Annotated in this window: 44 protein-coding genes; 22 read left to right on the top strand and 22 right to left on the bottom strand. The window is 36.3% G+C overall.

The window, feature by feature from the left end; genetic code table 11:
* Positions 1-250: 250 nt before the first annotated feature.
* From O9307_RS07775 to panB, 5 genes are all read right to left on the bottom strand, one after another.
* The gene (locus O9307_RS07775) at positions 251-1,003 is read right to left on the bottom strand and encodes a hypothetical protein (protein WP_298297329.1); all 753 of its coding nucleotides are present in this window, start codon (positions 1,001-1,003) and stop codon (positions 251-253) included.
* A gap of 22 nt (positions 1,004-1,025) precedes the next feature.
* Complete coding sequence (locus tag O9307_RS07770) at positions 1,026-1,757, bottom strand: nitroreductase family protein (protein ID WP_298297327.1); 732 nt, start codon at positions 1,755-1,757, stop codon at positions 1,026-1,028.
* On the bottom strand, positions 1,748-3,076 hold the full coding sequence (locus O9307_RS07765; RefSeq protein WP_298297436.1) for an aldehyde dehydrogenase: 1,329 nt from the start codon (positions 3,074-3,076) through the stop codon (positions 1,748-1,750). The genes O9307_RS07770 and O9307_RS07765 overlap by 10 nt, the downstream gene beginning before the upstream one ends.
* Before the next feature lie 72 nt (positions 3,077-3,148).
* Complete coding sequence (locus O9307_RS07760) at positions 3,149-3,838, bottom strand: RluA family pseudouridine synthase (protein WP_298297324.1); 690 nt, start codon at positions 3,836-3,838, stop codon at positions 3,149-3,151.
* A 6-nt stretch (positions 3,839-3,844) separates the two neighbouring features.
* Complete coding sequence (gene panB / locus O9307_RS07755; protein ID WP_298297320.1) at positions 3,845-4,663, bottom strand: 3-methyl-2-oxobutanoate hydroxymethyltransferase; 819 nt, start codon at positions 4,661-4,663, stop codon at positions 3,845-3,847.
* A gap of 211 nt (positions 4,664-4,874) precedes the next feature.
* Between panB and O9307_RS07750 the strand changes: the two genes are divergently transcribed.
* The 11 genes from O9307_RS07750 (at position 4,875) to O9307_RS07700 (ending at position 17,006) form a co-directional block, all read left to right on the top strand.
* Positions 4,875-5,306, top strand: a complete 432-nt coding sequence (locus O9307_RS07750) for a nuclear transport factor 2 family protein (protein ID WP_298297317.1) — start codon at positions 4,875-4,877, stop codon at positions 5,304-5,306.
* A 33-nt stretch (positions 5,307-5,339) separates the two neighbouring features.
* Positions 5,340-6,683: a sigma-54 dependent transcriptional regulator gene (locus tag O9307_RS07745; protein WP_298297433.1), complete on the top strand. Its 1,344-nt coding sequence runs from the start codon at positions 5,340-5,342 to the stop codon at positions 6,681-6,683.
* Positions 6,684-6,923: 240 nt separating this feature from the next.
* Positions 6,924-7,088 carry a hypothetical protein gene (locus O9307_RS07740; RefSeq protein WP_298297314.1) on the top strand — a complete coding sequence of 55 codons (165 nt, stop codon included), beginning with the start codon at positions 6,924-6,926 and terminating at the stop codon, positions 7,086-7,088.
* A gap of 184 nt (positions 7,089-7,272) precedes the next feature.
* On the top strand, positions 7,273-7,554 hold the full coding sequence (locus O9307_RS07735) for a hypothetical protein (RefSeq protein ID WP_024982082.1): 282 nt from the start codon (positions 7,273-7,275) through the stop codon (positions 7,552-7,554).
* Positions 7,555-7,784: 230 nt separating this feature from the next.
* Positions 7,785-7,862, top strand: a complete 78-nt coding sequence (gene kdpF, locus O9307_RS07730; RefSeq protein ID WP_111410498.1) for a K(+)-transporting ATPase subunit F — start codon at positions 7,785-7,787, stop codon at positions 7,860-7,862.
* A gap of 135 nt (positions 7,863-7,997) precedes the next feature.
* On the top strand, positions 7,998-9,719 hold the full coding sequence (gene kdpA / locus O9307_RS07725; protein ID WP_298297311.1) for a potassium-transporting ATPase subunit KdpA: 1,722 nt from the start codon (positions 7,998-8,000) through the stop codon (positions 9,717-9,719).
* Positions 9,720-9,809: 90 nt separating this feature from the next.
* Entirely contained in the window at positions 9,810-11,915 is a 2,106-nt protein-coding gene (kdpB, locus tag O9307_RS07720) for a potassium-transporting ATPase subunit KdpB (protein ID WP_298297308.1), read from the top strand.
* A gap of 176 nt (positions 11,916-12,091) precedes the next feature.
* Positions 12,092-12,646 (top strand): K(+)-transporting ATPase subunit C, encoded by a 555-nt coding sequence (locus tag O9307_RS07715; RefSeq protein ID WP_298297304.1) that lies wholly within the window; start codon positions 12,092-12,094, stop codon positions 12,644-12,646.
* A gap of 119 nt (positions 12,647-12,765) precedes the next feature.
* Positions 12,766-13,842, top strand: coding sequence for a porin (locus O9307_RS07710; RefSeq protein WP_298297301.1), 1,077 nt, complete (start codon positions 12,766-12,768; stop codon positions 13,840-13,842).
* 298 nt (positions 13,843-14,140) lie between these two features.
* A complete protein-coding gene (locus O9307_RS07705) occupies positions 14,141-15,268 on the top strand; it encodes a sensor protein KdpD (protein ID WP_298297298.1) in 1,128 nt (375 codons plus the stop codon).
* A gap of 19 nt (positions 15,269-15,287) precedes the next feature.
* Positions 15,288-17,006, top strand: a complete 1,719-nt coding sequence (locus O9307_RS07700; protein WP_298297295.1) for an ATP-binding protein — start codon at positions 15,288-15,290, stop codon at positions 17,004-17,006.
* A gap of 105 nt (positions 17,007-17,111) precedes the next feature.
* Here the strand turns inward: O9307_RS07700 and O9307_RS07695 are convergent, their stop codons facing one another.
* Together O9307_RS07695 and O9307_RS07690 are read right to left on the bottom strand one after the other, a co-directional pair.
* Complete coding sequence (locus O9307_RS07695) at positions 17,112-17,483, bottom strand: DUF2809 domain-containing protein (protein ID WP_298297292.1); 372 nt, start codon at positions 17,481-17,483, stop codon at positions 17,112-17,114.
* A gap of 5 nt (positions 17,484-17,488) precedes the next feature.
* Complete coding sequence (locus O9307_RS07690; RefSeq protein WP_298297289.1) at positions 17,489-18,916, bottom strand: L-serine ammonia-lyase; 1,428 nt, start codon at positions 18,914-18,916, stop codon at positions 17,489-17,491.
* Positions 18,917-19,178: 262 nt separating this feature from the next.
* On the opposite strand from O9307_RS07690, the gene O9307_RS07685 reads away from it, so the two are divergent.
* Positions 19,179-20,249 carry an AI-2E family transporter gene (locus O9307_RS07685; RefSeq protein WP_298297284.1) on the top strand — a complete coding sequence of 357 codons (1,071 nt, stop codon included), beginning with the start codon at positions 19,179-19,181 and terminating at the stop codon, positions 20,247-20,249.
* A gap of 276 nt (positions 20,250-20,525) precedes the next feature.
* Here O9307_RS07685 and O9307_RS07680 read toward each other — a convergent pair whose 3' ends face one another.
* The gene (locus O9307_RS07680) at positions 20,526-21,467 is read right to left on the bottom strand and encodes a polyphosphate kinase 2 family protein (RefSeq protein ID WP_298297281.1); all 942 of its coding nucleotides are present in this window, start codon (positions 21,465-21,467) and stop codon (positions 20,526-20,528) included.
* A gap of 260 nt (positions 21,468-21,727) precedes the next feature.
* Between O9307_RS07680 and O9307_RS07675 the strand changes: the two genes are divergently transcribed.
* A complete protein-coding gene (locus O9307_RS07675; RefSeq protein WP_298297278.1) occupies positions 21,728-24,229 on the top strand; it encodes a M14 family zinc carboxypeptidase in 2,502 nt (833 codons plus the stop codon).
* 458 nt (positions 24,230-24,687) lie between these two features.
* On the opposite strand, the gene O9307_RS07670 is transcribed toward O9307_RS07675, so the two are convergent.
* Positions 24,688-26,982: a BamA/TamA family outer membrane protein gene (locus O9307_RS07670; protein WP_298297275.1), complete on the bottom strand. Its 2,295-nt coding sequence runs from the start codon at positions 26,980-26,982 to the stop codon at positions 24,688-24,690.
* Between the two features lie 244 nt (positions 26,983-27,226).
* On the bottom strand, positions 27,227-32,173 hold the full coding sequence (locus O9307_RS07665; RefSeq protein WP_298297272.1) for a translocation/assembly module TamB: 4,947 nt from the start codon (positions 32,171-32,173) through the stop codon (positions 27,227-27,229).
* A gap of 243 nt (positions 32,174-32,416) precedes the next feature.
* Between O9307_RS07665 and O9307_RS07660 the strand changes: the two genes are divergently transcribed.
* From O9307_RS07660 to O9307_RS07650, 3 genes are all read left to right on the top strand, one after another.
* Entirely contained in the window at positions 32,417-32,686 is a 270-nt protein-coding gene (locus O9307_RS07660; RefSeq protein WP_298297269.1) for a helix-turn-helix transcriptional regulator, read from the top strand.
* 118 nt (positions 32,687-32,804) lie between these two features.
* A complete protein-coding gene (locus O9307_RS07655) occupies positions 32,805-34,193 on the top strand; it encodes an AAA family ATPase (RefSeq protein ID WP_298297266.1) in 1,389 nt (462 codons plus the stop codon).
* Entirely contained in the window at positions 34,190-35,554 is a 1,365-nt protein-coding gene (locus O9307_RS07650; protein ID WP_298297263.1) for a hypothetical protein, read from the top strand. The genes O9307_RS07655 and O9307_RS07650 overlap by 4 nt, the downstream gene beginning before the upstream one ends.
* 26 nt (positions 35,555-35,580) lie before the next feature.
* On the opposite strand, the gene O9307_RS07645 is transcribed toward O9307_RS07650, so the two are convergent.
* Complete coding sequence (locus O9307_RS07645; protein WP_298297260.1) at positions 35,581-35,826, bottom strand: hypothetical protein; 246 nt, start codon at positions 35,824-35,826, stop codon at positions 35,581-35,583.
* 110 nt (positions 35,827-35,936) lie between these two features.
* Here O9307_RS07645 and O9307_RS07640 point away from each other — a divergent pair, with 110 nt between their 5' ends.
* Positions 35,937-36,176 (top strand): hypothetical protein, encoded by a 240-nt coding sequence (locus O9307_RS07640; protein WP_298297257.1) that lies wholly within the window; start codon positions 35,937-35,939, stop codon positions 36,174-36,176.
* A 108-nt stretch (positions 36,177-36,284) separates the two neighbouring features.
* On the opposite strand, the gene O9307_RS07635 is transcribed toward O9307_RS07640, so the two are convergent.
* From O9307_RS07635 to O9307_RS07625, 3 genes are all read right to left on the bottom strand, one after another.
* Positions 36,285-36,446, bottom strand: coding sequence for a hypothetical protein (locus tag O9307_RS07635; RefSeq protein ID WP_298297254.1), 162 nt, complete (start codon positions 36,444-36,446; stop codon positions 36,285-36,287).
* Positions 36,447-36,914: 468 nt separating this feature from the next.
* The gene (gene mgtE / locus O9307_RS07630; protein ID WP_298297423.1) at positions 36,915-38,258 is read right to left on the bottom strand and encodes a magnesium transporter; all 1,344 of its coding nucleotides are present in this window, start codon (positions 38,256-38,258) and stop codon (positions 36,915-36,917) included.
* A 276-nt stretch (positions 38,259-38,534) separates the two neighbouring features.
* Positions 38,535-39,467, bottom strand: a complete 933-nt coding sequence (locus O9307_RS07625; RefSeq protein WP_298297252.1) for an alpha/beta hydrolase — start codon at positions 39,465-39,467, stop codon at positions 38,535-38,537.
* A gap of 570 nt (positions 39,468-40,037) precedes the next feature.
* Between O9307_RS07625 and O9307_RS14720 the strand changes: the two genes are divergently transcribed.
* Both O9307_RS14720 and O9307_RS07620 read left to right on the top strand, forming a co-directional pair.
* Entirely contained in the window at positions 40,038-40,388 is a 351-nt protein-coding gene (locus tag O9307_RS14720; RefSeq protein WP_366100253.1) for a GNAT family N-acetyltransferase, read from the top strand.
* The gene (locus tag O9307_RS07620; protein ID WP_298297249.1) at positions 40,360-40,536 is read left to right on the top strand and encodes a hypothetical protein; all 177 of its coding nucleotides are present in this window, start codon (positions 40,360-40,362) and stop codon (positions 40,534-40,536) included. Before O9307_RS14720 ends, O9307_RS07620 begins: the two co-directional genes overlap by 29 nt.
* A 93-nt stretch (positions 40,537-40,629) precedes the next feature.
* Here the strand turns inward: O9307_RS07620 and thrC are convergent, their stop codons facing one another.
* From thrC to thrA, 3 genes are all read right to left on the bottom strand, one after another.
* Positions 40,630-41,925, bottom strand: a complete 1,296-nt coding sequence (gene thrC / locus O9307_RS07615; protein ID WP_298297246.1) for a threonine synthase — start codon at positions 41,923-41,925, stop codon at positions 40,630-40,632.
* Positions 41,926-42,176: 251 nt separating this feature from the next.
* On the bottom strand, positions 42,177-43,100 hold the full coding sequence (locus tag O9307_RS07610) for a homoserine kinase (RefSeq protein WP_298297243.1): 924 nt from the start codon (positions 43,098-43,100) through the stop codon (positions 42,177-42,179).
* Between the two features lie 103 nt (positions 43,101-43,203).
* The gene (thrA, locus tag O9307_RS07605; protein WP_298297240.1) at positions 43,204-45,651 is read right to left on the bottom strand and encodes a bifunctional aspartate kinase/homoserine dehydrogenase I; all 2,448 of its coding nucleotides are present in this window, start codon (positions 45,649-45,651) and stop codon (positions 43,204-43,206) included.
* A gap of 613 nt (positions 45,652-46,264) precedes the next feature.
* Between thrA and hutH the strand changes: the two genes are divergently transcribed.
* The 3 genes from hutH to O9307_RS07590 are packed head-to-tail and all read left to right on the top strand — an operon-like array spanning position 46,265 to position 49,792.
* Positions 46,265-47,779, top strand: a complete 1,515-nt coding sequence (gene hutH, locus O9307_RS07600) for a histidine ammonia-lyase (protein WP_298297237.1) — start codon at positions 46,265-46,267, stop codon at positions 47,777-47,779.
* A gap of 49 nt (positions 47,780-47,828) precedes the next feature.
* Positions 47,829-48,473, top strand: coding sequence for a DUF47 family protein (locus tag O9307_RS07595; RefSeq protein WP_298297234.1), 645 nt, complete (start codon positions 47,829-47,831; stop codon positions 48,471-48,473).
* 29 nt (positions 48,474-48,502) lie between these two features.
* Positions 48,503-49,792 (top strand): inorganic phosphate transporter, encoded by a 1,290-nt coding sequence (locus O9307_RS07590; protein ID WP_298297231.1) that lies wholly within the window; start codon positions 48,503-48,505, stop codon positions 49,790-49,792.
* Positions 49,793-49,856: 64 nt separating this feature from the next.
* On the opposite strand, the gene O9307_RS07585 is transcribed toward O9307_RS07590, so the two are convergent.
* From O9307_RS07585 to O9307_RS07565, 5 genes are all read right to left on the bottom strand, one after another.
* A complete protein-coding gene (locus O9307_RS07585; protein ID WP_298297228.1) occupies positions 49,857-50,324 on the bottom strand; it encodes a nuclear transport factor 2 family protein in 468 nt (155 codons plus the stop codon).
* 2 nt (positions 50,325-50,326) lie between these two features.
* Positions 50,327-51,007 carry a peptidoglycan DD-metalloendopeptidase family protein gene (locus tag O9307_RS07580; RefSeq protein WP_298297225.1) on the bottom strand — a complete coding sequence of 227 codons (681 nt, stop codon included), beginning with the start codon at positions 51,005-51,007 and terminating at the stop codon, positions 50,327-50,329.
* 132 nt (positions 51,008-51,139) lie between these two features.
* A complete protein-coding gene (locus O9307_RS07575) occupies positions 51,140-53,548 on the bottom strand; it encodes an alpha-ketoacid dehydrogenase subunit alpha/beta (protein WP_298297223.1) in 2,409 nt (802 codons plus the stop codon).
* A 186-nt stretch (positions 53,549-53,734) separates the two neighbouring features.
* Entirely contained in the window at positions 53,735-56,563 is a 2,829-nt protein-coding gene (locus O9307_RS07570; protein ID WP_298297221.1) for an aminopeptidase, read from the bottom strand.
* A gap of 144 nt (positions 56,564-56,707) precedes the next feature.
* On the bottom strand, positions 56,708-57,382 hold the full coding sequence (locus O9307_RS07565; protein ID WP_298297220.1) for a copper homeostasis protein CutC: 675 nt from the start codon (positions 57,380-57,382) through the stop codon (positions 56,708-56,710).
* Between the last annotated feature and the right edge of the window lie 289 nt (positions 57,383-57,671).

Genomic DNA, 57,671 nt, shown 5'->3' with positions numbered 1-57,671 from the left:
TAAAAATTCAAAATCTTTATGACTAATCTTACTTAATGAAGATTTTAAATCGCTAGTCCATAGGGTGATAGTCCAACTTTTGAGGGTTAGTTTATGGATGACAGTATATAAAAGTCTGATATACAATGTTATCGCAGTGCTTTGGGTTTGTGGTACTTTATTTAGTCCTAGAAAAGGAAGTCAAAAGTAGAATATTATCACATATAAGTTTACTAAATAGTTAAAAAAATGTCATCTTTTTTTTTAATCGTTATACAGTTTCTTCGAAACTACTTACTTGATTGTAAATGGTATAAACAACCGAGATTAAAAAAGGATAAGTGAAAAATACGCCAATACAAAAAGCAAAAAGACCTAAAAATGTGCCAATGATTGCCACAATGACAAGCATTAAAATTGCGATAGGTTGTTTAGTAACTATTGTAGTACTTGTTTTTATTGATTCTAAAGCAGAACAATTGCCTAAAACAATTAATGGAATCGTTAAAAGTGTAACAAAACTGATGATTATTGTCAAAATGAGTCCAACAAAAGAAAGTCCTATTTCTTCAAAAACAAGACTCAAACCATTAGTAGCTAAACCGATAAGAAATGTTACAGCAACAATTGGGACAAACTGACGAGAAGTGTACATTGAAAATAAACCAGAAACACCAAATGAAGTGTCTTTTTCGGCAGCATCGGCCATTTTGTAAAAACCAGCCATAAATGGACTTAATAGACAGGTAGAAAGAATAGAAAAGCCCGTAGAATACCAAATATAAGGCTTGGTTTGTAATAACTTCTGGAAGTTTTCTATGGATCTTTCATTGATGTTTTCTGTACCAATAATACTTGCAGATACTGCACTTAAAAAAATTACAAAGAAAAAAAGGAAAACAAAAAGTGCCAATCCTGCATACAAAACTATTTTTTTATAATTAGCAAAAGAATGATTCAATACCGTTTCGAATTCCAAAGTATTGTTGTATTTATTGGTTTCAGTTGGTTTTTGGGTAAGCATATGTTATGTTTTTGTAGGTTAGTTATAGTTTAAAATAGACTTGTTCAAATGGTACTCTAAAGCGTTCGCCATAGATACCGTTTTCATCACGGATACCGCAGCCAAGGATCATATTGATTTCGCTGCTGCTAGGTAATCCTATAATTTGTTTCACTCGTAAAGAGTCAAATCCTTCCATGGGACAAGTGTCGTAATTTATGGCAGCCATACTAATCATGAAGTTTTGAGCAGCCAAAGCAGCGCTTTTGTGCGCTACGATTCGCATATCACTTTGGCGTGCTTGTCTGTAAATAGGTTTGAAGCAACCAATACACTGAAAAGCTATATATTTTATACTTCCAAGAATTCCCCAAAAATCGGTATAAATGGTTGGGATGATTTTTTGGTAGTAGTTCAAGGCGAATTTTTCTCTTTTCGTGTACTCAGATTCGTTTTTGTTTCCGAATAGTGCTTTCAAAAAGGAGATGTTAGCTTCTTTTCTTTTACGCCATAAATCTTTTCGAGCTACAACAATCACCAATTGATTGGCTGTTTTTGCGGCACTTTGGTCAAAACTAGCTTTGGCTATTTCTTTAATTTTATCAGGATTTATGATATGATAAAATTCCCAAAGTTGCATATTGCTGCTAGTTGCTGCCAAAGTGGCTAATGCAATACATTGTTTTACTTTTTCTTCTTCAATAGCTTCTTTTTTAAAAACGCGAACGGATCTTCGGTAGTGAATGGCTTCACTAACAGTTTTCTCTATAGCCATTGTAGCATTTTTTTTACGGATTGTAATTTGTCTTTGTAAGGAGCATATCGCATTGGCAAGTCGAGCCAGTTGGCTTTTTTAACGATTCCTTTTTTGTGTGAAAAAACATCAAAACTTAATCGGCCGTGATACGCTCCAATTCCGCTGTGGCCTACACCACCAAACGGAAGTCTTTGGTTAGAAAAGTGTACTACGGTATCATTGATGCATCCGCCACCAAAAGCATATTTTTTCATGATTTCTTTTCCAAAAGTTTTGTTCTCCGTAAATACATAAAGCGCCAATGGTTTTTCATAGCGTGCAATTATAGCGTCAATTTCTTTAGGATCTTCATAGGTCAACAATGGCAGTAAAGGGCCAAAGATCTCATCCTGCATGATTAAACTATCCAATGAATTTTCTTCAATAAGGGTAGGAGCAATGTAGCAATCCTCAATATCCGATTCACCACCAATCAGCACTTTGTGAGAGTCAATCTTATTGACCAATCGCTGCCAATTTTTTTGGTTAATTATTCTGGCCAAATCAGGAGAATTTTTTGGTTCTTCTCCGTAGGCATTTTGTAATTCAGCTTTCATATAATCAACAAAGTGACTTTTCATGTCTTTTTGTATCAAAATATAATCTGGAGCAATGCATGTTTGTCCAGCATTGATGAATTTGCCCCAAACAATTCGTTTGGCGGCTAACTTTAAATTTGCCGTTTCATCAATGATACAAGGATTTTTTCCGCCTAATTCTAAAGTTACCGGGGTTAAATGTTCGGCAGCAGCTTTGGCAACAATTTTGCCAACGGCTACACTTCCTGTAAAAAAGATATAATCCCAGCGTTGCGACAAGAGTTTTTGAGCTACTTCTACGCCTCCATTTTCTACTTTTACATGGTTTGCATGAAATACTTTTTCAATGATTTTGCTGATTATTGCCGTTGTGTTTGGCGTCAATTCCGAAGGTTTTACCACCACCTGATTCCCTGCGGCTACAGCGGAAACCAAAGGGCAAAGCGCTAATTGAAAAGGATAGTTCCAAGGGGTAATAATTAATACTTTCCCGTAAGGTTCTCTTAGAATATAATCAGTTGACGGGAAATTTAAAATAGAAGGCCATATTCTTTCTGGTTTTGCCCATCGATGCAAGTTTTTTATGGTGTCTTTCAATTCTGTAATGACGTAATTAGTTTCGGTCAAAACGGCTTCAAAGGCAGGTTTTTTGAAATCAGCATAAAGCGCTTGTACAATTTCGTCTTCTAGTAACACAATAGTATTGAGTAGTTTTACTAAGGTTTCTTTTCTAAAAGCTACACTGGTTTTGTAATTCATTTCCATAGCGATAAAATTAGGAACTGCAAGTTAATTTTTAAAAACTGAAAAAAAGAATTTTTTTTACAAAAATCAAATCGCTTTCCAAATAACATCGTCTGGAACGGGTGCTGTAATTGATAAGGGTTCTTTTGAAACGGGATGAACAAAGACCAATTTTCTCGCGTGTAAATGAATGCCACCATCAGGATTGCTTCGGTCAAAACCATATTTCAAATCGCCTTTTATTGGACAATTTATTGCAGCTAATTGCGCTCTAATTTGGTGATGTCTCCCAGTGTGAAGATTGATTTCTAAAGCAAAATAGTTCGTAAGTTCTTTGATAATGGTATAATCCAAACTCGCCAATTTACTATCAGGAACTTCTTTGCTATGTGCTTTTGAAGTGTTATTTTTCTCGTTTCTTTTGAGGTAATGAACCAATTGGGCTTGCGGTTTTTCGGGTTTGTTTTTAACCACAGCCCAATAGGTTTTTTTAGTTTCTCGGTTGCTAAATAGTTCATTCATTCGGGTCAAAGCTTTGCTGGTTCTAGCAAAAACTACGATTCCTGTAGTAGGTCTGTCTAACCGATGAACAATACCTAGAAATACTTCTCCAGGTTTGTTGTATTTTTCTTTAAGGTATTCTTTGACTACTTCCGAAAGCGGTTTGTCGCCTGTTTTATCTCCTTGTACCAAATCGCCCACTCGTTTGTTCACTACAATCAAATGATTGTCTTCGTGAAGGACTTGAAGATTGTTTTTGGTAGAGATAATTTTCATTTGGACTTAGTACTGTTCGTTAGCGTTAGGGAAATCTTTTGACTTAACATCGGCGACATAGCTACCGATAGCGGTGGTCATTTGCTCATACAAATTCAAATAACGACGTAAGAATCGTGGACTGAATTCGTTGTTCATTCCTAACATATCGTGAATTACTAATACTTGACCGTCAACGCCACCACCAGCACCAATTCCGATAACAGGGATAGAAATACTTTTAGCTACTTTTTCGGCTAAGTGCGCTGGTATTTTTTCAAGTACCAAAGCAAAACAACCTAATTTTTCTAGCATTTGAGCATCTTCGATTAATTTTTCAGCTTCAGCTTCTTCTTTGGCTCTTACCGTATACGTTCCAAATTTATAGATAGATTGTGGAGTTAAACCCAAGTGTCCCATTACTGGAATCCCAGCATTCAATATTTTCTTTATGGATTCTTTTATTTCTTTTCCTCCTTCTAATTTTACAGCGTGTCCGCCACTTTCTTTCATAATTCGGATAGAAGAACGCAGCGCTTCTTTTGGGTCGGATTGATAACTACCAAATGGTAAATCTACAACTACCAAAGCTCTTTCTACCGCTCTAACAACAGAAGAAGCGTGATAAATCATTTGGTCTAACGTAATAGGCAAAGTAGTTTCGTGACCTGCCATCACATTGGAAGCTGAATCCCCCACTAAAATAACATCGATACCCGCAGTATCTACTATTTTGGCCATAGTGTAATCATAAGCCGTAAGCATTGAGATTTTTTCACCATTGGCTTTCATCTCAATTAAGGATTTGGTCGTAATTCTTTTGTAATCTTTTTTGGCTACTGACATACCTTTATGTTTAATTTTAGGGTGCAAAAGTACTAAAATTGTATAGGTTTAGCAGTACGATATTGTTTTTATATTTTTTCTTATAAGCTGTCTTTATTTAAAAGGAGGTAGATTTCTTAAATCCTTTTTTATTTTCTTATTTTACTACTCTTTAATCTTCATCTCTTAAAATGAGTATTAGGAGATTTAAAACGTTATAAATAAAATTGGTATGAGAAAAATTATTCTAGGAATGTTGGTGTTGTTCGGAATGACTACCCAAGCTCAAAATTTGGAAGTACAACATACGATTGAGACTTTTTTCAAGGGATTTCATTCTAGAGATTCTATTGCGATTCAAAAAGTGTGTTCGGATAAAATGGGTTTGCAATCAATAGCAGAGAATGCGAAAGGCAGCCAATTTTCTACAGACACGGCATCAAAATTTTATAAATCCATTGCTTCTATTCCTGCGACAATGCAGTTTGAAGAGCGCTTGTTAAGCCATACGATTCATATTGATGGCACTATGGCTATCGATTGGACGCCTTATGAATTTTATGTCGATGGAAAAAAAAGCCATTCGGGTGTCAATGTTTTTACGTTGTATAAAGACAATGGCCAATGGAAAATTGTAGCGATTATCGATACAAGACGAAAGTAAATACAGTAATTTTGCTTTTTTAATTCACTACCTATTTTGAAAAAAATTCTAATCATAGACGACGAAGAAAAACTACGTGGTTTACTCGCTCGCATCATAAAAGCTGAAAATTTTGACGTTCTAGAAGCTGGAGATTTAAAATCAGGCTTGAAAAAAGTAGAGCAAAATGATCTTGATGTGGTGCTGTGCGATGTCAAATTACCCGATGGGAGCGGAGTCGATTTTGTACCTCAATTAAAAAAGGCAGACCCATTAGTCGAAGTTATTTTGCTCACTGCTTATGGCAATATTGCCGATGGGGTGCAAGCGATGAAAAACGGTGCTTTTGATTATATCGTCAAAGGCGATGATAATGATAAAATTATTCCGCTATTGTACAAAGCCCTAGAAAAAGTGCAACTACAGAAAAAAGTGCGACAACTCGAACAACGCATAGGAGCACAATTTTCTTTTGAATCGATTCTTGGAAAATCTAAAGGCTTGGAGCAAGTGATTGATTTAGCCAAAAAAGTAGCTCAAACCGATTCTACCGTTTTGTTAACCGGCGAAACGGGGACAGGGAAAGAAGTTTTTGCACAAGCCATTCACGAAAACAGTACCAGAGTAGGCAAATCCTTTGTAGCATTAAATTGCAGTACTTTTAGTAAAGAAATTTTAGAAAGCGAGTTGTTCGGTCATAAACAAGGTGCTTTTACGGGTGCACTAAAAGATAAAAAAGGATTCATTGAAGAAGCCAATGATGGTACACTATTTTTGGACGAAATAGGCGAAATGCCACTCGAGTTGCAAGCCAAATTATTACGTGTTTTAGAAACCAATGAATACATTCCTTTGGGCGAAACTACTCCAAGAAAATCTAATTTCAGGTTGATTACGGCAACCAATCGCGATTTGAAACAAGAAAGTGAAGCGCATCATTTTCGTTCGGATTTGTATTTCCGATTGAATATTTTTGAAATTCACCTTCCGCCCTTGCGAGAGAGAGTAAAAGATATTACCGTTTTAACCTCCTTTTTTGTGGCGCAGTTTGCTGAAAAAACCAACAAGAAAAAGCTACTTATTGGTGCCGATTTTATCCAAAAATTAGAGGAATACCAATGGCCAGGGAATATTCGCGAATTGAAAAACGTGATTGAGCGTTCGGTGATTTTGGTCAATGGTGACACTCTCACTCAAGACGTTTTACCTTATGAAATTCAACATCAGCAAGAACATTCTAATAAAAGTACTTCGGCTTTGGCCATGCAAACCATCGAAAAAGGGCACATTCAAAAAGTATTAGCTTACACCAAAGGCAACAAAGCAGAAGCTGCTAGGTTACTCGAAATTGGAATTGCTACGCTCTACCGTAAATTGGACGAATACAATATTCACTAGGTTTATTTTGAATTTAATTTTGTAAATTAGTTTTATGTTTGAAGCAGATAAGAAACCGCTTGATTTTGTTATCGATAAGTTGACAAACTCGATTTAAAATACAATAATAGCCGAAGTTTTCGACACCTTAATTGTTAATCAAGAAACTCAGTTTGCGACTCATTTTAGAGGTTTAAGAATGTATATTGAAACTAAAGCAGCCATGAAATTAGTTAATCATTATTTTAAAAATTACTAAAGATGAATATAATTAAAGAACCTAAAGAAATTGATTTTTCTATAAAATCAGAACCCTGGAGCGAGGAGGAACTTATTGAGTTCAGAAAAATAATGAATATCGAAAAGCAAAAAAATGCAAAATCAAAATCATTAAAAAAGAAAACGAATAAGGAGTTATCAAAATAATTCCATGTAAAATATTAAATAAAAACGTATCGTTTTGAGAAAAGCTTATCATTTTGATAGGCTTTTTTTATGCCCTATTACAAGGTATTTTTCGCAATCCTTTTGTTAACAATGTTTTAGAGTGTTTGGTGTTTTTTCGGAACAACTTTTGGCATAAGCACAGCACAACATAAAAATCATTGTTATGAAAAATCAGATTACCAATGTATACAAACAAGCCGAACGTTTCGCAGCGATTACCAAAACGGCTATCATTTTAGGAAATATTACCAGAGCTAAAAAATGCCTTTCGGTGGCAGAATCTCTTTTTGTTTCAGGAACGAAAGAAACCCAAAATGCTATTACAAATGTCTATGTATTTTCTATTTCTCAGTTTATGGAACTGCGTCATTGCAGTATCTCGAACTTTTTTCCGCCACTGTTAAAAGCGGAATATGTTAAACAAATCAATACCTCAGGCGTTTAAAAAAAAGAGAATAAGATGATAGAATATAGATAAAAGACTAAAAACTATAAACCATTATTTGGAAACAAGGTTAAGTCGCTAATTCTAAATCAATTATCTCTTAATAATCTTAAATCTAAATTCTAATATCTTAAATCTTATGTTAAATACTATTCTTTTACTCGCTTTAGGCGCTTTGCTCTTTGCGCTTTGTTTTAAATCCGTCGAATTCTTTGAAAAAATCTAAAATTATGACCGCACTATTTATTGTCGCACTTGCCGTATTCGGTTATTTGGTTTATGTACTAATTAAACCCGAAAAATTTTAATAGGTGAAATGTAATTAGTGAGAAGTGAAAAGTTGAAAGAATATCTTGGCACCAAAACCTAAATTTCAGTTCACATCTCACATTTCACATCTCACATCTCACATTTCACGTCTCACAATTAACAAATCACATAATATGAACACAGAATTTTTTGGCGTCATCAGTATTTTTATCCTCACTATTGTTTTGGCTATTCCTGTTGGAAGATATATAGCTAAATTTTTTTTGGGAGATAAAACAATGCTTGATGCCATTTTTAATCCTATTGAAAAATTTATTTTCAAAATAAGTGGCATCAACGCTACTGAAGAAATGAACTGGAAGCAACATTTAAAAGCGCTTTTGAGCGTGAATATGGTTTGGTTTTTCCTTTGTTTTTTTGTGCTACTCTTCCAAGGTAGTTTGCCATTAAATCCAGACGGAAACCCATCTATGTCGCCCGATTTGGCCTTTAATACCGCCATTTCATTTGTAGTGAATTGTAATCTGCAACACTATTCTGGTGAAACAGGGCTTTCTTATTTGGGACAACTATTTTTAATGTTCTTGCAATTTGTTTCTGCAGGTACAGGAATGGCTGCTGCTGCTATGGTTTTTGTGGCTATGAGAGAGAAAAGCACAGATAAACTAGGGAATTTTTACAATTTTTTTATCAAAAGTTGTACTCGTATTTTATTACCTCTTGCTGCTATTGTTGCTGTAGTTCTTGTATTTAGTGGAACTCCAATGACATTTGAAGGGAAAGATAAAATAATGACTTTGCAAGGAGATACTGTTGAAGTTTCTCGTGGTCCAGCTGCTGCATTTATTGGTATCAAACATATTGGTACAAATGGAGGTGGTTTTTTTGGAGCGAATTCGGCTCATCCCTTAGAGAATCCTACTTATCTAACCAATGCGGTTGAATTGTGGGCGCAGTTAATTATTCCGTTTGCAATGATTTTTGCTTTAGGTTTTTTCCTCAATAAAAGGAAGTTTTCTTATATCGTTTTTGGAGTGATGACGGTTGGTTTCTTACTACTCGTTATTCCAACAATGATTAGTGAAATTAACGGAAATCCAGCTATTGAAAAGATGGGAATTGCCCAAGCAACCGGTGCGATGGAAGGAAAGGAAGTACGTTTTGGGACTGCTATTTCTGGATTTTGGAGCATAGCCACTACTGTGATTTCTACAGGTTCTGTAAATAGTATGCACGATAGTTCGATGCCAGTTTCTGGGGCGATGCAATTATTGGCTATGATGGTCAATGCTTTTTATGGCGGTTGTGGTGTAGGATGGTTGAATTTTTATGTTTTTATAATTTTGGCAGTATTCATTTCTGGATTAATGGTAGGACGAACTCCTGAATTCTTAGGAAAGAAAATCGAAGCTAGAGAGGTAAAAATTGCTGCTTTTATTGCCATTCTCCATCCTTTATTAATCTTATCAGGCACTGCTTTGGCTACTTATTTTGCGGCGAATGATACCGCAATGGGCTATTGGTTTAACGGAAATGCTACTGGTTGGTTGAATAATCCTGGTCATCACGGATTCTCCGAAATGCTTTATGAATTCACTTCGAGTGCGGCCAATAATGGTTCTGGTTTTGAAGGGTTAGGAGATAACAATCCGTTTTGGAATATTACTACAGGAATAGTGTTGTTGTTAAGCCGTTTCCTTCCAATAATTGGACCTTTGGCTATCGCAGGATTATTGGCTAATAAAAAATACATTCCAGAAAGCGCGGGAACTTTAAAAACAGATACTACCATTTTTGGTGTGATGATTTTTGCCGTAATCGCAATTATTGCAGCCTTATCTTTCTTCCCAGCATTGACTTTAGGACCATTGGCAGAATATTTTACATTAAAATAGAAAAAAGTTAGAAGTTAGCGGTTAGAAGTAAAAAAACGGAGACCACTAATCATAATCGAATAACATTTAAACATTTAACTCGTTTTAAAAATGACTAAAAATAATTCCAAATCATTGTTTGAAAGTAAGCAAGTAAAAGAAGCACTAGTGCAGTCTTTTGTAAAGCTTAATCCAAAAACAATGTTCAGAAATCCGGTAATGTTTACCGTTGAAATTGGTACTGCTATAATGCTGATAGTTTCTTTGTATGTTTTGTTCTCCCCTCCTTCGGAGGGGCCGGGGGAGGAAGGTAGTTTTGCTTACAATCTCATTGTATTCTTGATTTTATTTGCAACACTTTTGTTCGCCAATTTTGCCGAAGCGATTGCCGAAGCCCGTGGGAAAGCTCAAGCTGATAGTTTGCGAAAAACACGCGAAGAAACATCTGTGAAAAAAGTAAAAAGTGACATGTTAGATGTCTTACTCCACAATCTTGATGCCTCTCACTTTTCACATCTAACCTCTTCACAACTTAAAAAAGGAGATGTTTTCATCTGCGAATCTGGCGATTTGATTGCCACAGATGGTGAAATCATCGAAGGATTAGCAACCATTGATGAAAGTGCCATTACCGGAGAAAGTGCTCCCGTGATTCGTGAAGCAGGTGGTGACAAATCATCGGTAACTGGAGGGACAAAAGTACTGTCTGATAAAATTAAAGTAATAGTAACTTCAGAGCCAGGAGAAAGTTTCTTGGACAAAATGATTGCTTTGGTAGAAGGAGCAAGCCGTCAGAAAACACCAAACGAAATTGCTTTGACCATTCTTTTGGCTGCATTTACCTTAATCTTCGTGATTGTTTGTGTGACCTTGAAACCTTTTGCAGATTATGCTAATGCACCTATTACCATTGCAGCTTTCATTTCGCTTTTCGTCTGTTTGATTCCAACGACTATTGGTGGATTACTTTCTGCCATTGGAATAGCGGGTATGGATAGAGCGTTGCGTGCCAATGTGATCACCAAATCTGGTAAAGCGGTAGAAACTGCGGGAGATATTGATGTGTTGCTTTTGGATAAAACCGGAACCATCACCATCGGAAACAGAAAAGCAACAAATTTTTATCCCGCAAAAGGAGTTTCGCAAGACGAATTTATTCAATCGGCTGTTTTAAGTTCTTTGGCAGATGATACTCCAGAAGGGAAAAGTATTGTGGAATTAAGTGAAATGTTAGATGTAAAAGGCAAAATTAAAGAAAGCATTTCACAACTTTCTTCTCACATCTCACAAACTATAAAATTTACTGCCGAAACCAGAACCAGTGGCGTAGTTTTAAGAGACGGAACCAACATTAGAAAAGGCGCTCAAGATGCTGTAAAAAACATCGTTCAGCAAGCAGGAAATGTTTTTCCAGAAGATATCGCACAAACGGTTATCACTATTTCATCAAAAGGAGGAACGCCCTTGGTAGTTGTAAAAAATAACGCTGTTCAAGGGGTAATTGAGTTGCAAGATATTATCAAAACGGGAATGAAAGAACGTTTTGAACGTTTGAGAAAAATGGGAGTAAAAACCGTGATGGTAACAGGAGATAATCCATTGACTGCCAAGTTTATTGCCGAAGCTGCGGGTGTGGATGATTTTATTGCCGAAGCCAAGCCTGAGGATAAAATGAATTACATCAAAAATGAGCAAGAACAAGGTAAACTTGTAGCGATGATGGGTGATGGTACCAATGATGCACCTGCTTTGGCTCAAGCCAATGTTGGGGTTGCGATGAACAGCGGAACTCAAGCCGCTAAAGAAGCGGGTAATATGGTGGATTTAGACAATGACCCTACCAAGTTAATCGAAATCATAGAAATTGGAAAACAACTATTGATGACCAGAGGAACGCTTACTACTTTCTCCATTGCGAATGACGTAGCTAAATATTTTGCTATCGTTCCTGCTTTATTCATCACAGCAATTCCTGCCTTGCAAGGATTGAATATTATGCAACTACACAGCCCTGAAAGTGCTATTTTATCAGCGGTGATTTTCAATGCGATTATCATCCCGATTTTGATTCCGTTAGCCTTAAGAGGAGTGGATTACAAACCAATTGGTGCAGAAGCTATCTTAAGAAGAAACCTGTTGATTTACGGTTTGGGAGGGATAATTGTGCCTTTTATTGGAATTAAAGCCATCGATTTGGTGGTAACGTTATTTATATAATCCTCACCCCCCAACCCCCTCTCCAAAGGAGAGGGGGGGACGAAACTGAAATAGATAATTAGTAAATCATTCAGTTTATGATTCAAAATAGAAGTAACATTAACAACTTGTTCATCCACTATGGCTCCCCTCTCCAAAGGAGAGGAGCTGGGGGTGAGGAAAAAACAAAAACAAAAATGAAAAACATATTTTCAATACTAAAATTCACCGTATTAATGGTAATTTTATTCGCTGTAATTTATCCATTGGCTATTTATGGCATTGCACAATTTGCTCCCAATAACGGAAAGGGAGAAACCATTACTGTTGATGGAAAAGTAATAGGGTATCAAAAAATAGGTCAAAAATTTGATAAAGCTAACTATTTTTGGGGGCGTCCATCGGCAGTTGATTATAATGCTGCAGGAAGTGCGGGAAGCAACAAAGGACCAAGCAATGCAGAGTATCTGGCTTTGGTTCAAAAAAGAATTGACACGTTTTTGGTGGTGCACCCGTATTTGAAAAAAGCCGAGATTCCATCGGATTTGGTAACGGCTTCGGGAAGTGGTTTGGACCCCAATATTTCACCAGAAGGTGCTTTGATTCAGGTGAAAAGAGTTGCTCAAGTTAGAAAATTATCTGAAGAAAAAGTAAAAGCGTTGGTGGAATCTAACATCAACAAACCATCGGTAATGGGAACTTCAACGGTAAATGTTTTAGAGTTGAATGTAGCCTTAGATAAATTAAAATAAAACGTCTTGAAATACGAAATGCCCTAGCCCAGATAGCAACGGAAATCCTTTAGTGCCAGGGTTTGGCACTAAAGATTGCAGTGAATAGCTGGGCTCCAAATAATAAATAATTAAATAAAGTGAAAAAAATACTAGTCTCAGCCTTTTTGGCTTTCGGTTTTACAACAATTTATGCTCAAGAAGCATCAAAAAGTCCCCTTACTTTTTCAGGGTATATAGATCTTTATTACAGTTATGATTTTGGGAAACCAGACAATCATACCAAACCGGGATTTATTTACAATTATAATAAATCAAATGAGGTGAATTTGAATTTAGGAATCGCCAAAATGAATTATTCGAAAGAGAATGTTCGTGCCAATTTCGCACTTATGGCGGGCACTTATGCTCAGTACAATATGGCGGCCGAGCAGGACTTGTTGCAAAATGTGTTTGAAGCGAATGTGGGTGTAAAAATTTCAAAAGAACATAATCTTTGGATTGATGCTGGAGTTATGCCTTCGCATATTGGTTTTGAAAGTGCGATCGGGAAAGATTGTATGACGTTGACCCGAAGTATAGGTGCGGATAATACGCCTTATTATGAAACGGGTGTAAAAATAGGCTACACTTCTGCGTCTGAAAAATGGTATCTAGCAGCAATGTATTTGAATGGATGGCAACGTATCCAAAAAATGGATGGCAATCAAACGCCTGCCTTTGGAACTCAAGTAACTTTTAAACCATCGGCAAGTCTATCCTTAAATTGGAGTACTTACGTTGGGAATGAACAACCTGATATAGATAAGAAATGGCGCTATTTCAACGATTTTTTCGGAACATTTAAAGTGACCGAAAAAACAAGTGTAATTGCCGGTTTTGATATTGGAGCGCAGCAATCCGCAAAAGGAAGTAGCGATTACGATGTTTGGTACAATCCATCAGTAATCGTTCAATACAAGCCCACAGACAAAATTCAGTTGGCCGCTAGAGGAGAATATTATCAGGATAAAAATGGGGTAATGATAGCAACAGGAACGCCAAATGGGTTTAAGACCTATGGTTTCTCGGCAAATTTTGATTATTTGGTAGCCAATAACATTATGTTCCGATTGGAAGCGAGATCATTAAATAGTAAAGACGATATCTTTTTAAAGAACAATAATCCAACCAATAGTAATGTATTCTTAACTACATCTCTCGTCATTTCTTTGTAAAAGAGAAGTTGTAATCTTTTGGATGATTTTTTTTTACCACATAGGAGATACATAGAATTTAGAGTTTCTTTTAAAAGATATAAATAGACGTTTTACTATTCACATAGCTTATCTATGTGAAAAATAGTGTTATTTCTTTTTTTTCTGTGTTGATTTGCTTTAATCTAAGATTCTATGTGGTTAATTGTTTATTTAAGTTGTATTTCCCCAATGGGTAATGCTACCAATTATTTGCCATTAAGATGTTAGTTGTTTTAACATCTTAACGGTTTAAATGCTAAGAACCAAATTGTTTAGTATGGACAATGAAAAAGAAAATAACGTAAAGCACTTTCTCGATTTAATCCAAAAATCGCGCAGAGGAAAGTTCAAAGTTTACATTGGGATGATTGCGGGTGTTGGCAAAACGTATCGAATGTTGCAAGAAGCGCATACGTTATTAAAGAAAGGAATTGACGTTAAGATTGGCTATGTCGAAACGCATAATCGAAAGGAAACCCACGAATTACTTGACGGTTTGCCAATTATAGCGCGTCGAAGTATTTTTTATAAAGGCAAGCAGCTCCAAGAACTAGATGTGCAAGCGATTATCAATCTGCGTCCCGAAGTGGTGATTGTAGATGAACTGGCGCACACCAATATTGAAGGAAGTAAAAACGAAAAACGCTGGCAAGATGTTTTGGAAATTCTCGAAGCAGGAATCAATGTGATTTCGGCAGTAAATATCCAGCATATTGAGAGTTTGAATGAAAATGTAAAGCAGATTACCAATATAGATGTCAAAGAAAGAGTTCCTGATAATGTGCTCCGAATGGCCGATGAGGTGGTGAATATCGATTTGACTTCGGAGGATTTGATTGCCAGATTAAAGGAAGGTAAAATCTACACTCCGGATAAAATTCAGACGGCTTTGAATAATTTTTTCAAGTCGGATCAAATTTTGCAATTGCGTGAATTAGCATTGAAAGAAGTGGCGAGCCAAGTCGTTCGAAAAGTAGAAAATGAAATCCCTAAAAAAAGCGCATTGCGTCACGAAAAATTATTGGCTTGCATCAGTTCTAATGATGTAACTGCCAAAATTGTGATTCGAAAAACGGCTCGTTTGGCTACTTATTACAATAGCGATTGGTATGTTTTGTATGTGGAAACACCAAAGGAGAGCAGCGACAAAATTGCTTTGGACAAACAAAGACGCTTGATTAATAATTTTAAACTAGCCACAGAATTAGGCGCAGAAGTCATTAAAGTAGAAAATAAAAAAATCACCGATGCCATTTTGTCCATAGTCGAACAAAAACAAATTACAACAGTTTGTATTGGAAAACCACAGTATAGTCTAATAAAGGCTATTTTATCAACCTCACTTTTCAGACGATTATTGAATACGCTTTCGTTATCGAATGTTGATTTAGTAATTTTATCATAATTTATAATGCTATCACAAAATGAGAATTAAAACGAAATTGAATCTAGGCGTAGGATTGCTATTTTGCTTAATCATTATCCTGTCATTGGTTAGTTCCTATTACGTTTTTTTGATAAAAAAAGACACTCAAAATATTTTAAAAGCCAACTATATCACCTTAGAATACTCTCGAAATATGCTAACGGCTTTGGATAAAATTACGCCTGATTCCGTGGGTGAAGTTGCCGTTTTTCAAAAGAATTTAGAGGCTCAAGTGGCTAATATTACAGAAAAAGGCGAGTTCGAAAAAACGATGCGACTCAAGCAAGGTTTTGCTTTTTTGAAACAAAATCTTCAGGATGAAAAGCTAAAAGAACAAATTCGAACCGATATTTATGATATTATGCAATTGAATATGAATGCCATCAAGGAAAAAGGAGCTATCGCCCAACAATCCGCCGAAAAAGCCAATTTTTGGATTGCAGTTGTGGGAACGCTGTGCTTTTTGATTGCCTTTAATTTGTTGGTCAACTTACCCAATAACATTGCCAATCCCATCAAGGAACTTACAGCAAGTATTCAGCAAATCGCCAATAAAAACTATACCGAAAGGGTGCATTTTATGAATCATAACGAATTTGGAGACTTAGCCAATTCCTTTAATACAATGGCCGAAAAATTGCAAGAATACCACAATAGCAATTTGTACAAATTGTCTTTTGAGAAAAAACGTTTAGAGACTTTGATTAACAATATGCACGACCCAATTATAGGTTTGGATAATGAGGAAAATATTTTGTTTATCAATGATGAAGCCATCAAAATTATGGGCTTGAAACAAGAGGAGGTTGTCGGAAAATCGGCTAAAAATTTGGCATTGACGAACGATTTGATGCAATCTTTGCTCATAGAAAAATCAGAAAATGAAAAAGCGCAAATAATGAAAATTTTCGCCGATGCTAAAGAAAGTTATTTTGAAAAAGAAATCGTAAAAATCACCATAAAACCAACAGGCGAGGACCAAGCGATAACCATTGGAAATGTTATTATTTTGAGAAATATTACTTTTTTCAAAGAACTAGATTTTGCCAAAACCAATTTTATTGCGACTGTTTCCCACGAATTAAAAACGCCTATTGCTTCCATAAAAATGAGCCTGCAATTGCTTGAAAATAAAAGAACAGGTATTATTAACGAAGAACAAAAACACTTGGTCGATAGCATCAAGGAAGATAGTGACCGTTTGTTGAAAATTACAGGAGAATTATTGGAACTTTCACAAGTAGAAACTGGAAACATTCAGTTGAATATCGAAAGAAGCAATCCATACGAAATGGCACAGTATGCCACAGAAGCCGTAAAAGTACAAGCAGAGCAAAAACAGATTGAACTAGTCGTCGAAGCGGATGAAAACCTGCCAAGCATCAAAGCGGATAGTGAGAAAACCGTATGGGTGTTGATTAATTTTTTGACCAATGCCATACGATATTCCTCCGAAAAAAGCACGATTACCATACAATTAACAAGCGAAAAACATCAAGTTGTTTTTTCGGTAATTGACAAAGGAAAAGGAATAGATGTTCGATACAAAAGCAAAGTTTTCGATAAATATTTCCAAATTCCAGGGAGTCATAAAACGGGTACTGGACTTGGATTGGCCATTTCAAAAGAGTTCATCGAGGCTCAAAACGGGACTATTGGCGTAAAAAGTGACCTTGGATTAGGATGTACTTTTTATTTCAAATTAGGAAGTGTTTAGGAGCTAATCCTGCTGTCCACTGTATCTGTGTCGCTGAACCCCAGCGCCACAGGATGCCGTTCCCATCAGGGCTAGGGCAGTCGTTGCTTCGAGAAATTTTCGAGATTAAGAAACCTTTTGTTTGAGCCAAAATTGGTCTACAGCATACGCTAATCCAATACCTATCGAGTAGCACAATAAATCACTCCACAAAAAACCTTGTCCCAAGACATAATGTCCTATAGTAGTCTCCCAAATCGCAACAAGTTTTGTGGCTGTACTAAGTTGTTGGATTTCTATCGCGAAGCAAAACAGTAAAGGAAGTCCAATTTGCCAAAGTATTTTACTTTTCAAAAACAGCCACCGAAAACCAAAATAGACCAATACGGCATACAAGATATCGCCCACAAATAAGGGAATACCCACTATTTTTCGGGAAGCAATTCCCAATACGATCGTAAGAAAGGCAAGAATAAAGTATACGAAACGAGGTCTCATTTGTATTAACAATCCGCCATATTAACCGCTATAGCCAATCCACCTTCGGAGGTTTCTTTGTACTTAGAGTTCATATCTTTGGCGGTTTGCCACATCGTATCAATTACTTTATCTAAAGGGACTTTGGCGTTTTTAGAATCGGTTTCGAGTGCCAATTCCGCTGCGTTGATGGCTTTTATGGCGCCCATCGTATTGCGTTCAATACACGGAATTTGAACCAAACCGCCAATAGGGTCACAAGTTAAACCCAAGTGGTGTTCCATTGCAATTTCGGCAGCCATCAATACTTGTGCTGGAGTTCCGCCCATTACTTCGCATAATGCTCCCGCCGCCATAGCCGATGACACGCCGATTTCGGCTTGACAACCACCCATAGCGGCAGAGATAGTGGCTCCTTTTTTGAAAATACTTCCAATTTCGCCTGCTACCATCAAGAATTGTTTGATTTGTTTTTCGTCGGCTTGGTGGTTTTCAATCACCATATAATACATTAGTACGGCTGGAATAACGCCAGCACTTCCGTTAGTTGGGGCTGTTACGACGCGTCCTAAAGCAGCGTTTACTTCGTTTACAGCTAAGGCAAAACAGCTTACCCATTTCAGAATTTGACGAAACTTTACTTCGGTTTTACGAATTTCTTCTAACCAAGATTGTGGCGAATCATAATTCGATAAGCCAATCAAATTTTGATGCATATCAAAAGCTCTTCTGCGGACATTGAGTCCACCAGGCAATATACCTTCTGAATGACAGCCAATGTACATACATTCTAGCATCGTGTGCCAAATGCGCAATAGTTCACTATGTACTTCGGCTTCTGGTCGCATCGAAATCTCATTGGCATAGACAATTTCTGAGATGCTTTTGTTTTCTTTTTGGGTATAGTCTAGTAATTCTGCTGCATTGTTGATAGGGAAGGGGAAAGCACATTTTATGGCAATCTTCTGTTTGGCATTGCTACGCTCTTCTTTTACCACAAATCCGCCTCCAATAGAATAAAAAGTGGATGCATATTCGGTTTCATTTTCAAAAAAAGCAGTAAATGTTAATCCATTGGCGTGAAAGGGAAGGAACTCTTTATGAAAAACAATGTCTTGTAAAATATAAAAAGGAAGCGCTTTCTCGTTGCCTAATTGAATCAAATGATTGTTTTCTATGGCTTTGATGATGCCGTCAATATCTTGCACGGGAATGTATTCAGGGTCTTGACCACTCAAACCTAACATCACGGCCAAATCAGTAGCGTGTCCTTTTCCAGTCAAAGACAAAGAACCGTACAAATCTACTTTTACTCTAGTGATATTATTCAAATCAAAATCCTGACGTAATTCTTCAAGAAAACGTTCGGCAGCACGCCACGGACCTAAGGTATGAGAACTAGATGGCCCTACGCCAATCTTTAACATATCGAAAACAGAAATGCATTCTTCCATAATTCTAGAGTAAAATTTGTAAAACAAAGATATAGGAATCAATGTTAAATCTGCAAAATTTTATACTGAAATAAGTGTTCAATTATTGAATTCTTTTTAAATAAGAATCATATTAATTATTTTTTAATATTCAGTTAAATGATGTGACTGTCGAAACTGTCTTTTATGTCAATTCTATAAAGCATTGTAATACTTTTTGCTACAGCTTTTAAATAGAAAATGTTTTTAAATTGATATATTTACTTTTATAAATCAAAAACATATGGAAGACCAACAATCCAAACCAGAAGAAAATAAATTCGAAAAAATAACCGATATCATTATCCGATTGGGGATGCTTTTTTTAATTGTATTTTGGTGTTTTTCTATTTTAAAGCCGTTTATATTAATGTTAATTTGGGCAGTGGTTATCGCTATTGCAATGTATCCCATTTATTTATCGGCGGTAAAATTGTTTAGGGGCAGAACCAAAACACCTATCATTTTGTTGACCCTTTTACTTTTGAGTTTAATAATTATACCTAGTATTTTGGTAACCGAATCACTCTATGAAGGCATCAGCTATTTGACCTTAAATTATCAAGCCGGAGAACCAATCATTCCGCCACCCAATGAAACTACAGCCAATTGGCCTTCTTTTACTAGACCTATTGTAGAGATTTGGCAGCATGCTTCGGATAATCTTCAAGAAACGGTATTGAAATATTCTGAGGAAGTGACAACAGTTGGCTCTTGGATATTATCTGCCTTTGCGGGCATTGGAAAAGGAATTCTACAATTTAATTTATCTATTATCATTGCTGGATTTTTATTGGCTTTTTCTGAAAATTTAAAAGTCATTTCTAGTAAAGTATTCTATAAATTGGCAGGAGAAAACGGTGAGCATTTTGCCACTATTACTGTCACTACCATTCAAAATGTGGTCAAAGGATTCTTGGGAGTAGCCGCGATACAAGCGGTTATGGCTGGTATCGGTTTTTTTGTTGCGGGTGTGCCATTTGCTGGTTTATGGTCAGTTGCTTGTTTGGTGTTGGCGGTGGTTCAAATTGGGATTGGGCCTATCGCTATTCCAGTTGCTATTTATATGTTTTCGGTATCAGATACCACCACGGCAACTTTATTATCGATTTGGTTATTGATTACCCTTTTGGCTGACAATGTGCTTAAACCTATTTTGTTGGGTAAAAATGCGCCAGTTCCAATGCCAGTAGTTTTTTTAGGTGCAATTGGTGGCTTTATGTTGAGTGGTTTTTTAGGTCTTTTTCTAGGCGCAGTGATTCTAACTATTGGTTACAAATTATTTTTAGTCTGGTTAGAAATCGAAAATCAATAAGTTTGAAAAACTCCTTTGCCAAGATAGTTATCAGACTTGGCAAAGAAATACTATCTATTACCCGTTTGGTGAAATACAAAAAAAATAACCACATAGAATCATAGATTGACCTAAATCAACATAGAAAAAACAGAAATAGCACTATTTTTCACATAGATGAGCTATGTGAATAGTAAAACGTCTATTTCTTTCTATTTAAAATCTACAAATTCTATGCTTCTAGCCTGCACTGAGGTATCGAAGTGTGGTAAAAAAGAATTTTACCCAATGAGTTATCTATTCTTCTAGCAAAGCCTTTCTGATTTCTTGTAATTCGGCTACTTTTTCTGGGCTTACTCTTGGGTATTCTAATCCCATTTCGTCTAAGGCATTGATAATGGCCGAAGCAATGACAATACGAGCATACGATTTATTATCTGCGGGAACGACGTACCAAGGAGAGTGCGTTGTGGTTGTTTTTTGAATCAAATCTTGGTAAGCATTCATATAATCGTCCCAAAAACCTCTTTCTTTGGCATCGGAAGCACTGAATTTCCAGTTTTTATCTTGGTCGTCGATGCGTTCTATGAAACGTTTTTTTTGCTCTTCTTTGGATACATTCAAGAAAAATTTAATCACGATAGTTCCATTGCGATTCAGGTATTTTTCAAAATTGCGAATGTCTTCAAAACGTTCCTCCCAAATAGATTCGGTAACCAATTCTTGAGGAAGTTTTTGGGCTTTCAGAATTTGTTCGTGCACTCGAACGACCAATACTTCTTCATAATACGAACGATTAAAAATACCGATACGACCTCGTTCGGGTAAATGTTTTTGGCAACGCCAAAGAAAATCATGGTCCAATTCTTCCGAACTCGGAGCTTTGAAAGAAGAGACTTGACACCCTTGTGGATTCACACCCGAAAGCACGTGTTTGATGGCGCCATCTTTTCCAGCAGCATCCATCGCTTGAAAAATGAGTAATAGCGACCATTTGTCCTGAGCATATAGAATTTCTTGCATATCTGCCAAAGCCTCCACGCCAAGCGTTAGAATCTTATCCAATTTCTTATTGCTAAGTTCTACATCAATATCGGTTTTGTAATCCGATAATTGAAAGTTATCCTCTTCCTTGACTTTGAATTGAGCTGAAAATTGCTTGGCTCGTTCAATTCTTTCTTTCGAACTTAATTTTTCAAAAAGAAGCTTTTTTTTCTTTGGTTTTTCTTCTTTACTCATGAATATTTGGTTTTAAGGCGTGTTTTTATAAGGTTGTTTTTCAATAGGTTCTATCAAATTTACTTTTTTTATTTGTGGCGTAAAAATAAATGTATGTTGATTGTTTTTACTTGTAATTATTTAAAAACTTTTGTCTTGTTATTCTTTATGAAATTCTAATTAAAAAGGCGTTCAAATTCGCATGATGAGTTAGTTTGTAATTTATTTAGGTCAATACCTATGGTTTCCCTATTTTTGAATTCTAATAAACCAAAAAAAGTATGAAGAAACTAATTCTATCTTTATTTTTAGCCACCACTGCTTGGGTTTCGGCTCAAGTAAAAAGTCCTTCTCAGTTCATTCCTGATTATGGTAAACACATTACTTTTTACCACCAAGTTGAAGATTATTTTGAACATTTGGTTGCACAAACGTCCTACATTAAACCTTATAGATACGGACAAACTGCCGAACACCGCAACTTGAATGTGTATTATATCTCAACGCCTGAGAATTTAGCCAATTTGGAGCAAATTCGTTTGAACAACTTAGCAGCCATTGGTATGGCACCCAATCAATCCAAAACTGTAGGCGATAAACTAATTGTTTGGTTGAGCTTCAATGTGCACGGAAACGAATGGGCGGGAACCGAAAGTGCTTTGACTGTTGCCTACGAGTTGACCAACCCAGAAAATAAAACCACCAAAGAATGGTTGAAAAATACCGTGGTAATTCTTGACCCTTGTGTGAATCCAGATGGGTATTCAAGATACGGAAATTGGTTGCACGAAATCGCTGGAAAAAACACGCATCCAGGTCTTACCGATAGAGAACACATGGAAGAATGGCCAGGTGGACGCTACAATCACTACATTTTTGATTTGAATAGAGACTGGGCTTGGCAAACACAAAAAGAAAGCCAACAACGTATTGCTTTGTACAACCAATGGATGCCGCAAGTGCATACAGACGTTCACGAACAAGGTTATAATTCGCCATACTTTTTTCCACCTTCAGCAGAACCTTTGCACGAGTTTATTGAGCCGTATCAAAGAGATTTTCACGCTTTGTTGGGAAAAAATATATCCGCTAAATTCGATGCTCAAAACTGGTTGTACAACACTAGCGAGCGTTTCGATTTGTTTTACCCAAGTTATGGAGATACGTATCCAACGTACAACGGTGCTGTAGGGATGACCGTAGAGCAAGGTGGAATTGGAGCAGGAAGAGAAGTGACTATGGAAAACGGTGTAAGTGTGACCATCAAAGACCGTTTGACACATCACGCTACCACTGTTTTAACGATAGTGGAATCGGCTGCTTCTCAAGTGGAGCCTTTGTTGAAAGGGTTTAGAGGGTTTATGAATACTTCAAGAAAAACCATGAAAGGTAAGTATGCTACCTACGTGATGAAAAACAACCCTAAACTAGAACAATTGGCCGATTTGTTGCAAAAAAACAAAATCGAATTTTCGTATGCTGATGCCAAACAAACCGCTAGTGGTTTTAATTACCAAACAAAAAAAGACAACAGCTTTACGATCGAACCTAATGACATGATTATTAAAGTTGACCAACAAAAAGCAGTTTTTGCCCAAATTTTGTTTGAACCCAATCACAAATTGAATGATAGTTTGTCTTATGACATCACAGCTTGGGCATTGCCATTGGCGTATGGTGTAGAAGGGTATGCTTTGAAAAATGCCATCAATATCAAAACAAAACCTACGATTGAAACGACTTCATCTTCTATACCAAGTTCAGTGTATGCGTTTCATATTCCTTGGAACAACCGTACTTCAGCTCAAGTGGTAGCACTATTGCACCAAAAAGGCATCAAAGTACGCTCAGCGATGAAACAAGCTGTTTTTGGAAGCACTACTGTAGAACCAGGTGGATTAATTGTAAGCAAAGGCGATAATCCAAAGGTGGTTGATTTTGAAAAAGTAGTGGGTGAAATCGTGAAAAAGAAATCGGATTTCTCTATACTGTCTTCTGGGTTTTCTAAAAATGCCAGAGATTTAGGTGGAGAAAACTTCCCACTATTGACAGCTCCAAAAATCTTGTTTTTATCAGGAAGAGGAGTAAATTCTACTGACTTTGGTTCGGTTTGGTTTTATTTAGAAGAAACCATTGGCTATCCAGTAAGCATTGTAGATGTGGACCGTTTCCGAAGAGTGAAATTGCAAGAATTCAATACTTTGATTTTGGCGGATGGTAATTATGATTTCTCCGATGGAGAACAAAAACGTATCAACGAATGGGTGAATAGCGGAGGAAAAATCATTGCTATGAATGGAGCTTTGGATATTTTTGATGGAAAAGATGGTTTTGCCTTAAATGCCTATGCTACCGATGATGACAAGCAAAAAGCAGAAAAAGCGACCAAAGAAAAAGAATTGCAAAAACGATTCTTAGATTCAGCCAACGAAGAGCGTCGTTCCATGTCGGATGCCATTCCGGGAGCCATCATCGAAAATGTATTAGATGTAACCCACCCGATGGCCTTTGGTTTAGGCAAAAAATACTTTAGCTTAAAAACCGATAGCCGTCATTATGCTTTATTGAAAAACGCTTCAAATATTGCGTATGTTCCTAAAGGCTACAAAAGCTATGGTTTTGTTGGTCACGAAATTGGCAAAGAATTACCAGAAACGGTAAATTTCGCCATAGACTACAAAGGTTCTGGAAAAGTAATTTATATGGTAGATAATCCATTGTTTAGAGCCTTCTGGGAAAACGGAAATTTACTCTTTAGTAATGCATTGTTCTTGGTGAACTAGTCTTTATTTATCTTAAACAACAAAGCGCGATTTTTATAATCGCGCTTTTTTTATGATTATTTTTTTTGACACAGATTGCACAGATTTTCACAGATTAGAAAGTAGAAAAACTTTGCGTCCTTTGCGTCCTTTGCGGTTAAGGTTTTGACACAGATTACACAGATTTACACAGATTAAAAAGTAGAAAAACTTTGCGTCCCTTGCGTAAATCATTGCGTACTTTGCGGTTAAATTTTCACCACGAATATTTTAAGACTTATTTACTCTTCCATTTTTACTTGACAACAACACACCACAACTTATATGCCCTTAAATGCCTTAAATGTTTTAAAAAATCGGTTAATTGGTTAACTGTTTAATCGTTTATTCTTTGCGTTCCTTGCGTAACCCTTTGTGAACTTTGCGGTTAAATTTTTTGTGCCCTTTGTGGTTAAGTTTTTTCAGCTTTTCAATAAATACTAAAACGGATACCCAATCGCCAAATTAAAAATCAAGTTCTCTTTTCTCCACGCTCCATTCCCCAAGTTGATTTGGTCAATAACCCAACGATTGCCTTCAGGCAGGTAAGGTTTGCGAAGCGGGAAAGCAAAATCCGTTCGAAGTATCAAAAAATTAAAGTCAAAGCGCAATCCAAGACCTGCGCCGACTGCCATTTCTTTCATAAAGTTTTTAGAAAATTTGGCTCCTGGTTTGTCTTTGTTTTCATTGAGCAACCAAATATTTCCTGCGTCAATAAAAGCGGCACCTTTCACAAAACTAAACAGAGTAGTTCGGTATTCGGTGTTGAGTTCGATTATGATATCTCCTGATTGGTCTGCCAAAAAACCATCAGTATTTACCGCTTTATCGATGTAACTTCCCGGTCCTATAGAACGTGCTCTAAAGGCACGAATACTGTTGGTTCCTCCAATAAAAAACTGCTTGATAAAAGGCATTTCTTTTGAATTCCCAAAAGGCAAAGCAGTACCTACAATAATCCGACTCGCCAATTGGGTTTCCTTTCCTAATTTTAAAAAATGGCGGAATTCATTTTCGAATTTTACATATTGGCTGAAGGGCACGCCAAATACTTTTAGCGTATCTTTTTTATCGATGTTGGCACCAGCAATCAAACCTGTAACCGCAGCCGATAGGTCTACCGTACCTTTGTAATAAATGGTGTTTTTCTTTCTTCTTTGTGCCGTGTTGGAGTAGGTGTAAGAGTAAGTGGGACCAAAAATAAGTTGGCGCTCAATCACTTTGCCTAGTGAGGGATTTAGTGCTACTTCATCGAGGTACAATTGGGTTACGTTTTGTGGTCGGGCAAAAACGATTTCACCTATGTTTAGTGTATGCTCTCTTCTAGCATTTTCTTTCCAGTTGTAGCCAAACAGCGCTTTAAACGTTTGCAGCCTGTACAATTGCTGACGGTCTTGAAATTCATAGCCCAAAGTCGCTTTGGTTTTTGGAGTAAAGCGATTGCTCATTTTGAAGTGGATGGGGGAAATCATTCGTGGCCAAATCAAATTGGCTTCGGTACCCAAACGATACACATTGAAGCCATTATTTTGACCAGAAACTTGAATTTCATATCCACCAAAAATTGAAATAGAAAGCAACTCGGCTCCTTTAAAAGTGTTGCGGTGGATCCAATTGCCATTCAACTCGGTTCCGTTATAATTGGCTGAATTGGTTTTGGCTAAAACTTCAAAACGGAATGATTTTTTTTCTAATGGCGATAAATAGTAAAAGGCATCTAAATAGTTCCCTTTTAGTAGCGTAGGTTTAAATTCATTTTTAACCAATTTAAAAACATCCAAATTCACCAAGCGATTCAAGGATAAATTATGATTGGTACGGTTGTACACATCGTCTTTTTTGAAGTACAGTGCACGATCAAAAATTTTGGCTTTGAACAGTGCCTCACGGTCAACAATGGTGAAATCTTTGTATTGATTCACGGCTTTTTTGAAAGCACTGATGGTGTCAGCCCCAAGGGTGTAGTTGGGGTAAATTACAATTTGGTTGATTTTGTAAAAAAATCGGGCACGAGCAGGTGTTTCCTCTTTTACTTTTACAATCAAATCAACTTCTTGTTGGGCTACCGTTGAGTCTACTTGAATTTTCAAATATTCAGGACTAAAATAGTAAAAGCCTTGTTCTTTTAAGCGTTCGTCAATACGGATGCGCTCTTCTTTTATGGTTGCAAGGCTGTAGGTATCGCCAATTTTGAGTAAACTTTTTCTCTCGGTACTGCTAATGGCTTTGGATAAATCCGAGGAATCTTTTGGAAAAACCACTTTTTTGATGCGGTATTGTTTGGCTGGCGTTACCGTATAAATTGCTGCTACTTTTTTACCTTTTACTATGGTGTCAGCTTTGGTTTTTGCATTGAAAAAACCGTTGTTTTCCAAATAATTTTGTAACACTAATCGATTGTATTCGGGATCTAGTTTGGTGTTCAAAACGGGTGCTTCTCCCACTTTGGTACGCAACCAATTTCGCCATCCTTTTTCTTTTTTTGGTATGCCAGCAAAGTTGTAAATGTACAATTTGGGATAGGTTCCAAATAAGGATTTGTTTGGGATAGGTCTCGTGAGTGCTTTCAGTTCTGTGACTAATGCTTTTTTTTCTTTTGAAGGTATTTGTCCTTCAACAGTTACTTTGGCTCCTGTGTACAGCAATTCGCCCTCTGCTAGATTTTTAGTAGAAGAACAGCTTTGTAGCCCAATGGCGACTAGCAAAATGAATACTATTTTATGATGTATTTTCACTGTACTTTGTTTTTGATTCCTTATTTACTTAACGTTTGCTATTATTTTTAACCACACTTCGATGCCTCAGTGCAGGCTAGAGGCATAGAATTTTTAGTTTTAAAAGAGAAAAAAAAGACGTTTTACTATTCACATAGTTGTTCTATGTGTGAAATAATGTTATTGCTATTTATTCTTTTTTTTAAAGCTTAACCTATGATTCTATGTGGTTTACTTTTAACTACTTTTCAATTTCAACTACTGTTTATTTACTTCTCTTAAACAACTCTTTAAATTTATTGTAATCCATCGTGATGATGAAAGAAACCCCCGTTTCGACCACTTCCCCTTGAAGCGCTACTTGGTATTTGTTAATGCGATACCCTCTCATTTTATAGCGTCCGTCTTTGGTAATTTGGTAATCGATAGACACATCGCCGGCAATATTAGTGGCTTTTTCATTGGCTTGTTGGCTACCTTCCAATTCAAAACTACTGCCCACGGTAACTTTTATTCGGTCGTTGAATAACTTTTTGGAGACGGCTACATTCAAATCGGTTTTGTTTTCTTTTTGACCAGTTGAGTAATCTTCGGTGGATTGTACATCAAAATTCAATTCGACACCTTTAATCAAATCGCCAGCCAAATTATTCAATTGGTTCGATAAGATTTTACTCGCGCTTCCTCTCGCCATCGATTCTGCCGAAAAACCAGATTCGCTCGACAACGGATTTTCACCCATAAAATTCCCCAACACCAATAAAGCAAAGACTTGTTTGTTCATCTCGTTCGGGTCTTGTCTCAGTTGGTCTAATTTTGATTTTGTTTTACTTATGACTTTTGACGAAACGGAACTGTTTTCTGGGACTACGATGTCAAATGCAATTTCGGGTTTCATAATTTCGCCCGTCATTTTTAGTTCGGTTTCAAACGGAATTTTCTCTTTATAGGTGTTTTTTTCGGAGGCTGAAACACTACCAATTTGGTTTAGGACCAAATCGATAGGAGCCGTTTTGACGTTGTACACGGCGGTAATATTGATATCGGCTTCCATAGGCTCGCCTTTCCATAAAATATAGCTTCCTTTTTTGATGTTGAACTTCTTCTTGATGGAACTAAACGTCATTTCATACTCTCCTTCTTCTAGTTCGTATTTTCCCGTTAGATTGGTTTTTCCAGAGGCGTCAATACCACCGTTTAAGTTGGCCGTTCCTTTTACTTTTACAAAATCGCCAGACGTTTTATCTATAATCATTGTGAGTTCGGCTTCTTTGTCTACCGTAATGTCTACGGAGGCGTTTAGTCCAATGATGTCGCTTTGACTGGCTTTTTGGTCTCCATTTAAAGTGGTCACCAAAACAGGATGGTTTTGGTCTATGAACTCAACGATGCCTTCTCTGTCGGCTATTGAAGGGTCGGATTGAGGGACAACGATGGTAAATTTGGTGTCTTTATTGACTTTAATTGCGCCATTAATTATTGGATTTTTGCTAGTTCCGGTGATAGTGATGTGGTTGTCTAGGAATAATTCTCCATAGAACAATTCGTTGTCTTTTGCTTTAGAGTTAATGGCTTTAAAGTTTTTAGCATCAATGGCTAAATCATAAGCGAGATTTTCTAAAGAAGCAGTATTAATTTGGCCATCAATAGTTAAGTCATTACTCTTTTCGTCTTTAATCGTAAACTTTTTAAAGATGATTTTTTGGTCTTCAAAAGTGATGGCATCATTTATTGAATTAAAATTAGCGTTGAGTTGTTTTACATTGAAGCCAACATTGTTGAACTTTAATTGCCCAGTCAAATTAGGAGTGGCTGTTGTTCCTTTGATGTCGAAATTTCCAGATAAGAAACCATTGCTTTTGGTTAGTTGCCCCATAGAAAAGCCTTGAATACTCTTCATATTGAGCTTTTCGATAGCCAATTTCATATCGAAACTATCGCTTTGGCTATTATAAATCCCGTCTAGTTGTACGTCATTTTCTTGACCTGTGAGTGCTACGTGCGTATCGTATTCGTTGTCTCTTTCGTTTTTAATTTGAATCACAAAATCGCCTACGGGTTCTTTTTTGAAAGTAAAGGCGTCGATTTTTATATCCGAAGTGAAAAGCGGTTTAGTTGCACTATTTTTGACTATAGCTGTACCGTTGATTTTACCGCTCATTTGCCAGTCGCCTTTTTCGACCATACTACTTAGCGTTTGGATGTCGAAATTTTCAAAAGCCAAAGCAATAGGCGCATTGGCGGTTGGCGTTTGCGATTGCGCACTAATACTGCTTCCTTCGTGTTCTAGTTTGAAATCCGAAATAATTAATCCCTTTGGCGTAGAAACGATTTGATTGTTTTCTGGTAGTTGCCAAGTTTCGTAATTCAGTAAGGCATTTTTATCCAAATGCAATAAAGTGTTGCCTTGATTGGTAGTTACATTTCCAGCAAGAAAATAACGCTCTTTGTCTTTGTTGTCTTTAAGTTGTAGGGCATAATCAATTTGGTTTTGCGCGACCTTTCCAGACAATAACGTAAAAGGTAATTGCATTTGTGGATTTTGAATATCATCAATGAATAGGCTATAGTTCAGTGCATTGTCATTGGTAGAAATAGTCAAATCGGCATTGGTGATGGTTTGATTGCCGTACACCAATTTTGGCATTTTCCCTGTGATTGCAATGGAATCGTTTACCGAATTGTAGCGTCCTGAAAACTGAATAGGTGCCAATTCCTTTACCTCAGGTAATAACTGTGCAAACAACGGACTTTCTTTGGTATTGAGCGTAAAGCTGAACTTTTGCGGAGTCGTTGTTTTTCTTTTGGCTTTTGGTGTCGTATTGTAATAATGCGCTATTGAGTTTTGCAAAGCCATTGCCAATTGGCTAATTTTAAATTGCCCCTCCATAGCTGCATCCACAAGGCTTGAATTCAAGAGCAATTCGGTTTTTTCTTTATTCGATATCGCTTTAAATTGAATAGAATCTATCGGGAAAGCTCCTTTTTCGTTGGTGATTACCAGCTGATGTGCAATGATGGTTCCGTTAAGACGGTCCAAATCGGCGGAAAGGATATTGGCATCGACTTCACCTTTTAGTTTTAAAGGACCCGCGTGAAGATTCAGTTTTTCTAAATCGGCGATGTCCAAATGGAGTTTTACGTTTCCTTTTGGCGTTTTGCCGTTCATCCCTCCACTTCCAGTCAAATTAAAAGTCAAATTAGGGTCGTTCGCATCCATCGTGGCTTCAAAAAGCCCTCGTTTCATTGCGCCATTCCAACTCAAATTTTGATACGCGTAATTGTTGTACATCAGTTTAGAGACTGTACCTGTACTTACAATTGTTGCCGTTTTTGGGTCCAGTCCAGTTCCTTTTACTCGGATGCGGCTACTTATTTTACCCAAATCCTTATTCTGAATCAAACGACCCAAATCAAAATTGGTGAACTCGGCTTGGGCATCGTAGCGTTCTTTGTTTTTTTGGCGTTGGTCGAAGGTAGCTTTTACTTTGGCTTTGCCAAAACTACTATTGAGCACCACATCGGTAAAAAAGGAGTGAATTGTACCTTTGAAACTTCCTTTTCCGCTCAATTGATTGGGTAAGCTAAGGTTCGAAGGCAAACTTCCTTTGGGTGCGAATTGCTTTATATCTTGTGCCGATGATTCAAAATTTTGAATGGCAATGTCGAATCGGGCTTGGTCCACATTGGGTAAGCCAACGATAGAACCGCTAGCTTGTAATTTGGTTTTACCAATACCGCTCACTTCGAGATTGGGAATTTCGATGCGATTCAGTTTGCCCGAAACGGTACTGTTAATAAGTAAAATTCCTTTTGGATTACTCGCAAACGGATTGGTAGTGGCCAATTGAGGTGCTAAAACTAGCAGGTCTTTAAAACCCAATCGGCTCTTTTTTAAATTGGCTTTTATCGATATCTCACCCGGATTTTTGCTCAATGTCGCTATTGAAGGATAGCCCAAAAGCACTTGGTTGCGCAAAAGGGTTTGTGGTGTTTTGAGGTACAACTTTTTCAAATAGCTGTTTTTAGGCCCAAAGAAAAAGTCGGTAGAGAGGGAATCTATTACCAAACCACTTTGCTCTTTTCCGGCAAAAGAAGCTACGTTGACTGCAATTGATTCGGGTTTGTAATGAAAATTGGTTGCTTTCAGATGGGCTTTTTTGAGTTGGATGTGGTTGTAATCCAATCCTTTGTTCAGGCGGTTAAAGTTGTTGTTGTCGAACTGAAAAAACAGTTGTGCTACATCGGTTTGATTGATTTTTACTTCCCACAGATTTGGAGTTGCAGTAGGTTGGGTTGGAGATGGTGCGACAATTTTGGCAACTTTTCCCAAAGCAACTGCTCCTCTTAAATTTTCGAATTGTAGGGATTGAATCACCACCAAATTATTGGCCAAATCAATCAAATCTATTTTGCTGTACCAACGTTTGAAGGAAACGTGGGCTTTGTTTTTTTGAGACGATTCTAGGTAATCGAGTTGTACTTTTCGAAGGTCAATTTCACCCAAATTGATTTTCCAAACGGGCGTTGGGGCGGTACCTATTTTGTTAGTCACTACCGTTTTGGAAGTTGCTTTTAGGGTTTGCGAAACGTCTGCGGTGAGTCCTGTGACTTTGATTTTTGGCAGGTCGATTTCTTGCTTTTCTAAATCGAAAGCTTGGAATTCGGTATCGAAATGTTTGAGTTTTAGCGTGGCCTTGATGGGGTCTTTGGTATCATTATAAACGAAGCGTATTTGGTCCAGATTGATTTTACGCAGCACGATGGCCATAGGTTTTGAAGGCTCTTCTTCTGGCTTTTCGGGAGAGGCAAACGCTTGGGTAATGTAATCAAAATTGAAAGTGCCTTGTTTTGAACGGTCTATTTTGGCAGTCACACCTTCTAGTGTAATGCTTTTTAACGTTAGTTGGTTGCTCATCAAATCGAGTAGGCTAAAATCGATAGCAAGGTGTTGCCCAGCTAGTAAAGTGTCTTTCTTTTGGTCGGACAAATACAAGCCATGCACTTTTATGGGTTGGAAAAGCCCAAACGAAAGCGAATCGATTTGTACCTTGGTTTTGATTTTTTGGTGTAGGTAATCGACCGCTTGGTTTTTGACGAAACGCTGTACAAAAGGCAAATGCAGCGCTATACCCAAAACCAATAGCAAGAGCACAGCCCCCAAGACTATTTTGCGTACCACCGAAATACTTTTCTTGATATTAGGTTTCAAACGTTTGATTTTAGCATAAAAGTAGCTTTTTTAAAACAAAGTAGCAAGTGGCGAGTTTTGAGGAGGGATTGTGTGGTATGTAGATTTGTGATAGTCAATAAAAATTTAAAAAGAATCATTCATTCTTTTTTAACTACAACTCATTTTTGGATTCATTTTATTTTATAAATCTCTTTAAAATTCATTGAGTTTTGATACATATTGTATGTTGATTAAGGAATACAATATGTATAGTTTTGAAACATGATAAATAGATTTTTATTAAATGAATTTGGTGAAAGAATAAAGCAATTGAGGCTTAATAATAATTTGAGCCAAGAAAAATTAGCTTCTTTAACTGGTTTCCATAGAACCTATATTGGAATGGTTGAGCGAGGAGAAAGAAACATCTCACTTTCTAATATGGCTGTTTTTGCAAAAGTTTTTGATGTTGATTTATCAGAACTATTGGATTTAAAAAAGGTTAACCCAAGTCATAGTCATAATGATTATGAAATAAAAAATGAGAATTGAAGTGCTTTGATTAATGGTATTTTGTTTTAAACTCAAATAATTTCTTTATTAATTACCTATTGTTATTTTTTATATGTGTTTATAAATTATAAAAATAGTTCATCAAATCCATATTAAAATGAAGATTGAAAATATCAGACAATTCATCAAACAGAAAGCCGAAGAGTTCGGTGCCAAAACAGACAATGAATTTAATAAGCCTTTTGTTGAGAGAAACAACACTGGACAAGAAGCTTTAAAAGACAACGGAGCATATTTTGGTTTTATTCATCCAGAAGAAGAAGCTTCGGGACCATTCCATGACTTTTCATTAACTATTTTTCCAAATGACCAAGGTAATCCTTGGTTAGTTTGTCTGGGTGTTGGCTCTAGTGGTTTTAAAAATGATTATGAACTTGCTACCTATCCTGGATTAAGACGTTTATTTTCAAAACTTATTAATGAAAAAGGGTTTTGTAAGTCTGACTTTTCAGACATAGAAACAAGTTTGCCAAAAACAATCACTGGAATCAAAGACCTACAACACATAAAAAACACAATAAAGACTTATACAAAAGTTTTGCCCGCTTGCCAAATTGTAGAAGACCCTGAAAGTGAAGAAGGTAAGAAAGTAGTTGCTGCGTTTGTAGCTGCATATGCTAAACTTAGAGATTGGCCATCAAACAAGGACCATCGAAGAGCAATTTCTGAAGCTTTAAATCCATTTTTTAAAGCTCAAACAATAGATGAAACAGAAGAAATAAAAAGTCTATTGAATGAAAGAAAATATATTGTGCTTCAAGGACCACCGGGAACTGGAAAAACAAGAACAGCAAAAGAAGTAGCTGAAAAGATAAAAGCAAAAACATTTTTTACACAATTTCATGCAGAAACTAGTTTTTCAGATTTTATTTATGGTATACGACCAGACCTTAGTAACAAAGACCTTAGTTACAAAGAAAACTTAGGAGTCTTCACTGAAGCATTGAAGTATGCAAGGGAACACGAGAATGAAAAAGTACTTTTAATAATTGATGAGATAAATAGAGCAAATCTTTCAAATGTTTTAGGACCTATTTTCTATTTGTTTGAACACAAGATGGATAAATCAAATGTTGAAATTGAAATTTCTCCAGGTTTCAAGATTAATAGACTCCCAGATAATTTTTCAGTAATCGCTACAATGAATACTGCTGACAGAAGTTTGGCGGTTGTTGATTTTGCATTACGTAGACGATTTGCTTGGTTCACATTAAAACCTAAGGCGATTATTTCAAAGCAATTCTTCAAGGAGGATTTTGCAAGAATTCAAGAGATTTTCGACTGGTACGCTTCAAGTAATGAATTGTCACTTCAACCAGGTCAAGGCTATTTTATTGCAGACAGCGAAGAGGAAATGACAAACCGTATCATGTATGAATTATTCCCTTTGATAAAAGAATATTTGCAAGAAGGTTTGATTAGAAATGCAAAAGAAGAATTCAATAATTATTTCTCTATACGAATAAATAAATCACTTTTTGAATGAGTAAACCATTAGATGTTTTTTGCGAAGTGCCTTGCTTAACTGAACAATCAAGACAGTTAAGTGGAATTGCCTTGCAAAAAAAATGGTTTAAATCGGCAGATAAAAGAATTATTGGTCAGTACTTACAAAAGTTTATAGACTATAATTCATCACAATTTAAATTCATAGGTGTTCAACCTTTTATTATTGGTTCTGACCAAAACACCTCATTGACATTTCGTTCATCCAACTTCATTGGTACAATTCCTCTTAGAGCATCAGATACTGGAAAACAAATAGGCGATTTTGTTGTTATGCCTAGGTTTACTGGTCGTGACCGTTTTGAAGACTATATTGAAATTCTGAATTTACTTGGCTCAGAAATAAGCCCTGAAGTTATTGACAGCCTACCTCTTGCTTCTGGAAGAAACTTCCGACCTCCATTATATTTAGAAGCAGTAAAATTCATTGCTTCTCTTGAAGAATTACTATCAAGACCCTGGCGTAAGTTTGACAATATCGAAAAAATATCTAGCCAACCTTCTGGTCAAATCAATTGGAACAAATACATTAACAACGAATACAAAATTGAAAATCGTTTAAAGTTTCCAACCCGAAAAAACATTTTAAGTGAGTTTCATAGCGAATATGCGGAAGTACGATATGTATTTGACATTTGTAAAAACGAATTGCTTTCTTCCAACACACCACACAGAATAAAAAATACAATTCGGGTAAAGCTGAGTTTCATTGAAGAAAAATTGTATCATCATAAACCCAAAGCCACAAATAATATTGATATCAAATCATCTGACAGCCCAACAGTAAAGACATGTAAAGAACAAGCTAATAAAATTCTAAACTTTAATTTGGTTGACAGTACAGCTTGGAGAGTGGATTTCTCAGATGTTTTTGAAAAATTCGTTCAATATATTTTCAAAGCAGTTGCTAAAGAGACAGGAGGTAAACTATTTGCAAATTTCAAATTCCACTCTAGAACTTCAAAACATTATTCTTGGGAATTAAAACACATTGAACCAGACGCTATTTATCAAAAGGAAAACTTATTGGTATTCATTGATGCCAAATACAAATCAAATCTTTACAATAAGTTCGACAATAGCGAAACTCTGAAAGACGACCACAGACATGATTTGCACCAAATTATGGCCTATACTTCTTTTAGTAAGGCAGACTTTAAATATGGGTTTCTTTGTTACCCATCAGACCAATTAGAATTGAAAATAATAAGATACAAGAACGGAATTAACGAAGTAACAAACACAATTTTAGTAATGGGTATACCATTAAAAAAAGACAGCATCAATGAGGCAAAGTTATTGCTAATAAACCAATTAAATAATTTGGAAGTTAAGGTTTAAAACCAAATTACTTTTAGTTAGCCCAACTAACTTATTATTTGTTCAATTTGCCAAATCCAATTTGAATGTTTTTCTAAGAAATATTTTTTTTTCATACCTCTTTCTATACTAAATTTAAAGACTTCGTCTATTGAGAATAAATACACCATGTTTTTTTTATAGTAAATTGCCTTAGTTGATGTTAAAATGCCCATTTGTAGTCTAACTTCTATTCCGTTGGGTTCTATTACTTTTATTTTTTCTATGACTTGTTTGGTATTTAATTTTTCCATAAATGATATTTATTGTATGCAAATATACAATTGAATTTTTTATATTAGGATGACCTAAAATCAATTTGATTTATAATAAAATATCTTTTATACTCATAAAATTTTAACTCATGGCAACACATCCTCAAAACTACTGGTCTTTCATAGAAGCTTATTATCCAAATTATTGCTCTTGTGATGCTGTTTTATTGAGTGATATTCTTTTGAGAAAATTGGAGGGTGAAGTAATTGATGCCAAAGATGAAGCGTTGATTGAAGGTTGGGATATTAAAAAGAAGTTACTCGAATTGGATAGTATCATTATGGAAAAGGCAATAAAAAATTATTTTTCTATGCATTATCCTGAATAGAATAAATTTAATTTAATAAAAACAAAACACTTCTCCATTCCCAGAGAAGCGTAGTCTTTTTTTGTTGTATACCCATCAAAATAGTAAAAGCGTACGTGTTCTCAGTATCTATTTTTTAACCGTAGTTTTTTCTTTTACAATTTTTTTAGTAACTACTTTTTTAGCTTTTCTACTAGCAATAAAATCACTAATTTCTTTTCTCTCTTGATCAGTTAAAGGCGGGCTTTGAATGATAAAATCTACACCTTTGGGTTCCTTTATGATGTTCATTTTTTTACTATTTAAAATACTTTTTTACTAATTTTTTTGCTGCTTCGGTTTCAATAATCATTCTTTGATTTTTAAAATGGTAAGCACCTAAATTTTCTTCGTAATGTTTAATTAGGTTTGTTTTAGCGGTAAATGCTACAAAACCATCAAAACCTTTTTGGAAAGAAACTTTGCAAGTGTAAGTTACAAAATTTCTCGTGACATCTTAGTAAAGTTTGTTGTTGCCAATATTAACGTAACGCTTCTCCCTTCCCAGAGAAGCGTTGTTTTTTTTTGATGTTGTTCGAAACCTTATTCGTACTTATTAGCCCCGGGAGTAGTGGCATCCTTTGTGGCCGGGGTTCGGCTACAAAGATAGAACGAATCACGGGAGGGGACGTACTTTCGGTCCTTAGGCGGGCTGCTCCCAAAAAGGATAATCGTTAGCAAAACCGCATGTAGTTCTTTTGGCATAAATACTTTCGAATGCTACAGCAATTTTCCCGCCAAGAACAGCGCCGAAATAGAAAAATAAATAATCAATCCTGTAACGTCCACCAAAGTAGCCACAAAAGGTGCCGAAGCCGTAGCAGGATCGAGTTTTAGTTTACGTAATAAAAACGGAATCAGTGAACCCGAAAGTGTTCCCCATAAAACGATGAGTAGGAGCGAAGTCGAAACGCTAAGTGCCACCCAAATCCAATACGGACCATAGTCATAAATTCCGGTTTTTTGCCAAATTGCAATGCGTACAAACCCCAAAAATCCAAGGATGCCACCCAATAGCAACCCAGAAATCATCTCTTTTTTCATCACATACCACCAATCACGCAACTGTAATTCTTTTAGTGCCATAGCACGAATAATCAAGGAAGCTGCTTGTGATCCCGAATTTCCGCCACTCGAAATAATCAGCGGTACGAATAGAGCCAATACAACGGCTTTGGCTATTTCTTCATCGTAATGCCCCATGGCCGAGGCGGTGAGTAATTCGCCTAAAAACAACACGACCAGCCAACCCGCACGTTTTTTAACTAAATCTGTAAGTGACGTTTTGGTGTAGGAGACATCCAATTCTTCCATACCCCCAAATTTCTGCATGTCCTCGGTATCACGTTGTTCGATTTGTTCCAATAAGTCGTCAAAAGTGACAATGCCCACCAAGATGCCTTTTTCAGTAACAATAGGCAAGGCTTCGCGATCGTATTTATCAAAAATAGCCAAGCTTTCCTCAATTTTTTCGGTAGTGCGAATAGCAATAAAATTTCTATCCATCAGTTCCTCTATCAAAGTAGTGTCTTCTGCCATGAGTAATTGACCGATACGTAAATCGTCAATCAGCTTGTTTTTGTCATTGACCACATAGACAAAATTGAGGGTTTCGGCTTTTTTACCATAGATTTTAATTGATTCTAACACGCGTTTTACGGTCCAATCTTTTTTCGCCTGAATATAATGAGGCGTCATGAGTCGGGCAATGCTATCGCTTTCGTAGCCCAACAAATTCAAGGCTTGCTCTCTTTCTTTTTGATCCAATAAATTAATAATTTCCTTGATGATGCTATCTGGAAAATCAGTCAGAAGGAGCGTTCTGTCATCAGGAGCGAGTTCATTAAACAGTTCCTTGGTGGCTTCATTTCCTAAATTCAAAATCAGCTCTTGTTGAATTTCACTGTCAAAATACGGAAATACCTCGGCTTTTGCCTCTCCAGCTAAAAGGAGAAAGGAAAGCACACGATCTTTACTACTTTTTTGGGTCAGTTGGTCGGCAATATCGGCTGGATGTTTAGAAGTGATGTGATCCATGGAAGAGAAGTTATTTGTTTTTTTGATCCTACGACTAGCATTCCTTCAAAGAAGGTTTTGGCAAAAAGAATGGTGTTTTGTACCTATTGCTTTTTGTTGATTGATTTTGCTTCAAATTTAAGGCATTATTTTATAGGATTAAGCGCTTCGCAGAGGATTAACCTAATTTTAAGCTCGCAGATGCCATTGATTATTCAGATTTTGGCTAACAGTAACGTAACATCTGATTTCATTTAGCTAATATTTTTAATCTCAAAGCTACCTTTCAGTCTGCCAAACCAAATTTTCAGGCTATATGCTGGTTTATTTTACCATGGGATACAAAAAAGCCGCAATGTAATCCGTAGTTTGTGTCACATTTTCTGGATTAGCGGCAAAAGAATGACTGGTAGAAATATAAGTAAGTAAGTCGGTTTTTATGGCTAATGTTTTTACTAAATTATTCAGATAAAAACTGCCATATATGTAAAAACCGTTATCGTCTAAGCCTTCATTGTAAGGTACAACGGGGTCTTGGTTGCAATGAATAAAAGCGACAGGTGCATCTCCGGTTTGAATGATACTTGGATTTGTAAGCCCCCCAGCGATGCTTATAATGGCTTTAATACTTGAACTGAAATTCAAATTACCAGAGTTGCCTTCAATGCTTCCCCATTTTGTTTGATTGATAATAATTGGCGCTTCGTCTTGGTTTAAATACCCAACATTCAAACAAGTAACTGCGCCTGCGGAACCTCCTAAAATAAATACTTTAGAAGCATCAATTCTAAGTTTTGCTGCGTTAGCCTTTGCAAATCGGATAGCAGCTCGTAAATCTTGTTGCGCACGCCAAACTGCCTCTGAATATGTTTTTTCATTTTTAGGTTGTTCGTATCCTAATCGGTAATTAATGGACATGGTAACATAGCCTTTTTTAGTCAAGGTTTCACAAAGTCTAACGGTACCTGAGTTTTCTTTTGAGCCTTCTATAAAACCTCCTCCGTGAATTGCAATTATTAGCGGTCTTGTGTTTTGATTGTCTTCTGTAGGTTGATATAAATCATATTTTAGCATTTGATTATTTCCCTCAATATTTAAAGCATTGGCATAAGTTAAATCGGCTGTTTTTGAAACAGTATACAAATTGTCAATGTATTTCGTTTGAGTTGTGGGTTGTACGTTGGTGTTATCGTTCGAACTACACTGAATAAAACAACAACTTACGAGGCAGGCAAATACTACTAAATGATTTTTCATAATTTTTGAATTTAAAATGATTACTATTTCATAGTATCCCAAATTACGCATTCGAAATCAAATACAGCGGAATTAGTCTACCTTTTTGCATACAATTGAGGAGTTTAGTGACGCTACTTCATTTGTTTACGCACTTGATTAGTCAAATGTAATCTTCGATGCCTTTTCAAAACCAAAAACTGACGCTCATTTTTAAATTCGAAATACAAAAGTATTTCCTTTCTCAAAAATAGTCTGTCCGCTCTTCTGTTTGTTAAAAGATTCAGCTTCGATAGGAAGCTTACGGTTTAATTTGGGATGATTCTAAATCTTTAGACCAATTTCAATTCATTTGGTTTAATTCGATTGCTTACAATATATAATAATCAATTATGTCTATCGTAACTAGGGCCATTTCATAGCGTAAATTAGTTTTTCACTATTTTTAAGCTTGATTCATTCTTTTTTTGCGATGCTGCGACTTTGCGAGTTCAATTTCACGCAAAGGCGCAGAGACGCAAAGCGAATTCAATACTTTGACTATTTGGTATGAGTTACGGACAGTCATAAAAAAAATAGGGAAAAGAATTAATTGCAGTAACTTATATTCTTCAAGACGAATCAAAGACACTTGCCTATTTTAATTACCTCAATGATAAAATATTCCATACTGATCTTGATGGTAATTTAGCAAAGTTTATAGATAGAATTGGCATTCACCTCCCTTCTGAAAAAGGTAGACATAAAAGCTATCCAGCAGTTAAAATCGGAAGGCTCGCTGTAAATACAGCATTCCAAATTGGAGGACTTGGAAAAATGATTGTTGATTATACCAAGGGAACGTTCACAAACAACAACAAAACAGGCTGCAAATTCATTACGGTTGATGCCTATAAAAAGTCCTTGCCTTTTTATGAAAAAATGGGTTTTATATACCTTTAAAAAGTATCAGCTAAAAAGGAAAAGAAAAAAGCAGCACGCTTATGTAGCAGATTTCTCTTCATTTTTTCTGCATAAATCTGCAAAATCTGCGCGAAAACAAAAAAGAGCATTAGGTGCAGAGGAAAAGAAAAAGAGCACGCAGCTTTAGCAGATTTCTCTTCATTTTTTCTGCGTAAATCTGCAAAATCTGCGTGCAACCAAAAAAGAATACTTCCTTAACGTAATGCCATTGTGTGGGGCATTATTGATTTTGTAAAAACGCTTTGAGTTCCTCGTAGGTCGTGATTTTGGTGCTTCTTTTTTCTTGGTTCAAGACGCTTTCTATTTGTGGTGGAATAGGTAAAGTCACTCCCAATGCGGGTTCTACGATGTCTAAAAACTTGATAGGGTGGGCGGTTTCGAGGAAGATTCCTAGCGCATCGGGATGGTTTTGGAGTTCTTTTTTCAATCCTAAATAACCCACGGCGCCATGAGGTTCTGCAATGTAGCCTTTTTGTTGTTGGATGGTTTTCATGGCCTCGAGTGTGGCGGCATCGCTAAAGGTGTAGGACGAAAAGTCTTTTTCGAATTGCTTCAAATCATGTTGATACATTTCTTGTATGCGCACAAAATTACTCGGATTCCCCACATCCATAGCATTCGAAATCGTAGCGATGGAAGGTTTTGGGTCGTATACGCCATTTTTCAGGAAACGCGGCACGGTATCGTTGGCATTGGTTGCAGCCACAAAATGTGCGATAGGCAACCCTAGTTTTTTGGCAATGATGCCCGCGCAAATGTTGCCAAAATTCCCACTCGGGCACGAAAAGACCAAGGGTTTTTGGTGTTGTTTCAAGGCTTTGTAAGCAAAGAAAAAGTAAAACATTTGGGGCAACCAACGCGCAATGTTAATGGAATTCGCGGAAGTTAAATGAACCGTTGCCAATTCAGGATCCAAAAAAGCTTTTTTGACCATGTCCTGACAATCGTCAAAAACACCAGCTACTTCGAGCGCTTTGATGTTTTGCCCCAAAGTAGTCAATTGGCGTTCTTGAATGTCGCTCACCTTTCCCGATGGATACAAAATCACGACATCCACTCCAGTCACGCCCAAAAAACCACTGGCTACGGCACCACCTGTATCTCCAGAAGTGGCTACCAATACCGTATTCTTTTTGGAAGGGTCGTTTCGGTTGAAATAAGCGATGCAACGCGACATGAAACGGGCGCCCACATCTTTGAACGCCATCGTTGGGCCATGAAACAATTCTAATGAATAAATCCCGTTTTCGACTTCGACTACAGGAAAATCGAAGCAAAGGGTATCGGCTATGATTTGGCGCAGGATTTCGGCTGGAATTTCGTCTCCCACAAATTGCTGAATGGCTTGAAAAGCGATTTCCTCGTGAGAAAGATTTTGGATGTTGTCGAAAAAATCAGCCGCTAACGGACGAATTGATTCGGGAAAATATAAGCCTTTATCGGAGGCCAATCCTTGTACCACCGCTTCCTCAAAAGAAACGTTGGGTGCATTATGGTTTAAACTGTAGTATTTCATTTTTAGTGATTAGTGATTAGTCCTTAGTCCTTAGTATTTAGTCCTTAGTGATTAGTTATTAGTACTTAGTCCTTAGTATTTAGTCCTTAGTATTTAGTCCTTAGTGATTAGTCTTTAGTTATTAGTGATTAGTCATTAGTACTTAGTGCTTAGTCCTTAGTATTTAGTCCTTAGTTATTAGTGCTAAGTACTTAGTGTGTTGTTTTGCTTGCATGAAACTGTATTCCCCCTTCGGGGGTTAGGGGGCTTTGCTACGCTATTATGGTTACTCCATCAGGGTTGATTTTCGACACGTGAATTTCGAAGGGTAAGTTCATTTCTTGATACACTTTACTCATGGCGTCGGCTATTTTTTGGGCATTGGTTTCGCCTTTGCTTAATGCAAAAATAGAAGGACCAGAACCCGAAATTCCAGAACCCAAAGCACCGTTTTCGTAGGCGGTTTGTTTGATGGCATCAAAACCTGGAATCAACATACTGCGCACCGGCTCGATGATTTCGTCATGCAGCGAACGCCCGATAAGTTCGTAATCTTGAGTGTATAGTCCTGCTACCAAACCTCCCACATTGCCCCATTGAGTAATGGCACTTTTGAGGGAAACGGTTTGTTTTAAAACTGAACGCGCATCTGATGTTTTGAGTTCAATTTGGGGATGAACTACGGTGGCATACAATTCTGAAGGACTGTCGATTTTGATAATGTCTAAAGGATTGGAACTTCGTACTAAAGTGAAACCACCCAAAAGACAAGGCGCTACATTATCAGCATGGGCATTGCCACTGGCCAATTTCTCGCCTTGCATGGCAAATTGCACCAATTCCTTGCGTGAAAAAGGGCGGCCTAGCAATTCATTAATGCCAAAAACGGCTCCAGCTGAACTTGCAGCGCTGCTTCCAATGCCGCTTCCCGCTTTTATGTTTTTATAGATTTCGATGTCAAAACCCATTTCGGTGTCAAAAGCTTCTAGCAACGCCAAAGCAGCAACTCCAGCTACATTTTTTTCGGTTTCCAAAGGCAAATCGGCACCCACAATTTTGGTGATGCGAACGCCTTTTTCGGTAGAAGTCCGCACAATCATTTCGTCGCCTGCTGTGGCCAAACACAATCCCAAAACATCAAATCCACAAGAAAGATTGGCGATAGTAGCTGGGCAAAATAGTTTTATTTCTTTCATAAGTCAGCCCCTCCCGACCTCCCCAAAAGGGATGAGTACAGAGGATTTATTAGTTAATATTTATTTTAAGCTCCAATTATTCCCCCTTATGGGGTTTAGGGGGCTACACATTTCCAATACGAATAACATCGGCAAAAATTCCTGAAGCCGTAACTGCTGCGCCAGCACCAGCACCTTTGATTAATAAGGGTTGGTCTACATAACGATCAGTGTAGAATAACACAATATTGTCTTTGCCTTCTAAGTTGTAAAACGGATGGTCTTTGGCAATGCATTGCAATCCAACATTGGCTTTGCCGTTTTCGAATTGGGCAACAAATTTGAGACGGGATTCTTTTTCGTTAGCTTCTTTTAACAATTGCTCAAAATGGGAGGCATTTTTAAGAAGTGATTTAAAGAAATCGTCATTGTTATTGGTTTTCATGCATTCGTCTGGTAAGAAAGAAAGATTTTCTATGTCCTCAATTTCCATTTGGTACCCGCTTTCGCGAATCAGAATCAAGATCTTTCTGGCTACGTCAATACCGCTCAAATCGATTTTAGGATCAGGCTCGGTAAAACCTTGAATACCTGCTTCTTTTACCACTTCATCAAAAGGATTATTTTCATTAAAATTATTAAAGATAAAGTTCAAACTTCCGGATAAAACCGCTTGAATTTTGTGTACTTTATCGCCTGATGCAATTAAGTTTTTTACGGTGTCAATAATTGGTAATCCAGCACCTACATTGGTTTCGAATAAGAAAGGAGCATTGTATTTTCGGGATAACTTTTTAAGATGCTGGTAGTTAGCATAAGCCGATGAACAAGCAATTTTGTTGCAAGTGACCACGGCTACATTTTGTCTTAAAAATTGTTCATAAAGCTTAGACACACTTTCATTGGCAGTAATGTCTACAAATATGCTGTTGCGTAAATTGAGTTCTTTTACTCTGTTTACAAAGGCTTTAGGGTTGCTAACTTCACCATTTACTATAAGTGATGGCCAATCTTTGAGCGACATGCCTTCTTCGTCAAAATGCATGTTTCTGGAATTCGAAACGGCAATGATGCGCAAATTGATTTTTAGATTTTCTTTTAAAAATTTCTTTTGTTGGTGAATTTGCTCTATAAATTTTTCGCCTACGTTACCCACACCCATGACAAATAAGTTGAGTTGTTTGGTGTTTTCTTCAAAGAAGTTTTCATGTAGGGTGTTGAGTGCTTTTTTAACATCTCTTTCGTTAATTACTACCGAAATATTTCTTTCGGAAGCGCCTTGTGCAATCGCACGGATATTGACATTGTTTTTTCCTAACGTGCTAAACATACGTCCGCTAAGTCCTTGGTGGTTTTTCATGTTTTCGCCCACCAAAGCAATGATGCATAAGTTTTTTTCAACAATGCAAGGTTCTACTTTGTGTTGCGCAATTTCAATTTCAAAGGCTTTGTTGATGGCGATTTCGGCTGTTTCGGCATCTGAATTTTGAATACCAATACAAATCGAATGCTCAGAAGAAGCTTGTGTGATGAAAATAACATTGATTTTTTCATTTGAAAGCACTTCAAAAAGACGTTTGGAAGAACCTGCCACACCAATCATTCCGGAACCTTCGAGCGTAATAAGTGTAATGTTGTCAATATGACTGATTCCTTTTACGGGTGTTCCAGTAGCCACAACTGTATTAGAAATCAAGGTGCCTTCTGCTTGAGGTTCAAAAGTATTTTTGATCCAAATAGGAATATTTTTCTTTAAAACCGGTTGAATCGTTGGCGGATACAATACTTTGGCACCAAAATGAGACAATTCCATGGCTTCTTGATAAGAAATGGTTGCGATGGGTTGTGCTTCTTTTACGATTTTTGGGTTGGCAGTGTACATTCCGTTCACATCCGTCCAAATTTCCAGTTCGTCCACAGCTAAAGCACCGGCAAAAATGGCCGCCGTATAATCAGATCCTCCACGTCCTAGAGTAGTGGTAATACCGTCTTCGGTAGCGGCTATAAATCCGGGAAGTAGCACCACTCGTGTATCATTATTTTTAAAATAATTTTGAATCAAAGCATTGCTTAGTTCAAAATTCACGCTCGCTTTTCCATAAGTAGCATTGGTTTTGATCAACTCGCGACTGTCTTTGTAGCTAGTGCTTTTTAAATTTTGTTTCAAAGCCTCGGCAATGATAAAAGACGATAAAAGTTCGCCAAAACTCAGAATCGTATCTGAAGTTCTAGGCGACAATTCGCCCAACAAATAACAACCATCCAAGAGTGTTTCTAAGTGATTGATGATGCGTTTGATGTGGCTCAACAAAGCACTTTGTTCGCTGACAGGAATTAATTGTTTTAAGGTATCGAGGTGTTTTTTTTCAATTTCTAAAACGATGTCTCTAAAACTTTCGTCGTTTTGTGCGGCTTTAGAAGCAGCGAGCTGTAATAAATCGGTTACTTTGCTTAAGGCTGAAACGACCACTGCTAAAGGTTCTTTTTCAGCTTTTTGAGAAATGATGGCTAAAGTTAATTTGATATTATCGGCATTGGCTACAGAAGTTCCGCCAAATTTTAATACTCTCATTTTTATTTTTTTATGTAATTGAATGCTAAGGTTTGCTGCCTCCCAAAAGTCTATTTGCTATACTATAGACGGGATGATAAACGGATGATATGTAATAAAGTATAACCCCTAAAGGGTAGTAGTGGTAGTTGAAATAGTGGTAACAGCAAAAGCAACCCCAGTTGGAGTTGTTATTAGTAGTGTGTATGTACTGTTATTTTTTTTCATTTTGATTTTTCAAAAATACAGTTTTTTTGTAAAGATTTAGAACTGTTTAGTCTTTTTACGAATATTTTAATAATCACGAATCAATCTTCTTAAAATTATGGTTAATTTATTTTTAGCGATGGATGTTTGTGATTTTCTTGGGTTTATCATGCGTTCAAAGCTTAAAAGTAGTTGTTTTTTTGCGTCAAATTCGAAATAAATACCTTCAAGGAAGTCGAATGTTTTGATTTTAAGCCTTGCTTTTGAGATTTAAAATCAAGTCAAGTTTTTATGATCTAAGGTGAAAAGTTCCTCGATTAAAAAAGGAATTGTGTGATAAAAATGTCAGCTCTTTTTTAATTATTTCTAATTTCTGTTGGTTTTTAATGTGAATTTATTCAATTTTGGAGCTTAAACGATTATTAAAATGGATAATACGCATTATATTTCTACCGAACTCCTTACTTTTGAAGTACTTCAAGAGATTGTAGCTTTTCAAAAAACCATTGCTTTATCAGAAGAAGCCAAAGTGAATATTCAGAAATGTAGGGATTTCTTGGATAAAAAGATGGCCACACATACCGAACCTATTTATGGTATTAATACTGGTTTTGGTTCGTTGTGTAATGTAAAAATTCCTAACGAAAACTTGTCAAAGCTACAAGAAAATTTAGTAAAGTCTCATGCTTGTGGTACAGGAGAGGAAGTTCCTGCGGGTATTGTTCAATTGATGTTGTTGCTTAAAATTCAATCGTTAAGCTATGGTTATTCTGGAGTGCAATTGCAAACTGTAGAGCGTTTGGTTGATTTTTATAATAACGGAATATATCCAGTAGTGTACACCTTAGGTTCGCTTGGAGCATCAGGAGATTTGGCTCCTTTAGCCCATTTGTCTTTACCTTTGATTGGAGAAGGCGAAGTGTATTTTGAAGGAAAAAAAGTGAACGCTAGGGAGGTACTCGCAGCTTTTAAATGGGAACCTATAGTTTTACAATCCAAGGAAGGTTTAGCTTTGTTGAACGGAACTCAATTTATGGCGGCTTATGGTGCTCACATTTTGATTAAAGGATATAAGTTGTCTTATTTTGCAGATTTAATCGGTGCAATTTCTTTGGAAGCTTTTGATGGACGAATAGAACCTTTTAATGAATTGATTCATTTTATACGCCCTCACAAAGGTCAGATTCAAACCGCACAGCGCGTAAATGAATTTTTAGCTGGAAGCCAAATTATTGCCCAACCCAAATTACATGTGCAAGATCCTTATTCGTTCCGCTGCATTCCCCAAGTACATGGCGCTTCAAAAGATGCCATGGAGTATGTAAAAAAAGTCTTTAAGACCGAAATCAACTCGGTTACTGATAATCCAAATATTTTCATTGAAAGTGATCAAATCATTTCTGGAGGGAATTTTCATGGTCAACCTTTGGCATTGGCACTCGATTTTATGGCAATTGCTTTGGCTGAATTAGGGAGTATATCAGAAAGAAGGACCTATCAATTAATTTCAGGTTTACGAAATCTTCCAGCTTTTTTAGTAGACAATCCTGGATTAAATTCTGGTTTTATGATTCCACAATACACTGCCGCTAGTATTGCTAGCCAAAACAAACAGTTGGCGACTCCATCAAGTATTGATAGTATTGTTTCAAGTAACGGTCAAGAAGATCATGTAAGTATGGGGGCTAATGGCGCTACAAAATGCTTGCGTATCATGGATAATTTAGAGCGTATTCTGGCTATTGAATTAATGAATGCATCACAAGCTATTGCTTTTAGAAAACCTCTGCAATCTAGCGAATTTATAGAATTGTTTTTAGCGGCTTATCGTGAGGAGGTGCCATTTGTTAAAGAGGATAGAATTTTGCATTATGATATTGAGAGCACCGTTTCTTTTCTTAATACTTTTCATGTTGAAGATGATTTGTTAACATTAAACTAACATTGGCTTAAATTAATGAATTAATTTTGCAATTCTAAATCCTTATAAAATGACATTAAATAGTGTTTTCCAATTTTTAGTACCAAAGGACAAAAAGTTTTTTCCTTTATTTGAAGAAGCTTCAAGTAATTTAATTGAATTAGCTTCTAATTTACACGAAGCCGTAAATTTGCCTTTAAAAGAAAGAGAAGTTTTGTTCTTAAGAATTGATGAATTAGAACAACGTGGTGAAGATATCACACGTCAAACTAATTTAGAATTAAGTAGAAATTTTATTACTCCTTTCGACAGAGAAGATATTTATTCTTTGATTACTTCAATTGATAACGTAGCGGATAATTTACATGGAGCCGCTAGTAGAATGCGTTTGTATCAAGTAGATAAAATCACTAAATCGATTCGTAAATTAACTGAAATTAACTTGGAGGCATGTCAACATATCGACGAGGCAGTGAAAGAGTTGAAAAATTTAGAGCGATTAAAAACCATTACCAATGCTTGTGTTAAAATAAACAAATTAGAAAACAAGTCGGATAATGTTTATAATAAAGCTGTTTTTGAAATTTTTGAAAACGAAACCGATGTAAAAAATATTATTAAATATAAAGAAGTACTTTCTGTATTAGAAACTGCTACGGATAAATGTAAAAGTGTGGCCAGTGTTTTAGAATCCATCACTGTGAAACACTCGTAAACCTTTTATTCCCTATAGAAAATACAATTATGGAATTTACTTTATTAATAATTATCATTGTTTTGGCCTTGATCTTTGATTATATCAATGGTTTTCATGATGCAGCCAATGCAATTGCAACTGTGGTAGCTACCAAGGTTTTATCTCCTTTTCAAGCTGTACTTTGGGCTGCTTTTTTTAACTTTTTAGCTTATTGGGTTTTTGGTTTTGGAGTAGCTGATACGGTAGCCAAAACTGCTAGCACTATGGATATCAATTTGGTGGTCATCTTAGCAGGTGTAATAGCGGCTATTTGTTGGAATTTATTGACTTGGTGGCTTGGAATTCCATCGAGTTCTTCTCATACCTTGATTGGAGGTTTTGCGGGTGCAGCCATTGCTCATGCTGGGTTTGGTGTGGTTACTTGGTTCAAAGAGGGAAAAGATGGAGGCTTACCATCTGGGGTGTTAATAGTGATTGCGTTTATTGTTTTAGCGCCTTTGTTAGGAGCTTTGATTTCCTATTTGATCTCGATTTGGTTATTAAATTCTTCTAAGAAAAGTATTTATCCAAAAATATTTACCTTGTCAATTATGGCAGTAACGGTTTGGTTTGTTGAAAAACAAATGAAATATTATGCTGATATTGAAAAACCAAGATTCGATTCTCACTTTTGGAGTGTTGCTTTTGAAGCGCACAATATCAAATGGTTATTGGTGGCTTTTATAATTTTGTCTATTAGTACTTTTTGTTTGATTTTTAGCAGTCTTAACATACATCAAGCCAATTCCTGGTTGAAAAAATTTCAATTGCTATCTTCTGCTGCCTTTAGTTTAGGGCATGGAGGGAATGACTCTCAAAAAGTAATGGGTATTATCGCAGCGGCAGTTGCAGTTTATATTCATACGAGTGGAGTAGCTCAAGAATCGTTACCAGATTGGTTGAATGTTATTTTGCCAAACGATGATAAAGGGATAAAAGGTGCAATGCCTTCATGGATTCCTTTAGCTTGTTATACTGCTATTGCGGCGGGTACTTTGAGTGGAGGTTGGAAGATTGTGAAAACAATGGGCTCCAAAATCACCAAAGTATCATCTTTCGAAGGAGTTGCTGCCGAAACAGCTGGTGCATTAACCTTGTATTTCACAGAGCATCTTAAGATTCCAGTAAGTACAACACATACCATTACAGGTTCAATTATTGGTGTTGGATTGACTAAAAGAGTTTCTGCAGTACGTTGGGGGGTAACCGTAAGTTTGATGTGGGCTTGGGTGTTAACTATTCCAATTTCAGCATTGTTAGCAGCGATTACTTATTATATACTAAGTATCTTTTTGTAGATAACAAACAATATATAAAAAAGGGCTATGAAGAATTTTTCTTGATAGCCCTTTTTTTTGCTGTTTATCGTTCACTATATTTTTTTAAGGAATACAAAGCTTTCTCTTGAATTTTTTGTTGAAAAAAACCTGTCCATCCAAATAGATATCCTTTCCATCCTAAAGCTTGTTGCGACCATTTCCATACATTAAAGTTGTCGGTATGTTTGTAGATAAGCCCGTCTTTGAATTCAAATTCAGCGGCAATATGATTTATCACTTTTCTATTAGTTTGCGAGAAAGTGTAATGCGCAACCCATTTTGCTGTGCCATAAGTATCATCTGCTTTTGCTTCATTGTACTCTATTTTTATAGCGCCTTTGGCTCTTTCTAAAAGCATTTTCCACATCATACTGGCTTGTTCTTCTTTTAAAAGTCCAAAAGCTGGATCACGAAATTGAATGTTTGGGTGATAACATTGCTTCATGGCAAGAGCGTCACCATTTTGAAAAGCGGTATAAAATTGATGAATGAGTTGTTTGTTAGGATGCATATTTAGGAGTTGATTTTTAATAATAAATTAGGGTCTGGACAATTGGTTAAATAAAACGGAAGCGTGCTTGCACAGCATACACCAGGATAATCTCCTTCTTTGTTTTGTATGTTTTTTATGATTTGGAAATGTAAATGCGGCGCATAATCGCCGTTTATGCTTGCATTTCCTAATGTTGCTATCTGTTCTCCTTTTTTTATAATTTGTCCTTTAGATAGATTTTGTAGGCTTTCTAGGGATAAGTGACCGTATAAAGTAAAGAATTTATGACCGTCTATTTCATGTTCTAGTATAATGGTAGGCCCATAATCTCCCAATTGATTGTTGAATTGAAAACTGTGAATTTTTCCATCCAAAGCAGCTAAAATAGGAGTTTCGGCAGTTGTCCATAAGTCTAAACCGATATGAATAGTGCGTTCTTCTTGCTTAACGTCTTTAAAAACTGGGCTTCGTTTGTACAGATTTCTAGCTTCATTATAGCCGCCATAAGCTATTGCTGCATTGTTTTCCTTTAAAAGATTATGTATGAAGTTCTTAAAATCTTCTGATGTGGTAGGGTTTGATTTTGCTAAAGCTATGTTGTTTATAGATAAGTCTAAAGGAAAATATAACGAATACGGGATGTCAGGAGCTATTACTTTAACTTCTGTAAGATTGTACAATAAATTTTCAAAAGGGCTCATGCTGTATTGTGATTTTTTTTAAAAGTAGTAAAAAAGCACATAACTAAACACTAATTTTTATTGAAGTGTATTTTTATAAAAAAAAATGCCGTTTCAATGGAGAAACGACATTAGAAAAAGTGATGAAAACAGTTAGTATAAATTGGGGAATTTAACTGGATTACTTTCGTTCATCATACTGTATGTTTTTTCGAAAATATCTTCGGTAGAAGGTTTTGAGAAATAATCTCCATCGGTTCCATAAGCCGGACGATGTGCTTTGGCAGTAAGTGTCTCTGGTTTACTGTCCAAATATTTATAGCCATCTTGAATTTCTGTAATTTGCTGTAAGATATAGGCTGAAGCTCCTCCAGGAACATCTTCGTCGATTACCAAAAGGCGATTTGTTTTGGCTAAACTCTTCACGATATCATGATTCAAGTCGAAAGGAAGTAATGACTGAATGTCAATTACCTCGCAATTGATGCCTACTTCTAAAAGTTCGTTAGCCGCTTGTTGTACTAATCGCAAAGTAGAACCGTAAGAAACTAAAGTGATATCGGTACCTTCTTTTAAAGTTTCAACAACTCCAATAGGGGTTTTGAATTCACCATAATTGGTTGGTGCCACTTCTTTCAAGCGGTATCCATTTAAACATTCTATTACTAATGCAGGTTCGTCACATTCTAAAAGGGCATTGTAAAATCCAGCAGCTTGCGTCATGTTTCTAGGTACCAAAACGTGCATTCCTCGAACTGCGTTTATGATCATTCCCATTGGGGAACCAGAATGCCAAATTCCTTCTAAACGATGACCGCGAGTACGAACGATTAAGGGAGCTTTTTGTTTTCCAACGGTACGATATTGTAGGGTGGCCAAATCATCGCTCATGATTTGGATCGCATAAAGCAAATAATCTAAATACTGAATTTCAGCAATAGGGCGTAATCCTCTCAATGCCATTCCTATCCCTTGACCTACAATAGTTGCTTCACGAATTCCGGTATCGGCCACACGAAGTTCGCCGTATTTTTCTTGCATGCCTTCTAAGCCTTGATTTACATCTCCAATAGCGCCAGCATCTTCACCGAAAATTAAAACTTGGGGATGTTTATTAAAAAGGGCATCGAAATTATCGCGTAAAATCATTCTTCCGTCTGTATCGGCTGAAGCATTTTCCTTATAGGTTGGTGCTATTTTTTGTATAGAATGAATATTTAATGGCGATTCAGAGTGAAGATTACTGCTGAATTTTGGTTGTGTAATGGCAATATAATTTGAAATCCATTGTGCTAGTTCGTGATGACCATTTTGATTGATGACCAAGCGCAATGACTTTCTTGCGGCAATTAAGATTTCCTTTTTTAAAGGATTCTTGATGGCTTTTAAATCGGCGCAATGTTTTAGAATGAAATCTTTGTTGGTGCTTGATGGCGCGATTTTTTCTAACAACCCAATGAGTTCTTTTTGTTCGTTGATTATAGGTTGAATAAAGTTGTTCCAAGCTTCTTTTTTGGCTTCTACTACTATTTTTTTAGCTTCGGCATCAATTGCGTCTAACTCTTCTGGAGATGCAATATTGATGGCAATCATCCATAAACGCATTTGACGCAAACAATCAAATTCTTTTTCCCATGCCAAACGCTCACTATCTTTATAGCGTTCATGTGAACCAGAGGTAGAATGTCCTTGGGGCTGGGTAAGCTCGTGTACGTGAATTAAAATGGGTACATGTTGTTCGCGGGCAATTGCTGCGGCTTTTTCGTAAGTAGCGATCAATTCTGCATAATCCCAACCTTTTACTCTGAAAATTTCATAGCCGTTACTATTTTCGTCTCTTTGGTATCCTTTTAAAATTTCAGAAATATTTTCCTTGGTGGTTTGATGTTTGGCATGAACCGAAATTCCATACTCGTCATCCCATACACTCATTACCATTGGAACTTGTAAAACACCAGCAGCATTGATGGTTTCAAAAAATAATCCTTCAGAGGTACTAGCGTTGCCGATAGTTCCCCAGGCGATTTCGTTTCCGTTAGTAGAAAAATTAGAAGCATTAGTGATGCCTGAGACGTTTCTGTATATTTTGGAAGCTTGCGCTAATCCTAATAATCTTGGCATTTGTCCAGCAGTTGGAGAAATATCAGCACTTGAGTTTTTTTGTTGCGTTAAGTTTTTCCATGACCCATCTTCGTTTAGGCTATGAGTCACAAAATGGCCTCCCATTTGTCTTCCTGCCGACATGGGGTCGAAAGAAAGATCAGTATGTCCGTAGAGACCAGCGAAAAATTGTACAGGTGTTAATTCACCTATCGCCATCATAAAAGTTTGATCTCGGTAATATCCAGAACGAAAATCTCCATTTTGAAAAGCTTTGGCCATGGCCAATTGTGGTACTTCTTTACCATCTCCAAAAATTCCAAATTTGGCTTTACCAGTAAGTACTTCTTTACGTCCTAAAAGGCTGCATTCTCGACTAGTAATGGCTAATTTGTAATCGTTTATAACTTCTGTTTTGAAATCTTCAAAAGTTAGAGTAGTGTTGTGTTGTTCTTTTACCATGATACTGTTGATAGTAATTTTCTACAAACTTACTTAAAAACAAGTGATTTTCATAATTCGTTGCGTAAAATAAAATTAAATTATTTTCAACAAAATCTGTTTAATTGGGGGTGTAATCATGTAATTATGTATTTATTTGTTAAAATTATAACAAATATTTATTTTTTAATCAATTTTTAAATGATTTTAAAACCATTTTCGGGTAAAAAGACTGATTAGTTTACTAGGATCAAAGGTTACTACGAAACGAATTTTCTGATGATATTGAGCTTGGGATATTTCCCATCCATTGCTTGAATACATCGGAAAATAGAGTTCGAAATAATCCGTAAGTAAATTTAATCGAACGCCACTATCGTAAACAAATTGTGCTTGGGCACCTCTATTTTTTACAAAACCAACATCGCCATACAATTCTATCCAATTCCAAATATTAAAACTTGCATTACAAGTAGTCAACCATTGATTGGCATAAGGGTTATTGAGTTTTGACTTAAATCCTCCTTCGGCCATAATAAATTGTCGGCTAAAAAAACCAGTACTTTCTGAACGACCGTAATAGTTATAGTCAAACAAATAATCGGTCGGACGATCTAAGGCATAACTAAAAAAATTAGAATCGGTTGAAGTGTTATACAGAAAGCGACCCACAAATAATCGTATATTCAATTGGCGATTAGCATGAAAAAGTTTTCGGTACTCAATTTCTGCTGATGTTTTACCAAATTCTTTTGCTAATTGCAAATCGGTTGTAAAGCTTAAATGATTGGTTATTTCTGTTTTTGAATTGATGTATTTTGCATTAAAAACAGCATAATTAAGCAAAGAATTGTCTGCTACGATGGCACTTTTTTCTCTTTCGACCATCACATGACGAAAGACCAAAAGTTGTTTGCGATTGTCTCGGAAATCTTTACCTCTTATTTGCATTTGAATCATGGGATTGAGTCGAAGATAGGTAGCATCGGGAGCGTAATGAAAGTACGAAGCGCCGAGGGAATACCGTACATTGTATAATCGGCTTTCACGGTAATTTTGATTAATGACAAAAAAACCAGAACCTGAAAAAGTCTGCGCTTTTATAGAATACATTGGACTAAAGTCGAAAGTAAAAGGTTTGTTTAGAATAGTTTTGTTATGAAAACGCATGCCAGGAGAAAAACCATCATATACATTGAAACCTAAAACAGGAGTATACAAAACTTGATTGTAGTAAGGGTCTTCTAAATCTTTTAAGAATACAAACTTGATAGGGCGGTTGTTGGGGAAAAATCCGTCCAATTTTTTCCAGTTATTTCTGAGATTAAATTCAGGAACTTCATCCTTTATATTCAAAACAATTTTATCGGCATTTTCTCTTGGTATCGTATAAATAGTATCAGGATTTTTTGGAATATCTAGCCATTTACTGAATACAATTGCTCCTTTTTTTGTTCCATAAATTGGCATTGGCACGGCCACACCTGTTTTGCTTTTGATAGCAAAGCTTATACTGTCTTTGGTATGGGTCACACGATTAAATTTGTAATCGATGAGTTTTCTAGATCCAATAATTGTTTCAAAAAACCAGTCGATATTTTTTGGGGTATTAGATTCAAGAATGGTTTTTAAGTCAGAAGCATTGCACTGTTTTTGCTGATTTAATTCGAAAAAAGTGGCAATACTTTTGAGAACAACGTCTTCTTTCAAATAATCATTTAAGTACCTAAAACTCAATCCTGCTCTATATTTACTGGCAATTTGCTCGTTGAATCGTAGTAATGTGTTTTTGGGGTCGCTTAAAGATTGATCCAAATTTTTTCTTGCCATGAGCATGTAAAAATAACTGTATTGCTCATTAAAATCTAAATTGATAAGATTGTAGCTTTTAAGTAGTTTTATTTTCCCAATCGTTCCAAGCATTTTACTATTTGGATGAAAGGTGTCGATGTATTGCATCATCGTAAAAACTTGTATTCCATCGTAAATCCAGTTGTCCTCTCTGGGATTCAAACGCAAACTGTTTTTTAAATAATTGTTCAAGAACGTTTTTAAAAATTGTAATTCAAAAATAAATTCGTTGCTAAACGGACTCACAAAAGAAGGCAATTGATTCAGCCCATAAAAAGGGTTATGTTCATAATCTGACTGCGAAACAGTTATTTTTTCATGAGGAAAAGAGCCTATACTAGTTCTTGCAAAATGGGCAATTTGATCGATAATTATTGCTTTTTTAATAGGATCTATTCCGTAGTCATTAAGATTGGTTTGTATTTCTAAAAAATCGCTTTTATAACTCGTAAAACTGTTCTTTTCTTCGATAAATAAGTTAAAATCAGTTCTATTTTTATCGCTGAAAAAGTAACTACTCGAATGGTTGTCTCTGTTCGTTTTTGCACAAATCATATCGCTAGTTACACTAAAATTTAAAGGTACTTTTAGGCTAACTTCATAAGAACAAATAGCGTTTGCGATATCTTCTAAATTGGCATTGCTATTTTGAATGAAATGGTGATTTTCGTATCGGGCAGGCGATAGGAACCAATTTTTTAAGGTCATTTTTTTGGCGGTATAGCCGATTCCAGTAAAACGATCACTAGGAATTTTTGCTGTATATGAAAGTTGTAGCAAGGTCGTTTGATGAGGAAGTAATGGTTTTGTGAGCTTTAGCTCTATTACATCTGGTTTTTCATGTACACGATTCCAAGACATTTCGGTTTGATCTTTATCTTGAATGTTCAGATGAAATGTTCCTCCTCGTTCCTGTTTTTTTGCCAAATGAAAACCTCGGTAAAATTCATCTGAGAACCGCTTGCCCAAAGGAGTTGAAACATCAGAATAGGCATGATTCCAATCGTTCAGAATGATACTCTTTAGCGTATCGTTTGAGTCATTAAAAAAAAGGAGCTCCTGCTCTACATATAATGATTTGTTTGCCCAATTTACGGCTACTTCTAACTTAGAATGATGCTGTGCCTTTATTGAAGGCGAGATAGAAAATACCAATAAAAGCAATAAAGTATAGGAATTACGCATCAAACAGTAGTAAGTTTTTGGGTAAATTTGAACTTTATAAAAATAGGTATTCTTGCTGAAAGTATAGGAAAAGATTTTTAAATGTTTACAATCTGTGAAATTTAGTTTAGATTTCTAAAAATTTGATTGTGTAACTACTTTTTTTTATGTTAGAAGAGCTACCAAAGCATTTATTTCGTTCCCATCGGCTGTCTCGGTTTCGTTGGTAATTGCAGAAGAATGATAATAGGTGGTATTCATTTTTTCTTTTAGCAAAGTCACATTTGAGGAACGTACCCCACCACCGGGCATAATGATGATTCGGTTTTCTGCTTTTTTTGCCAATTGTTCCAAAACAGCAATTCCTTCCATCACATTTGGCGCTTGTCCTGAAGTTAAAATGCTTTTGAATCCACAATCAATAACTGTTTCTAAGGAGTTGTAAACATCGGGTACTACGTCAAAAGCACGATGGAAAGTACAGGGTAACGGTCTTGCTAAATTCACCAATTCCTTATTTCGTTCCACGTTAATACTGTTGTCTTGATTCAAAATTCCAAATACAAATCCGTCAACATTTATCTTTTTGTAGGCTATTATTTCTTGTTTCATCTTTTCGAATTCTGCATCGCTATAGACGAAATTTCCACCACGTGGTCGAATCATTACATTCATATCAATGGTTATTTTTTCTCTAGCATCGATTACAGTTTCTTTAGAAGGGGTTGTTCCTCCTTCGTTCATTTCATCACAGAGTTCTACGCGATTGGCTCCATTTTTTTGAGCAATTACAGCCGATTCTACATTAAAACAGGCTATTTCTACATTGTATTTTATCATTGTAAAGGGTAATTGTTATTTATGACTATCCGTAACCATGACGGTTTCATAGCGTAAATCAGTTTTCCACTATTTTTAAGCTTGATTCATTCTTTTCTTTGAGACTCTGCGTCTTTGCGAGTTCAATTTCACGCAAAGGCGCAGAGAAGCAAAGTGAATTAAGTACTTTGACTATTTGGTATGAGTTACGGACAGTCATAAATCAGTTTTTCACTATTTTTAAGCTTGATTCATTCTTTTCTTTGCGACTCTGCGCCTTTGCGAGTTCAATTTCACGCAAAGGCGCAAA

Source organism: Flavobacterium sp. (assembly GCF_027531905.1).
In the GTDB taxonomy this organism is placed as follows: Bacteria; Bacteroidota; Bacteroidia; order Flavobacteriales; family Flavobacteriaceae; genus Flavobacterium.
The sequence above is the reverse complement of the archived record's forward strand: the minus strand, read 5'-3'. Positions and strand labels throughout refer to the sequence as shown.

Coding starts and splice junctions, on each gene's coding strand:
- O9307_RS07660 (WP_298297269.1), top strand. CDS start 32,417: ATGATAAATAGATTTTTATTAAATGAATTTGGTGAAAGAATAAAGCAA.
- thrA (WP_298297240.1), bottom strand. CDS start 45,651: ATGAGAGTATTAAAATTTGGCGGAACTTCTGTAGCCAATGCCGATAAT.
- O9307_RS07610 (WP_298297243.1), bottom strand. CDS start 43,100: ATGAAAGAAATAAAACTATTTTGCCCAGCTACTATCGCCAATCTTTCT.
- O9307_RS07705 (WP_298297298.1), top strand. CDS start 14,141: ATGGACAATGAAAAAGAAAATAACGTAAAGCACTTTCTCGATTTAATC.
- O9307_RS07735 (WP_024982082.1), top strand. CDS start 7,273: ATGAAAAATCAGATTACCAATGTATACAAACAAGCCGAACGTTTCGCA.
- panB (WP_298297320.1), bottom strand. CDS start 4,663: ATGTCAGTAGCCAAAAAAGATTACAAAAGAATTACGACCAAATCCTTA.
- O9307_RS07570 (WP_298297221.1), bottom strand. CDS start 56,563: ATGCGTAATTCCTATACTTTATTGCTTTTATTGGTATTTTCTATCTCG.
- O9307_RS07625 (WP_298297252.1), bottom strand. CDS start 39,467: ATGAAAAATCATTTAGTAGTATTTGCCTGCCTCGTAAGTTGTTGTTTT.
- O9307_RS07640 (WP_298297257.1), top strand. CDS start 35,937: ATGGCAACACATCCTCAAAACTACTGGTCTTTCATAGAAGCTTATTAT.
- O9307_RS07595 (WP_298297234.1), top strand. CDS start 47,829: ATGACATTAAATAGTGTTTTCCAATTTTTAGTACCAAAGGACAAAAAG.
- O9307_RS07675 (WP_298297278.1), top strand. CDS start 21,728: ATGAAGAAACTAATTCTATCTTTATTTTTAGCCACCACTGCTTGGGTT.
- thrC (WP_298297246.1), bottom strand. CDS start 41,925: ATGAAATACTACAGTTTAAACCATAATGCACCCAACGTTTCTTTTGAG.
- O9307_RS07575 (WP_298297223.1), bottom strand. CDS start 53,548: ATGGTAAAAGAACAACACAACACTACTCTAACTTTTGAAGATTTCAAA.
- O9307_RS07775 (WP_298297329.1), bottom strand. CDS start 1,003: ATGCTTACCCAAAAACCAACTGAAACCAATAAATACAACAATACTTTG.
- O9307_RS07760 (WP_298297324.1), bottom strand. CDS start 3,838: ATGAAAATTATCTCTACCAAAAACAATCTTCAAGTCCTTCACGAAGAC.
- O9307_RS07765 (WP_298297436.1), bottom strand. CDS start 3,076: ATGAATTACAAAACCAGTGTAGCTTTTAGAAAAGAAACCTTAGTAAAA.
- O9307_RS07645 (WP_298297260.1), bottom strand. CDS start 35,826: ATGGAAAAATTAAATACCAAACAAGTCATAGAAAAAATAAAAGTAATA.
- O9307_RS07580 (WP_298297225.1), bottom strand. CDS start 51,007: ATGAGCCCTTTTGAAAATTTATTGTACAATCTTACAGAAGTTAAAGTA.
- O9307_RS07750 (WP_298297317.1), top strand. CDS start 4,875: ATGAGAAAAATTATTCTAGGAATGTTGGTGTTGTTCGGAATGACTACC.
- O9307_RS07635 (WP_298297254.1), bottom strand. CDS start 36,446: ATGAACATCATAAAGGAACCCAAAGGTGTAGATTTTATCATTCAAAGC.
- kdpF (WP_111410498.1), top strand. CDS start 7,785: ATGACCGCACTATTTATTGTCGCACTTGCCGTATTCGGTTATTTGGTT.
- O9307_RS07690 (WP_298297289.1), bottom strand. CDS start 18,916: ATGGAAGAATGCATTTCTGTTTTCGATATGTTAAAGATTGGCGTAGGG.
- O9307_RS07685 (WP_298297284.1), top strand. CDS start 19,179: ATGGAAGACCAACAATCCAAACCAGAAGAAAATAAATTCGAAAAAATA.
- O9307_RS07585 (WP_298297228.1), bottom strand. CDS start 50,324: ATGCATCCTAACAAACAACTCATTCATCAATTTTATACCGCTTTTCAA.
- O9307_RS07700 (WP_298297295.1), top strand. CDS start 15,288: ATGAGAATTAAAACGAAATTGAATCTAGGCGTAGGATTGCTATTTTGC.
- hutH (WP_298297237.1), top strand. CDS start 46,265: ATGGATAATACGCATTATATTTCTACCGAACTCCTTACTTTTGAAGTA.
- kdpA (WP_298297311.1), top strand. CDS start 7,998: ATGAACACAGAATTTTTTGGCGTCATCAGTATTTTTATCCTCACTATT.
- O9307_RS07680 (WP_298297281.1), bottom strand. CDS start 21,467: ATGAGTAAAGAAGAAAAACCAAAGAAAAAAAAGCTTCTTTTTGAAAAA.
- O9307_RS07695 (WP_298297292.1), bottom strand. CDS start 17,483: ATGAGACCTCGTTTCGTATACTTTATTCTTGCCTTTCTTACGATCGTA.
- O9307_RS07770 (WP_298297327.1), bottom strand. CDS start 1,757: ATGGCTATAGAGAAAACTGTTAGTGAAGCCATTCACTACCGAAGATCC.
- O9307_RS07565 (WP_298297220.1), bottom strand. CDS start 57,382: ATGATAAAATACAATGTAGAAATAGCCTGTTTTAATGTAGAATCGGCT.
- O9307_RS07620 (WP_298297249.1), top strand. CDS start 40,360: ATGAAAAAATGGGTTTTATATACCTTTAAAAAGTATCAGCTAAAAAGG.
- O9307_RS07655 (WP_298297266.1), top strand. CDS start 32,805: ATGAAGATTGAAAATATCAGACAATTCATCAAACAGAAAGCCGAAGAG.
- O9307_RS07590 (WP_298297231.1), top strand. CDS start 48,503: ATGGAATTTACTTTATTAATAATTATCATTGTTTTGGCCTTGATCTTT.
- O9307_RS07740 (WP_298297314.1), top strand. CDS start 6,924: ATGAATATAATTAAAGAACCTAAAGAAATTGATTTTTCTATAAAATCA.
- O9307_RS07650 (WP_298297263.1), top strand. CDS start 34,190: ATGAGTAAACCATTAGATGTTTTTTGCGAAGTGCCTTGCTTAACTGAA.
- O9307_RS07715 (WP_298297304.1), top strand. CDS start 12,092: ATGAAAAACATATTTTCAATACTAAAATTCACCGTATTAATGGTAATT.
- kdpB (WP_298297308.1), top strand. CDS start 9,810: ATGACTAAAAATAATTCCAAATCATTGTTTGAAAGTAAGCAAGTAAAA.